This window comes from Streptomyces odontotermitis, from assembly GCF_050510915.1.
GTDB lineage: Bacteria > Actinomycetota > Actinomycetes > Streptomycetales > Streptomycetaceae > Streptomyces.
Genome location: NZ_JBNJLS010000021.1, coordinates 112,481 through 168,980 on the forward strand (window position 1 = coordinate 112,481; position 56,500 = coordinate 168,980).

The 56,500-nt window shown below is 70.3% G+C and carries 51 protein-coding genes and 1 pseudogene (1 of these 52 only partly in view); 22 read left to right on the forward strand and 30 right to left on the reverse strand.

What is annotated here, in order from left to right:
- Positions 1–71: 71 nt before the first annotated feature.
- The gene (locus ACQB60_RS37490; RefSeq protein WP_384846697.1) at positions 72–563 is read left to right on the forward strand and encodes an ATP-binding protein; all 492 of its coding nucleotides are present in this window, start codon (positions 72–74) and stop codon (positions 561–563) included.
- A gap of 96 nt (positions 564–659) precedes the next feature.
- Here ACQB60_RS37490 and ACQB60_RS37495 read toward each other — a convergent pair whose 3' ends face one another.
- Positions 660–1,667: an ArsR/SmtB family transcription factor gene (locus ACQB60_RS37495; protein WP_496930562.1), complete on the reverse strand. Its 1,008-nt coding sequence runs from the start codon at positions 1,665–1,667 to the stop codon at positions 660–662.
- A gap of 105 nt (positions 1,668–1,772) precedes the next feature.
- Here ACQB60_RS37495 and ACQB60_RS37500 point away from each other — a divergent pair.
- Positions 1,773–3,027, forward strand: a pseudogene (locus tag ACQB60_RS37500) (MFS transporter).
- On the opposite strand, the gene dapC reads toward ACQB60_RS37500, so the two are convergent.
- Both dapC and fdxA read right to left on the reverse strand, forming a co-directional pair.
- The gene (gene dapC / locus ACQB60_RS37505; protein WP_496930563.1) at positions 2,940–4,037 is read right to left on the reverse strand and encodes a succinyldiaminopimelate transaminase; all 1,098 of its coding nucleotides are present in this window, start codon (positions 4,035–4,037) and stop codon (positions 2,940–2,942) included. The pseudogene ACQB60_RS37500 and the gene dapC sit on opposite strands and share 88 nt — an antisense overlap.
- A 142-nt stretch (positions 4,038–4,179) precedes the next feature.
- Positions 4,180–4,500: a ferredoxin gene (fdxA, locus tag ACQB60_RS37510; protein WP_030573070.1), complete on the reverse strand. Its 321-nt coding sequence runs from the start codon at positions 4,498–4,500 to the stop codon at positions 4,180–4,182.
- Positions 4,501–4,643: 143 nt separating this feature from the next.
- Here fdxA and ACQB60_RS37515 point away from each other — a divergent pair, with 143 nt between their 5' ends.
- Complete coding sequence (locus ACQB60_RS37515) at positions 4,644–5,684, forward strand: GNAT family N-acetyltransferase (protein ID WP_496930564.1); 1,041 nt, start codon at positions 4,644–4,646, stop codon at positions 5,682–5,684.
- A 127-nt stretch (positions 5,685–5,811) separates the two neighbouring features.
- Positions 5,812–6,690: a transglutaminase family protein gene (locus ACQB60_RS37520; RefSeq protein WP_496930565.1), complete on the forward strand. Its 879-nt coding sequence runs from the start codon at positions 5,812–5,814 to the stop codon at positions 6,688–6,690.
- Between the two features lie 383 nt (positions 6,691–7,073).
- Here the strand turns inward: ACQB60_RS37520 and ACQB60_RS37525 are convergent, their stop codons facing one another.
- The 8 genes from ACQB60_RS37525 to ACQB60_RS37560 form a co-directional block, all read right to left on the reverse strand.
- Positions 7,074–7,694, reverse strand: a complete 621-nt coding sequence (locus ACQB60_RS37525) for a response regulator transcription factor (RefSeq protein ID WP_496930566.1) — start codon at positions 7,692–7,694, stop codon at positions 7,074–7,076.
- The gene (locus ACQB60_RS37530) at positions 7,691–8,953 is read right to left on the reverse strand and encodes a sensor histidine kinase (protein ID WP_496930567.1); all 1,263 of its coding nucleotides are present in this window, start codon (positions 8,951–8,953) and stop codon (positions 7,691–7,693) included. The genes ACQB60_RS37525 and ACQB60_RS37530 overlap by 4 nt, the downstream gene beginning before the upstream one ends.
- Positions 8,950–9,744: an ABC transporter permease gene (locus ACQB60_RS37535; protein ID WP_496930568.1), complete on the reverse strand. Its 795-nt coding sequence runs from the start codon at positions 9,742–9,744 to the stop codon at positions 8,950–8,952. The genes ACQB60_RS37530 and ACQB60_RS37535 overlap by 4 nt, the downstream gene beginning before the upstream one ends.
- Complete coding sequence (locus ACQB60_RS37540; protein ID WP_496930569.1) at positions 9,741–10,679, reverse strand: ABC transporter ATP-binding protein; 939 nt, start codon at positions 10,677–10,679, stop codon at positions 9,741–9,743. The genes ACQB60_RS37535 and ACQB60_RS37540 overlap by 4 nt, the downstream gene beginning before the upstream one ends.
- A gap of 212 nt (positions 10,680–10,891) precedes the next feature.
- On the reverse strand, positions 10,892–12,949 hold the full coding sequence (locus tag ACQB60_RS37545) for a hypothetical protein (RefSeq protein WP_496930570.1): 2,058 nt from the start codon (positions 12,947–12,949) through the stop codon (positions 10,892–10,894).
- A 147-nt stretch (positions 12,950–13,096) separates the two neighbouring features.
- Positions 13,097–13,477 carry a DUF6113 family protein gene (locus ACQB60_RS37550; RefSeq protein WP_496930610.1) on the reverse strand — a complete coding sequence of 127 codons (381 nt, stop codon included), beginning with the start codon at positions 13,475–13,477 and terminating at the stop codon, positions 13,097–13,099.
- 98 nt (positions 13,478–13,575) lie between these two features.
- The gene (mshB, locus tag ACQB60_RS37555) at positions 13,576–14,490 is read right to left on the reverse strand and encodes an N-acetyl-1-D-myo-inositol-2-amino-2-deoxy-alpha-D-glucopyranoside deacetylase (protein ID WP_496930571.1); all 915 of its coding nucleotides are present in this window, start codon (positions 14,488–14,490) and stop codon (positions 13,576–13,578) included.
- A gap of 132 nt (positions 14,491–14,622) precedes the next feature.
- On the reverse strand, positions 14,623–14,817 hold the full coding sequence (locus tag ACQB60_RS37560; protein ID WP_384846676.1) for a hypothetical protein: 195 nt from the start codon (positions 14,815–14,817) through the stop codon (positions 14,623–14,625).
- A 150-nt stretch (positions 14,818–14,967) separates the two neighbouring features.
- On the opposite strand from ACQB60_RS37560, the gene ACQB60_RS37565 reads away from it, so the two are divergent.
- Complete coding sequence (locus tag ACQB60_RS37565; RefSeq protein WP_496930572.1) at positions 14,968–17,106, forward strand: S9 family peptidase; 2,139 nt, start codon at positions 14,968–14,970, stop codon at positions 17,104–17,106.
- Positions 17,107–17,402: 296 nt separating this feature from the next.
- Here ACQB60_RS37565 and ACQB60_RS37570 read toward each other — a convergent pair whose 3' ends face one another.
- The 5 genes from ACQB60_RS37570 to ACQB60_RS37590 all read right to left on the reverse strand — a co-directional run bounded on the left by ACQB60_RS37570 (position 17,403) and on the right by ACQB60_RS37590 (position 23,156).
- Positions 17,403–18,542, reverse strand: coding sequence for an ABC transporter ATP-binding protein (locus ACQB60_RS37570; RefSeq protein ID WP_496930573.1), 1,140 nt, complete (start codon positions 18,540–18,542; stop codon positions 17,403–17,405).
- The gene (locus ACQB60_RS37575; protein WP_496930574.1) at positions 18,529–19,539 is read right to left on the reverse strand and encodes an ABC transporter ATP-binding protein; all 1,011 of its coding nucleotides are present in this window, start codon (positions 19,537–19,539) and stop codon (positions 18,529–18,531) included. The genes ACQB60_RS37570 and ACQB60_RS37575 overlap by 14 nt, the downstream gene beginning before the upstream one ends.
- A 6-nt stretch (positions 19,540–19,545) precedes the next feature.
- Positions 19,546–20,538 carry an ABC transporter permease gene (locus tag ACQB60_RS37580; protein ID WP_496930575.1) on the reverse strand — a complete coding sequence of 331 codons (993 nt, stop codon included), beginning with the start codon at positions 20,536–20,538 and terminating at the stop codon, positions 19,546–19,548.
- On the reverse strand, positions 20,531–21,454 hold the full coding sequence (locus ACQB60_RS37585) for an ABC transporter permease (RefSeq protein ID WP_496930576.1): 924 nt from the start codon (positions 21,452–21,454) through the stop codon (positions 20,531–20,533). The genes ACQB60_RS37580 and ACQB60_RS37585 overlap by 8 nt, the downstream gene beginning before the upstream one ends.
- Before the next feature lie 76 nt (positions 21,455–21,530).
- Complete coding sequence (locus ACQB60_RS37590) at positions 21,531–23,156, reverse strand: peptide ABC transporter substrate-binding protein (protein WP_496930577.1); 1,626 nt, start codon at positions 23,154–23,156, stop codon at positions 21,531–21,533.
- Positions 23,157–23,696: 540 nt separating this feature from the next.
- On the opposite strand from ACQB60_RS37590, the gene ACQB60_RS37595 reads away from it, so the two are divergent.
- The 6 genes from ACQB60_RS37595 to ACQB60_RS37620 all read left to right on the forward strand — a co-directional run bounded on the left by ACQB60_RS37595 (position 23,697) and on the right by ACQB60_RS37620 (position 30,583).
- Positions 23,697–23,846: a hypothetical protein gene (locus ACQB60_RS37595; protein WP_496930578.1), complete on the forward strand. Its 150-nt coding sequence runs from the start codon at positions 23,697–23,699 to the stop codon at positions 23,844–23,846.
- A gap of 519 nt (positions 23,847–24,365) precedes the next feature.
- On the forward strand, positions 24,366–25,388 hold the full coding sequence (locus ACQB60_RS37600; protein ID WP_496930579.1) for an ABC transporter permease: 1,023 nt from the start codon (positions 24,366–24,368) through the stop codon (positions 25,386–25,388).
- A gap of 102 nt (positions 25,389–25,490) precedes the next feature.
- Positions 25,491–27,275, forward strand: coding sequence for an ABC transporter substrate-binding protein (locus ACQB60_RS37605; protein WP_496930580.1), 1,785 nt, complete (start codon positions 25,491–25,493; stop codon positions 27,273–27,275).
- Positions 27,276–27,362: 87 nt separating this feature from the next.
- Positions 27,363–28,343 (forward strand): ABC transporter permease, encoded by a 981-nt coding sequence (locus ACQB60_RS37610; protein WP_496930581.1) that lies wholly within the window; start codon positions 27,363–27,365, stop codon positions 28,341–28,343.
- An 18-nt stretch (positions 28,344–28,361) separates the two neighbouring features.
- Positions 28,362–29,435 carry an ABC transporter ATP-binding protein gene (locus ACQB60_RS37615; protein WP_496930582.1) on the forward strand — a complete coding sequence of 358 codons (1,074 nt, stop codon included), beginning with the start codon at positions 28,362–28,364 and terminating at the stop codon, positions 29,433–29,435.
- 26 nt (positions 29,436–29,461) lie between these two features.
- Positions 29,462–30,583, forward strand: coding sequence for an ABC transporter ATP-binding protein (locus tag ACQB60_RS37620; protein ID WP_496930583.1), 1,122 nt, complete (start codon positions 29,462–29,464; stop codon positions 30,581–30,583).
- 135 nt (positions 30,584–30,718) lie between these two features.
- Here ACQB60_RS37620 and ACQB60_RS37625 read toward each other — a convergent pair whose 3' ends face one another.
- Both ACQB60_RS37625 and ACQB60_RS37630 read right to left on the reverse strand, forming a co-directional pair.
- A complete protein-coding gene (locus ACQB60_RS37625) occupies positions 30,719–31,444 on the reverse strand; it encodes a hypothetical protein (RefSeq protein ID WP_496930584.1) in 726 nt (241 codons plus the stop codon).
- Complete coding sequence (locus ACQB60_RS37630) at positions 31,437–31,976, reverse strand: SigE family RNA polymerase sigma factor (protein WP_496930585.1); 540 nt, start codon at positions 31,974–31,976, stop codon at positions 31,437–31,439. Before ACQB60_RS37630 ends, ACQB60_RS37625 begins: the two co-directional genes overlap by 8 nt.
- Positions 31,977–32,083: 107 nt before the next feature.
- On the opposite strand from ACQB60_RS37630, the gene ACQB60_RS37635 reads away from it, so the two are divergent.
- The gene (locus ACQB60_RS37635) at positions 32,084–33,181 is read left to right on the forward strand and encodes a methyltransferase (protein WP_496930586.1); all 1,098 of its coding nucleotides are present in this window, start codon (positions 32,084–32,086) and stop codon (positions 33,179–33,181) included.
- A gap of 3 nt (positions 33,182–33,184) precedes the next feature.
- Here the strand turns inward: ACQB60_RS37635 and ACQB60_RS37640 are convergent, their stop codons facing one another.
- The 4 genes from ACQB60_RS37640 to ACQB60_RS37655 form a co-directional block, all read right to left on the reverse strand.
- Positions 33,185–33,730, reverse strand: a complete 546-nt coding sequence (locus ACQB60_RS37640) for a GNAT family N-acetyltransferase (RefSeq protein WP_496930587.1) — start codon at positions 33,728–33,730, stop codon at positions 33,185–33,187.
- Positions 33,731–33,848: 118 nt separating this feature from the next.
- The gene (locus ACQB60_RS37645; protein WP_384850299.1) at positions 33,849–34,127 is read right to left on the reverse strand and encodes a hypothetical protein; all 279 of its coding nucleotides are present in this window, start codon (positions 34,125–34,127) and stop codon (positions 33,849–33,851) included.
- Between the two features lie 153 nt (positions 34,128–34,280).
- On the reverse strand, positions 34,281–34,490 hold the full coding sequence (locus ACQB60_RS37650) for a DUF397 domain-containing protein (RefSeq protein ID WP_496930588.1): 210 nt from the start codon (positions 34,488–34,490) through the stop codon (positions 34,281–34,283).
- 11 nt (positions 34,491–34,501) lie between these two features.
- Positions 34,502–35,383 carry a helix-turn-helix domain-containing protein gene (locus ACQB60_RS37655; RefSeq protein WP_496930589.1) on the reverse strand — a complete coding sequence of 294 codons (882 nt, stop codon included), beginning with the start codon at positions 35,381–35,383 and terminating at the stop codon, positions 34,502–34,504.
- 216 nt (positions 35,384–35,599) lie between these two features.
- Between ACQB60_RS37655 and ACQB60_RS37660 the strand changes: the two genes are divergently transcribed.
- From ACQB60_RS37660 to ACQB60_RS37670, 3 genes are all read left to right on the forward strand, one after another.
- Entirely contained in the window at positions 35,600–36,082 is a 483-nt protein-coding gene (locus tag ACQB60_RS37660; protein ID WP_496930590.1) for an ATP-binding protein, read from the forward strand.
- A gap of 92 nt (positions 36,083–36,174) precedes the next feature.
- Entirely contained in the window at positions 36,175–36,555 is a 381-nt protein-coding gene (locus ACQB60_RS37665; RefSeq protein ID WP_496930591.1) for a DUF6247 family protein, read from the forward strand.
- Positions 36,548–36,838, forward strand: coding sequence for a hypothetical protein (locus ACQB60_RS37670; protein WP_496930592.1), 291 nt, complete (start codon positions 36,548–36,550; stop codon positions 36,836–36,838). The genes ACQB60_RS37665 and ACQB60_RS37670 overlap by 8 nt, the downstream gene beginning before the upstream one ends.
- A gap of 98 nt (positions 36,839–36,936) precedes the next feature.
- Here ACQB60_RS37670 and ACQB60_RS37675 read toward each other — a convergent pair whose 3' ends face one another.
- From ACQB60_RS37675 to ACQB60_RS37710, 8 genes are all read right to left on the reverse strand, one after another.
- Complete coding sequence (locus ACQB60_RS37675; RefSeq protein WP_496930593.1) at positions 36,937–38,103, reverse strand: ABC transporter ATP-binding protein; 1,167 nt, start codon at positions 38,101–38,103, stop codon at positions 36,937–36,939.
- Positions 38,096–39,157 carry an ABC transporter ATP-binding protein gene (locus ACQB60_RS37680; RefSeq protein ID WP_496930594.1) on the reverse strand — a complete coding sequence of 354 codons (1,062 nt, stop codon included), beginning with the start codon at positions 39,155–39,157 and terminating at the stop codon, positions 38,096–38,098. The genes ACQB60_RS37675 and ACQB60_RS37680 overlap by 8 nt, the downstream gene beginning before the upstream one ends.
- An 11-nt stretch (positions 39,158–39,168) precedes the next feature.
- Positions 39,169–40,122, reverse strand: coding sequence for an ABC transporter permease (locus tag ACQB60_RS37685; protein ID WP_496930595.1), 954 nt, complete (start codon positions 40,120–40,122; stop codon positions 39,169–39,171).
- Complete coding sequence (locus tag ACQB60_RS37690) at positions 40,115–41,044, reverse strand: ABC transporter permease (protein ID WP_496930596.1); 930 nt, start codon at positions 41,042–41,044, stop codon at positions 40,115–40,117. The genes ACQB60_RS37685 and ACQB60_RS37690 overlap by 8 nt, the downstream gene beginning before the upstream one ends.
- Positions 41,045–41,130: 86 nt before the next feature.
- Complete coding sequence (locus tag ACQB60_RS37695; protein WP_496930597.1) at positions 41,131–42,762, reverse strand: peptide ABC transporter substrate-binding protein; 1,632 nt, start codon at positions 42,760–42,762, stop codon at positions 41,131–41,133.
- 464 nt (positions 42,763–43,226) lie between these two features.
- Positions 43,227–45,134: a translational GTPase TypA gene (typA, locus tag ACQB60_RS37700; protein WP_496930598.1), complete on the reverse strand. Its 1,908-nt coding sequence runs from the start codon at positions 45,132–45,134 to the stop codon at positions 43,227–43,229.
- Between the two features lie 146 nt (positions 45,135–45,280).
- Entirely contained in the window at positions 45,281–45,901 is a 621-nt protein-coding gene (locus tag ACQB60_RS37705) for a hypothetical protein (protein ID WP_496930599.1), read from the reverse strand.
- Between the two features lie 220 nt (positions 45,902–46,121).
- Positions 46,122–48,488 (reverse strand): ABC transporter family substrate-binding protein, encoded by a 2,367-nt coding sequence (locus ACQB60_RS37710; protein WP_496930600.1) that lies wholly within the window; start codon positions 48,486–48,488, stop codon positions 46,122–46,124.
- Positions 48,489–48,827: 339 nt separating this feature from the next.
- Between ACQB60_RS37710 and ACQB60_RS37715 the strand changes: the two genes are divergently transcribed.
- The 7 genes from ACQB60_RS37715 to ACQB60_RS37745 all read left to right on the forward strand — a co-directional run.
- Entirely contained in the window at positions 48,828–49,139 is a 312-nt protein-coding gene (locus ACQB60_RS37715) for an Rv0250c family protein (protein ID WP_496930601.1), read from the forward strand.
- Positions 49,140–49,196: 57 nt separating this feature from the next.
- Positions 49,197–50,030: a succinate dehydrogenase subunit SdhC gene (gene sdhC, locus ACQB60_RS37720; protein ID WP_496930602.1), complete on the forward strand. Its 834-nt coding sequence runs from the start codon at positions 49,197–49,199 to the stop codon at positions 50,028–50,030.
- Between the two features lie 16 nt (positions 50,031–50,046).
- On the forward strand, positions 50,047–51,984 hold the full coding sequence (locus ACQB60_RS37725; protein WP_496930603.1) for a fumarate reductase/succinate dehydrogenase flavoprotein subunit: 1,938 nt from the start codon (positions 50,047–50,049) through the stop codon (positions 51,982–51,984).
- Positions 51,981–52,751 carry a succinate dehydrogenase/fumarate reductase iron-sulfur subunit gene (locus ACQB60_RS37730; RefSeq protein WP_496930604.1) on the forward strand — a complete coding sequence of 257 codons (771 nt, stop codon included), beginning with the start codon at positions 51,981–51,983 and terminating at the stop codon, positions 52,749–52,751. Before ACQB60_RS37725 ends, ACQB60_RS37730 begins: the two co-directional genes overlap by 4 nt.
- Positions 52,752–52,851: 100 nt before the next feature.
- A complete protein-coding gene (locus ACQB60_RS37735; RefSeq protein ID WP_496930605.1) occupies positions 52,852–54,096 on the forward strand; it encodes an alpha/beta hydrolase family protein in 1,245 nt (414 codons plus the stop codon).
- A 57-nt stretch (positions 54,097–54,153) separates the two neighbouring features.
- Positions 54,154–55,116 (forward strand): hypothetical protein, encoded by a 963-nt coding sequence (locus ACQB60_RS37740; RefSeq protein ID WP_496930606.1) that lies wholly within the window; start codon positions 54,154–54,156, stop codon positions 55,114–55,116.
- A gap of 443 nt (positions 55,117–55,559) precedes the next feature.
- Positions 55,560–56,500: part of a TPM domain-containing protein coding region (locus tag ACQB60_RS37745; protein WP_496930611.1), annotated on the forward strand (this coding region is incomplete at its 3' end). 1,018 nt of the annotated region lie beyond the right edge of the window; the window shows 941 of its 1,959 annotated nt.

Sequence of the window (56,500 nt, forward strand, 5' to 3'; positions counted from 1 at the left end):
AGACGATCAAGCCCGGTCGCTTCCCCGGATCTCCGGACACCCCAACGTTCTCTCCCGTCTGAAGGAGCATCATGTCCCTCCCCCTGACCCGTCGGATCGCCCGTGCCGCCCTGCTGGGTGCCGCAGGCGTAGCTTCCGCGGTCGGTGCGGCCGGCTCCGCAAGCGCCGTGGACCTCCCGGCCGCGCCCGACCTGGGCGGCCTGACCGCTCTGGACGGTGCCGGCCTGGGCAACACCGTCGACGGTGCCGCTCAGAACGTCAGCGGCCTCGCCGGCGACACCGGCAGCAAGGCCGTGAAGAAGGCCGTCCCGACCGCGGGCAAGGCCGTGGGCAAGGGCGCGAAGACCGCGACCCCCGCCGCGCAGAAGGCCGCCGGTGACGTCGCGGGCAGCGCGGGCGAGGTCCTCGGCGAGACCGCGGGTGCGGCCACCGAGGGCGGTCTGCCCACCGACGCGCTCGGCGGCGGTCTGCCCACCGACGCCGTGACCAAGGGCGGCCTGCCCACCGGTGGCCTGCCCGCCGCCGACTCCCTCCCGCTCAAGGGCCTGCCGCTGGGCGGCTGAGCCCCGCTGCGCGAGCAATGCGCATGAGGGTGTGGGGAGTTGACGCTCCCCACACCCTCTTCGCTTGCCCCCCATTGCCCCCCATAAGTACGCGGCTCAGGAACGCGCCCCCTCCGACTCCGCCTTCACCAGCACCTCCCCCGCCCCCGTCCGGAAATAGAGCACCGAACGCCCCGCCCGCCGCCGCCCCGCCAAGCCCGCGTCGAGCAGCACCCGCAGATGGCGGCCCACCGAGCCGAGCCCCTGCCCCGTGAGCGCCACCAGTTGGGTCGTGCTCTTCGGCGTGGCCAGGAGCATGAGGACGGCCGCCCGGCCCGGACCGAGCAGCCGGGCGAGCGCCTTGGGCGCCACCGTGCGGTCCACGTCGGCGAGGGCACCCGAGCAGGGGTAGATCACCGCGTATTGGTCCGATGTATCGGCCGAGTCGGAGGTCCGCCACGAGACCCAGCCCTGCGTCGGCGTCACCGGCACGAAGAGCAGCCTGGCCCCCGTCACATCGCGCGGCGGATACACGTGCGTGTTCACCTGGAGCGTGCTCTCCCCCAGCCAGCGCATCCCCGGACGCATTCCGGCCAGGGCCGCGACCCAGCCGCCCTGCCCCAACTGGGCGGCGCGGGCGAGCACATCGGCCTCGATGACCCGGCGCCGCCGCGGCCAGTCCGGCAGCACCGCCGTCTCCCACACCCATTCCAGGAGAGCGGCCGCGCGCTCCGGCAGGTCGGACCTCTCCCGGAGTTCGGCGGGGAGCGGGCCGCCGTGCGAGACGGTCAGGTCCGCGCGGGCGGACTCGGGGGACGCCGCCCGCACCTCCGCCACCTCGTCCGCGAACGAGCGCTCGCCCTCGCCCCTCGGCGCGGGCGTCAGGAAGTCCGCGATCCAGCGGGTGGCGTCCCCGGTCGCGGCCGGGACGAGGCGCGCGGTGACCGGGTCGGCCGCCAACCGCCGCCGGTACGCGGGGAGATGGTCCCGCAGCCAGGCCCGCTCCCCCGGGTGCGTGGCCGCCTCGCGGGCCAGCGCGAAGAGGCACGCGGTGGTCTCGGCCAGCGGCGACACGGTGAACCGGGTCTCCGCGAGCGTGTCCGCGCTGATCCGCCACTGGCTCATCGCCCTGCCCCTCCCCCACACACCCAGGAACGCGTACCCCTCGACCTTTCGCCCTGTCGCGAAACGTTAACGCGCCCCGCCCGCCCCCGCCGAGACTCGGCGCTCATGCGCACCTATCGCGAGCTCTTCCGCACCCCGGAGTTCACGCCCCTCTTCCTGACGGCCGCCGCGACCGTGGCGGCCCAGACCGTGAGCGGGCTCGGCCTGGCCACGCTCATCTACGCGGCGACGGGCTCCCCCCCTGCTGTCCGCCCTCGCCATGTTCGGGCCCTCGCTCGCCCAAGTCGTGGGCGCGACCGTGCTGTTGTCGGCCGCCGACCGGCTGCCGCCGCGCGCCGCGCTGAGCCTGCTCGCCCTCGCCTTCGCCGTAGGCACCGCCGCGCTCGCGCTCCCGGGGCTGCCCGTGGGGGCGGCCTTCGGGGTCGTGCTGGCCCTGGGCGTGCTCGGCTCGCTCGGCGGCGGGGTGCGGTACGGGCTGCTCAACGAGGTGCTGCCGAGGGACGGTTACCTGCTCGGCCGGTCCGTGTTCAACATGGCGGCGGGGGCCATGCAGATCTGCGGGTTCGCCACCGGCGGCATCCTCGTGACGGCGCTCTCGCCGCGCGGCACGCTGCTGACCGGGGCCGCCCTCTACGCCGCCGCCGCGCTCTGCGCCCGCTGCGGGCTCAGCCGCAGGCCGCCCCGGGCCACCGGCCGCGCGTCGGTGCGCGCGACCTGGCGCACCAACGCCCTGCTGTGGTCGAGCAGGCCGCGCCGGTACACCTTCCTGGTGCTGTGGGTGCCCAACGGTCTGATCGTGGGCTGTGAGTCGCTCTACGTCCCGTACGCGCCCCGGAACGCGGGCCTCCTGTTCGCCTGCGCCGCGCTCGGCATGCTCGCGGGCGACATCGTGACCGGCCGCTTCGTGCCCGCGCACTGGCGCTCCCGGCTCCGCCTGCCGCTGAACCTGCTGCTCGCGGCGCCTTATCTGGCCTTCGCCCTCGCCCCCTCGCTGCCCGTCGCGGTGGCCGCCGTGGTGCTCTCCTCGGCCGGGTACTCGGCGAGCCTGCTGCACCAGGAGCGCCTGATGGCCCTGACGCCGGACGAGTTGAGCGGGCACGCGCTCGGCCTGCACGCCTCGGGGATGCTCACGATGCAGGGCGTGGGGGCCGCGCTCGCGGGTGCCGTGGCGCAGTGGACGTCACCCGCGGACGCGATGGCCCTGGTCTCGGCGGCCTCCGTGGCGGTCGCGCTCGGGCTCGCGTACGCGGACCGTGACCACCGGAAGGCCGCTCAGGAGAGCCGCTCGACCGCCTCGGCGACGCGCTCGTCCGACGCCGTGAGCGCGACCCGCACGAAGCGGGCGCCCGCCGGGCCGTAGAAGTCGCCGGGCGCCACGAGGATGCCGAGCTCCGCGAGGTGCGCGACGGTGTCCCAGCAGGACTCGTCGCGGGTGGCCCAGAGGTAGAGGCTGGCCTCGCTGTGCTCGATGCGGAAGCCGTGGCCGACGAGCGCGTCGCGCAGGGCGGTGCGGCGGGCGGTGTAGCGGGCGCGCTGCTCGTGCACGTGCGCGTCGTCGCCGAGGGCCGCGACGGTGGCGGCCTGCGTCGGCGCGGAGGTCATCATGCCGCCGTGCTTGCGGATCTGCAGCAGATCGCCGAGGACGTCCGCGTCACCGGCGATGAAGGCGGCCCGGTAGCCCGCCAGGTTGGACCGCTTGGAGAGCGAGTGGACGGCGACGATGCCCTCGAACGAGCCGCCGCACACCTCCTCGTCCAGGACCGAGACGGGCTCCGCCTCCCAGCCGAGCTCCAGGTAGCACTCGTCGCTGAAGAGGAGCACGCCGTGCTCGCGCGCCCAGGCGACGGTGCGGGTCAGCTCCTCCTTGGAGAGCACCCGGCCGGTGGGGTTCGAGGGCGAGTTGAGCCAGAGGAGCTTGAGGTTCGTGGGGTCGAGCTCGGTCGGGTCGTCCCCGTACGTCACGTACGCGGCGCGGGCGAGGCGGGCGCCGACCTCGTACGTCGGGTAGGCGAGCCGCGGGTAGGCCACCACGTCGCCCGGGCCGAGGCCGAGCTGGGTCGGCAGCCAGGCCACGAGCTCCTTGGAGCCGACGACGGGGAGCACGTTCCGGTGGGTGACGCCGCGGGCGCCGAGGCGGCGCTCGCACCAGCCGGCGATGGCGTCGCGGAGCTCGGGGGTGCCCCACACCGTGGGGTAGCCCGGGGAGTCGGAGGCGGCGGTCAGCGCCTTCTGGACGAGCTCGGGCACGGGGTCGACGGGAGTGCCCACGGAGAGGTCGACGATGCCGCCCGGATGGGCCCCGGCCGTGGCCTTGAAGGGCTCCAGCTTGTCCCAGGGGAAAGCGGGAAGGCGGTCATTCAGTGTGGTCATGGGGCAACTCCCGTGGTGCGCAGGTTACTTGCGGCCGTCGTGCCGATCGTCCGTGCGGTGCGACGGCTTCGGCGTACATGCCGAGGTCCCGCACGGCAGACTGCCGTACGGGACCGGGGCATGACGCTCCTAGCGGCCGCTGCTACTGATTCTGCGGCGGCAGCGCGGCGATGAAGGCGTGGTCCCGCTCGATGAGACCGAGCTTGCTCGCACCGCCGGGCGAACCGAGCTCGTCGAAGAACTCGACGTTCGCCTTGTAGTAGTCCTTCCACTCTTCCGGAGTGTCGTCCTCGTAGAAGATCGCCTCGACCGGGCAGACCGGTTCGCAGGCTCCACAGTCGACGCATTCGTCCGGGTGGATGTACAAGGACCGGGAGCCCTCGTAAATGCAGTCGACCGGGCACTCCTCGATGCACGCCTTGTCCTTGACGTCGACACAAGGCTGCGCGATGACGTAGGTCACGCTGTCGTTCCTCCTCGATACGGGCGTTGGCGGGCCGTCCTCAGGCTCCGCTCGCCTGGCGCGCGGGAGCGCGGCGTCGTCGATGCCCGCCCCTAGTATCACCGTTCCCGGGCATGATCCGTACAGGAGGGGCGAACAGAGCTGTGGAATTCACTGCGGGCGGACGGCTAGAAGTCCGAATCACCCCATCTGACGTGGGCAAACGTGTCTCTGTTCGGCGCCGATACGAACCGGCAACAACAGATGGCACATTCACCGACACGGTGGGTGTTCTCACATCGTGGGACAACGGTGTGGTGGTGATCACACGCCGGAACGGTGAGATTGTCCGCATCGCCGAGCACACGCTGGTCGCGGGCAAGGTGGTCCCCGCCGCGCCCGCACGCCGGCGCGGTCCGGCCGCCTCGTACGAGGAGTTGGCGCGGGTCACGGCGCGGGCCTGGCAGCCGGTGGAGAGCGAGGAACTCGGGGGCTGGGAGCTGCGGGCGGCGTCCGGCTTCACCCGCCGCGCCAACTCCGTGCTGCCGACCGGCGATCCGGACAGACCGCTGGACGACGCCCTTGCGTACGTACGCCGTTGGTACGCCGATCGCTCCCTGCCCGCCTACGTCCAGACGGCCACCGGGGCGGAGGGAACGCAGGAGACGCTCTGTGCGCAGCTGGCCGAGCGGGGCTGGTCCCTGGAGGTCTCGGCCGCGGTGCACATCGGCGGGCTCGCGCCCGTCGCCGACCTGGACGCCGACGTGGACCGGGTGCGGCTCGCGCGCGCCGCGGACGACGCCTGGCTCGGCCGCTACCAGCGGCTCGGGACGCCGGGCCCCGACGTCCTGAAGGTGCTCGGCAGCGGGCCCTCGGTGTGGTTCGCGACGGTGCCGGGCGAGAGCGCGGGGGCGGGGCCCGCGGCGATCGGGCGCTGTGTGGTGGACGGCCGCTGGGCGGGCTTCATGGCCGTCGAGGTGGACCCGGAGTGCCGGCGGCAGGGGCTCGCCACCGCCGTGATGGCCGCGCTGTCCCGGCAGGCGCTGGCGGAGGGGGCGTCGGCGGCCTGGCTCCAGGTCGAGGACGAGAACGGGGGCGCGCGGGCGCTGTACGACGGCATGGGCTTCGCGCGGCACCACGCCTACCACCACTACCGGGAGCCCGCGCAGGGCCTCGCGGCCGACCACGGCCGAGGGCGCGCGTAGAGCCCTTCGGCCGTCCTCGGCCGGGGCACCGCGGCCGGGGGCGCGCGCGGGCCCCCGGCCACCCGCCGACCCACCCACTTCCCGACTCCGACCGCTAGCGATCGGACTGAGAGGGCACGAGGCTCCTATGCATCCCCGATCCGGCTCCGGTTCCGGCTCCGGCTCCGCCGAGCGGCGCCGTCGATTCGCCGAAGAGGCCAGGTCCGAGCGGCCTGACCTGGCCCTGCTCTGCCTGCTCATCGGCGCCGAGGCGGACCCCGGCCTGGACGAGGCGGGGCTCGACGCGGCCCAGATCGAGCTCGACCGGCTGGCCGGGCTCGTCCCCTTCCGGCCCGGCGGCCCCCGGCAGTGGGCCGCCGCGCTCGCCGAACTCCTCGGCGCCCGCTGCGGTTTCCAGGGCAGCCCCGGCGACTACCAGCGCCTGGAGTCCTCGCTCCTGCACGAGGTGCTGCGCCGCCGCAGGGGGCTGCCGATCCTGCTGTCCGTGGTGTGGATCGAGGTCGCGCGGCGGGCCGGCGCACCGGTGTACGGGGTGGCCCTGCCGGGTCACTTCGTGGTCGGCTTCGGCCCCCAAGGGGGCGCTCCGGGCGGCGACTTGGAGGACCAGGTCCTCGCCGACCCGTTCGACAGCGGGCGGGTCCTGACCGGTACGGACGCGGAGCTCCTGGTGGCCGGGGCGACGGGGGCGCCGCTCGACCCGTCGATGCTGAGCCCCGCCGATCCGCTCGACATCGTGCTGCGCGTGCTCAACAACATCCGTGCGTGGGCCGCCGCCCGGCCCGAGCGCTCGGACGTCGCCCTGTGGGCCGTGGAACTCTCCCTCCTCCTCCCCTCCCACCCGGCCCGACTGCGCTACGAGCGGGCTCAACTCCTCGTACAGCGCGGGGAGTTCCAGGAGGGGGCGGCGGAGCTGGAGGACTACGCGGAGGTGGTGACCGCCGTGGACGAGGAGGCGGCGGAGCGTGTGCGGGCGCTGGCGCGGGCGGCGAGGGCTCGGCTGAACTAGTTGTTGGGGCCGGGCTTTGGGGTGGGGGCTGTTCGGTGGGGTGGGTGCGGGTGGTCCCTGCGGGGCCTTTTCCCCAGCCCCGCCCCTTCCCGAAACGGCGACTCCATCGCCCCTGGGGCACCCCCTGGGGGCTGCGCCCCCAGACCCCCCATCGGCCTGAACGGCCTCGTCCTCAAACGCCGGACGGGCTGAAATACCCCCGCCGAGACCGAAGGGAGACGGCCCGCAGACGGGCGACGGCGCAAGGGGTGGGGACGCGGCGGTATGTCCGCCCGCAGTACAGCACCCCACCCACCCGAGTACTCATGTACTCGTCCGGCGCCCCCGGCTTTTCGAGGACGGACATACCGCCGCGTCCCCACCCCGCCCCACCCACGAACCCGCTAGAGCCAGCCCTTGTCCCGCGCGATCCGTACCGCCTCCGCCCGGTTCCGCGCCGCCAGTTTCTGGATCGCCGTCGACAGGTAGTTGCGCACCGTCCCCTGCGACAGGTGCAGGGCCGTCGCCAGTTCCGCGTTCGTGGAGCCGTCCGCGGCCGCGCGCAGGACCTCGCGCTCGCGGTCCGTCAGGGGGTTCGCGCCCTCGGCCAGGGCCGCCGCCGCGAGGGTGGGGTCGATGACCCGCTCGCCCGCGAGCACCTTGCGTACCGCCTCGGCGAGTTGGGCCGCCGGGGCGTCCTTGACCAGGAAGGCGTCGGCGCCCGACTCCATGGCGCTGCGGAGGTATCCGGGCCGGCCGAACGTCGTGAGGACCACCAGTTTCACGCCGGGCAGCGCGGCCCTGACCTCGGCGGCCGCCTCGATCCCCGTCTGTCCCGGCATCTCGATGTCCAGGAGCGCCACGTCCACGTCGTGGGCGCGCACCGCGTCCAGCACCTCGTCGCCGCGCGCCACTTGCGCCACCACGTCGATGTCCGGTTCGAGGCCGAGCAGCGCCGCGAGCGCCTCGCGGACCATGGACTGGTCCTCGGCCAGGAGGACTCGGATGCTGCGGTCGTCGCTCATGCCGGTGATCCTATGGCGGGTGCCTCGGCGCCCGGCGCATCGCCCTCGTCGGTGGTCAGCGGGACCCGGGCGGTGAGCTGGAAGCCGCTGCCGCGGCCGGGTGCGGGGGCCGTCTCCAGGACGCCGCCGACCGCCGCGAGCCGCTCGGTCAGACCCGTCAGGCCGTTGCCGTTGCCGCTGCCGGTGGCCGCGCCGCCGGGGGCGCCACCCGGTCCCGTGCCGTCGTCGGTGACCGTCAGCTGGAGGACGGGGCCGCCGAGCGTCTCGTGGGCGCCGAGGGTCACCGTGCAGCGGCGGGCGCCGCTGTGCCGTACGACGTTGGTGACGGCCTCCCGCAGCGCCCAGGCGAGCGCGGCCTCCTCCTCGCGGCCGGGGAGCCGCTCCGCCTCCAGCGGGACGTCCGCCTCCACCCCGGCGGCCGTGAGCGCCGTACGGGCCCCGGCGAGCTCCCCCGCGAGGGTGCGCCTGCGGTAGCCGGTGACCGCCTGGCGGACGTCCACGAGGGCCTGGCGGCTGACCTGTTCGATGTCGGCGACCTGCTGGGCGGCCTTGTCGGGGTGGTCGGGGAGCATGCGCCCGGCGAGCTCGCTCTTGAGCGTGATGAGGGAGAGCGAGTGGCCGAGGAGGTCGTGCAGGTCGCGGGCGAGCCGCAACCGCTCTTCGTTGGCCGCGAGTTGGGCGACGGTCGCGCGGGCCTGGCGGAGCTGGACGGTCGTGCGCACCAGCTCGCGTACGCCGGACATCGCGAAGCCGACGAGGAGGGTGATGATGCCGAGGTTGGTGATGAGGTCGCCGAGGCCGTCGTCGCGCAGGCCCACCAGGATCATCAGGAGCGTGACGCCGGGGATGACCCACGCCGAGTACCGGATCGGCAGGACGGCTCCGGCGGACACGGCGACGTACACGAAGAGGCCGAGCCAGGGGTCACCGAAGCACAGGCCGAGGACCGTGGCGAGGCAGACGAGGACGCCGAACGACCCGATCACCTTGCCCCAGTCGATGATCTTGGTGGTGTAGCGGAAGACCAGCGTCAGGTAGCAGCCCACGAAGGCCGCGAGGCCGAGCCAGCCGAGCACGGTGGCGGGAGTCGAGTGAGGGCCGTGGGCCAGGTCCCGCACCGGGGAGGCGAGGAAGACCAGCCAGATGCCGATCCAGACCGCCTTGGTGAGGACAGCCCTGCGGCCCTGCGGGGGCTGCCCGAACGTCTCCACGGGGTGCACGCCGCCCCCGGACTCGCTCTCCGCGTCTGACACGCTCACGCCTTCAGTGTGTCCTTCCGGTACAGCCACGCCGCGCCGCCCGCGAAGAGCAGGAAGTACGCCACGAGGAGCACGACGTCCTTCGCGTGCGGGGCGTCGCCCAGTTCGATCGCCCGGCCGAGGGCAGCGTACGCGTGCGTGGGCAGCCACGAGGAGATGTCCTGCAGCCACTGCGGGAAGGTCGTCGTCGGCATCCACAGGCCGCCGAGGATGGAGAGCCCGAAGTAGATGATCATCGTGATCGGGCGGACCGCGTCGCCGGACGCGAGATAGCCGATGGCGACGCCGAGCGCGGCGAAGCAGAGGCTGCCCGCCCAGATCGCGCCGGTCAGCGCGAGCCACTGCCAGGCGTCCAGGCGGACGTCCTTGACGAGCGCGCCGACGACGAAGACCACGATGATCGACGGCAGGCTGACCACGGCCGCGCTCGCCGTCTTGGCGAGGACGTAGCCGCGCCCCGGCAGGCTCGTCAGCCGCAGCTGGCGCACCCAGCCGCTCTCGCGCTCCTTGGCGATGCGCTCGCTGTTGCCCATGAGGACGGCGGTCAGGGCGCCGAACGAGGCCATCGAGACCATCATGAACGCGGGCACGCTCAGCCCGGTGCCGTCGACCCGGCTGCCGCTGTCCTGGCTGCCCGCGACGATCAGGAAGAGGATCGACGGGTAGATCACCGAGAAGAACAGGAACTTGCGGTTGCGCAGGGCCCGGGTGATCTCCAGCTTGATCAGCGCCCGCGAGGCGAAGGCGCTGCGCACGGCCGAAGTCCCGTGCGCGGTCAGGGTGTTCGTCATGCCGCCTTGGCCTCCTCGGCTGCGGTGATCGCTACGAAAGCCTGCTCGAGGCCGAGGCCCGCGACCTCCAGATTGCGGGGGTAGACGCCGAGCCCGTACAGCGCGTGCACGGTCGCGTCGGCGTCGGTCGACTGCAGCCGGACGGTGTGGCCGGACACGTCGATGGTGGTCAGGAAGGGGAGGGTGCGGAGCTGCTCGGCGAGCGGCCCGTCGATGGCCTCCAGGTCGAAGGCGACCTTGCGGGCGCCCGCCTTGGCCTTGATCTCGGCGGCGGTGCCGTCGGCGAGGAGCCGGCCGCGGTGCAGGACCAGGACCCGGTCCGCGATCGCGTCGGCCTCCTCCAGGTAGTGGGTGGCGAACAGGACCGTGCGGCCCTGGTCCGCCTGCTCGCGCATGGTGGCCCAGAACGCCTGGCGCGCGGTGACGTCCATGCCGGTGGTCGGCTCGTCCAGGACGATCAGGTCGTTGGCACCCGCGGTGGCGAGCGCGAAGCGGACGCGCTGCTCCTGGCCGCCGGAGAGCTTGTTGACCTTGCGGTCCGCGATCTGGCTGATGTCGGCGCGCGCGAGGACGTCGCCGACCGGGTACGGCCGGGGGTGCAACGCACAGGCGAGCCGCACCAGTTCGCGGACCGTGACCTCGTCCATCAGGCCGCCGCTCTGCAGCATCGCCCCGACCCGGCCCGCCGTGATGGCGTCCCTCGGCGGGGTGCCGAAGACCTGGACGGTGCCGCTGTCGGCCTGCCGCAGGCCGAGCAGCAGGTCGAGCGTGGAGGACTTGCCCGCGCCGTTCGGCCCGAGCAGGGCCACCGTCTCGCCCGGATGGAGGTCGAGCGTGAGGGCGTCCACGGCGCGGACGTCTCCGTAACTCTTGCTCACCTGCGTGAAGCTCACCACGGGGGCGACCGGGGCGGCTCCTCCTGCTGTCGTCGTCATGGGACCCATCGTGGCTGGTCACAGGCGCGGGGCGGCAGTGTCGAGTGTGGTGAGTCGGAGATGACAGATGTCATACGGGGCCGGGGAGCAGCTGTCATACGGGGCGGGGCACCGCGGAAACGGCGAGGGCCGGGCGGGCTCGATGGATGAGCCCGCCCGGCCCTCGGGGTGCCGTTCCGGTCGACTGACCGATGCGAACAGTTGGTGCCGGGTCAGCTGGCGTTGGTCGCGATCACGCCGACGCGCTCGGCGGGGGTCTTGCCCAGCAGCGCCTTGCGCATCGCCACCGCCACGTCCGTCGGCTGGACCGGCGTCTTCTTGCCGTTGCCGCGGGTGATCAGGACGCCGTCGAAGAAGTTGCCGTACGCCTTCTTGAGCTCGACGAGGTTGATGTGGTCCTGGAGCTTGTTGCCGTCGACGACCCTCGTCTCCAGCACCTTCGGCAGCGTCTTCGCCGGGCCGAACGGGAGCGACTTGCCGCCCGCCTGGATCGTGACGTTGGCGGACATGGCGGGCTTGGCGAACTGCGTCATGAAGCGGTCGACCTCGGCCTTGGAGATCTTCGGCTTGCGGTCGGTGACGGGCACCTGCACCGACCCGGCGCTGCCCGTCTGCACCTGCTTCTTGTACGCGTCCGCGACCGCGGCCGTCGACGCGTCGACGTCAATTCCCTTGCCCTCCTTGCCGTACACGGCCTGGGCCTTGCCCGGCAGGAACTTCACCGTGCCGTCGCTCGCCGAGCCCGAGCCGCCCGCGGCCCGCTCCAGGGCGGCCGCCAGCTTCTCCTCGTCGACCGGCATGACGGGCTCGACGACGCGCTCGCCGCCGAAGAGGGAGCCGACCACCGAGACCGGGTTGTAGTCGCTGCCCGCCGCCTCGCGGACGGTGGCCTGGCTGTCCAGCGTGAGGCCCGCCTGGTCCGGCTTGAGCGCGACCTCCTTGCCGTCCACCGAGAGCTTCAGCGGCTTGGTGACGCGCTCGCCAAGGGCGCCGTCGAGCTTCTTGACGGCCTCGTCGCGGGTGCCGCCGCCGATGTCGACGCCGAGCACCGTGGTGCCCTTCGGCACGTCGGCGTGGTTCATCAACAGCCCCGCGCCGTACGCCCCGCAGGCCAGGACGACGACGCCCACGGCCACCAGGACCAGCTTGTTGCGCCCCTTCTTCTTGGGCGCGGGCTTGGCGGCGGGCACGTCGGACTGCACCGGCTCGGGGAGGCGGGGCGGGGTGTGCGGGCCCGGCTCGTCGAGCGGGGAGCGCTGCTGGGGGCCCGTCGCGAACGGGGAGTTCTGCGCGGGCGGTACGACGGGGATGCCGCTGTTGAGGGTCTCACCGGAGACGTTTCCGCCGGGGGCGCCGGGTCCACCGGGGCCGCCCTGGGCCGTGGGCGGGGCGGGCTTCTGCGGCGTGAGGATGGCGGTGTCGTCGCTGATGCCACCAGGCCGGGGCGCGTTCGTCACCTGCGGGCCGGGCGGCGTCGGCGGGGCCAGGGGGCTGTCGCCGGTGACCGGTCCACCGGTCGGGCCCGAGGGCCCGGCGGGACCGACGGCCCCGTCGAAGTCACCGAAGTCGTCCCCGGCACCAGCACCAGCACCAGCACCAGCACCAGCCGAGAAGTACGGAAGGTCACCGCGCTGCGGCTCACGCCCCTGCGGCGCCCCGCTGCCCAGCGGACCCGACGCGACCGCACCGGACACGTCGAAGGAACCCGTATCGCCGCCGCTGCCATCAGCAGGGGCGGAGGGGGCGGAGGGAACGGCGGGGGGCACGATCGGCGTACCGGCCGCGGGAGTTGAGGAGGGGGCGGCAGGAGAACCCGTGGCGCCGCCCTGCGGGCGCGAGGGGCTCTTGCGCGGCGCGAACCAGTCGCTGGTCGGCTCCGCGGGCTCCTCGCTCGCGGGCTCCTCGGGCGCGGTGTCGGCGGCCGGTGCCGGGGCCGTGGCGCCCGCACCGGGTCCCGCGCCGTTCGCGGCGCCCGGCGACGGCTCGTCCGTCCCGCGCCCCGCGTCCTCTCCCTCACCCATCGGCGTGCGCATGACGACCGGTGGGATGGGACGCGAGCCGGGGATGTTGATCCGGATGCGCGTGGTCAGCGTGGTCTGGGTCTCGGGCTCGTCGGGCCGCTCGTCGGCCGACTGGCGCTGCGCGCCCTCCGGACCGCCGCCGACGGGGCCGCCCTGCGCGGGCGAGCCGTACGGCGGGGTCCCCGAGGGGTAAGCGGCTCCACCGCGCCCCTGGGGCCCGGAGGACGAACTGTCAGTTTCACGACTCAAGGCAGGTTCTCCCGGTTGGCTCCACCGCCCGTTACGACCTTCGACTGCTCGGGCGGCTCGGCGGCGCGCACCACCATACTGTCCACCGCCGACACGCAAGCTGTGACCGACGTCAAAGCCGTGACGGGCGCGGGCGGAAGTGGTACGTCACTTGCCAAGTCGGGCGCTGTGCCCGCCTGGTTGCGGTGACTGGGCGAGGGTGGCGCACATCACAGCGACGGCCATCCCGCCGAGCAGGAAGACATACGAGCCGAGGCCCGCCCCGAACAGGAAGTCCCCCTCGGGCCGCGTGGCCGTCAGGAACAGCACCACGACGACCCAGCCGGCGGCGGGCGCCACCGCACCCGCCCGGGTCCCGGTGGCGCGCGCCCCGCCGAAGAAGGTGCCCGCGGCGCCGAGCAGCGCGAGCAGCAACCCGCCCGGGAACCAGCCCGCTTGGACGAGGGCGCCCGCGATGCCGACCACGGCGCCGAGCACCAGGAGCCCGGCGTACGCGGCGATCCGTACGACATTGACGGGCTGCGCCATGAACCCGCCGGGCGCGGCGGCGGCACCGGACCCGCCGGAGGCCCCGTTCGACGGCTTCGAGGGCTTCGAGGGCCCGGAGGCGGCCTTGGAACGCGTACTCATACTCCCGTCACCCTTTCGAGTTCGAGTCCCGCGAAGAGATCCGTCTCGCGCTCACCGGCGGGCGCACCGGAGTCGCCCTGCACCAACTCGTAGTACTCCACGTCGAAGACGGGCTGCGCGAGGCCGTTGGAGAGGACGAACAGCGGGCCCCGCACCTCGACCTGGGTGGCGTGCGCGCTCATGGCCGCAGCCTTGGCCGCCGCGAAGGCGCGGCCGTCGATCTCGGCGGTGACCCGCTCGTCGTCGGTGACGCCCGGCACGTCCGCGACGGCACCGGCCCGCGTGAACGGCGACTGCGGCAGCGCCTCGTCGGTCAGCCACCGGAAGCGCTCCTCGACCACGGAGCGCGGCGCCCGGTTCCAGTAGATCTTGGCGATCTGGTGCGGTTCGCCAAGGTCGGCGCGGAAGGCGCTCTCGCCGGCCAGCTCGGCGGCCCGCATCGCGACGCGGTGGGCCTGGATGTGGTCGGGGTGGCCGTAGCCGCCGTCCGGGTCGTAGGTGACCAGGACCTGCGGGCGGACCTCGCGGATCACCTCCACGAGGGACGCGGCGGCCTCGTCGAGGTCGGCGGACCAGAAGGATCCGTCCCGGTGGTTCTGCTCGGCGCCCATCATCCCGGAGTCGCGGTACCGCCCGGTCCCGCCGAGGAAGCGGTGGTCGGCGACGCCCAGCTCCTTCATCGCGGCGGACAGCTCGCCGATGCGCTGGGCGCCCAGGGCGTCCTCGCGGTCGGCGGCGAGATGGGCGAGCTCGGGCGGAATGACCTCGCCTTCTTCCCCGAGCGTGCAGGTCACGAGGGTGACCCGGGCACCTTCGGCCACATATTTGGCCATCGTTGCGCCGTTGTTGATCGACTCGTCGTCGGGGTGCGCGTGCACGAGCAGCAGGCGCCGGGCGGGCGGTTCCGTCATGGGACCACCCTACGAGCCCGCGCGCCCGCGCCCCTCACCCACTGAAGCCCGCGCCCTCCACCCGCTGAGGGCGGCACCCAGAACGTGATGTGCCAGAACGTGACGTGTCAGAACTTCTCAGAACTTCATGTGTCAGAACTTGATGTCTTCGATCATGCCCGCGACGTTCGTCGTCAGCTCATTGATGGTCGGCGCCACGGAGGAGCTCGCCAGATAGAAGCCGAGGAGCACGCAGGCGACGGCGTGGCCGCCCTTGAGACCCGACTTCTTGATCAATAGGAAGACGATGATCGCCAGTAGCACCACCGCCGAAATCGAGAGTGCCACGGCGGCTCACCTCCAAGATCCAGATCCGTACCCTGAGCGGACACACCAGCAGGTTCATACCCACGAAGCGCTACGGATCATAACTATCCGTGCGGACGCATGAGTCGGAGCACAGCAGCACAAGGGGCGCATGCGCCATAGTCTCGGGGAATGACCACGGAGACCACCGCGTACGTTTCATTCCCGCGCCGGCACGCCCGCACCCAGCGCTTCACCCTCGGCGCGCCCCGCGCGTTCACGGTGGCGCCCGACGGATCGCGCGTGGTGTTCCTGCGCTCCGCCTCGGGCACCGACCGGGCGGGCCAACTCTGGGTCCTGGACCTGGAGAACGGCGGCGCCGAGCGCGTCGCGGCCGATCCGCAGGCCCTCCTGGACGGCGCGGCGGAGCGCCTCTCGGCCGCCGAGCGGGCGCGGCGCGAGCGCAGCAGGGAGGGCGGCGCGGGCATCGTCGGCTACGCCACGGACGCCGCCGTGGAGGTGGCGTCCTTCACCCTCTCCGGGCGGCTGTTCGCGGCGGAGCTGCGCGCGGGCACGGCGCGCGAACTCCCCACGCCCGCCCCCGTGATCGACCCGCGCCCCTCCCCCGACGGCCGCCACATCGCGTACGTCTCCGGGGGCGCCCTGCGCGTCACGGCGGCGGACGGCACGGACGACCGCGCCCTGGCCGAGCCCGAGGCGCCCGAAGTCACCTACGGCCTGGCGGAGTTCATCGCCGCCGAGGAGATGGACCGGGCGCGCGGCTTCTGGTGGTCGCCCGACTCGGACCGCCTCCTGGTCGCGCGCGCCGACGACGCCCCCGTACAGCGCTGGTGGATCGCCGACCCCGCGCACCCCGACCGCGAGCCCGCCAAGGTCGCGTACCCGGCGGCGGGCACGCCCAACGCGGACGTGCGGCTCTTCGTGGTGGGCCTGGACGGCGCCCGCACCGAGATCGCCTGGGACCGCGCCCGCTACCCGTACCTGGCGCGGGTGCACTGGTCGTCGGCGGGCGCCCCGCTGCTCCTCGTGCAGGCGCGAGACCAGCTCAGCCAGCTGTATCTGGCCGTGGACCCGGACGACGGTTCGACCCGCATGGTGCACGCGGACGAAGATCAGGAATGGCTTGATCTTTTCCCTGGTTCGCCGTGCTGGACGCCGAGCGGGCGGCTCGTCCGCATCGTGGACGAGGGCGGCGCACGCGTCCTCGCGGTGGGCGAACGCCCCCTGACAGGACCGCAGTTGCACGTGCGCGCGGTCCTGGACGTGGCGGACGAGGACGTGCTGATCTCGGCGTCGGCGGGTGCCGCGGCAACGGAGCCGGAGACGGGCGAGATCCATGTCTACCGCGTCAACGAACTGGGCGTGGAGCGGCTCTCCCAGGAGCCCGGGGTGCACTCGGCGGTGCGCGCGGGCGAGGTGACGGTCCTGGTCTCGGCGACCCCGGACCACCCCGGCGCCCGGGTCACGGTCCACCGCGACGGCAAGCAGACGGCGACCATCGCCTCCCACGCACAGCGGCCGGGGCTCACGCCGCGCGTCACGCTCACGGAGGCGGGCGCGCGGCGCATCCCGTGCGCCGTCCTGCTCCCCCGCTCGTACGAGGAGTCGGACGGCCCGCTTCCGGTGTTGCTGGACCCCTACGGCGGCCCGCACGGCCAGCGGGTCCTGGCCGCCCACAATCCGCACCTCACGTCGCAGTGGTTCGCCGACCAGGGCTTCGCGGTGATCGTCGCGGACGGCCGCGGGACGCCCGGCCGCTCGCCCTCCTGGGAGAAGGCGATCCGCGGCGATTTCACGGTGACCCTGGACGACCAGGCCGACGCGTTGCAAGACTTGGCGAACCGCTTCCCGCTCGACCTGACGCGCGTCGGCATCCGCGGCTGGTCGTACGGCGGCTATCTCGCGGCGCTCGCGGTGCTGCGGCGTCCGGACGTGTTCCACGCGGGGGTGGCGGGGGCGCCGGTGACGGACTGGCGCCTGTACGACACCCACTACACGGAGCGCTACCTGGGCGACCCGACGGGACCTGCGGCCGCGTCCGACGCGTACCGGCTGAGCTCCCTCGTCACGGAGGAAGGTCTCGTCGCCCCCGAGGAGCCGCACCGGCCGCTGATGATCGTGCACGGTCTGGCCGACGACAACGTGGTGGTGGCGCACGCGCTGCGCCTCTCCTCCGCGCTGCTCGCGGCGGGGCGGGCGCACGAGGTGCTTCCGCTGTCGGGCGTCACGCACATGACGCCACAGGAACAGGTGGCGGAGAATCTCCTGCTGCTCCAAGTCGACTTCTTGAAGCGGTCGTTGGGCCTCTGAGGGGCTCTCGGGCGACCGGCCGGGGTGACATGGCGCACCCCGGCCGGTCCACGGCACCCGCACGGCCGTACGGGATTCAGTGTGGGGTGCGCGTATATCGGGGGCGGGTCATCGGGGTTGCCCGGTTGTTTCTTCCTTCCCCGATCCCGCCCCTTCCCGAATCCGCCGCTCCGCGGCCCTGGGGCACCGATATCGCCTGAAGGGCTCGTCCTCAAACGCCGGACGGGCTGTCTCTAGCCCGTCCGGCGTTTGAGGACGAGGCGCGTTCAGCGCCGATAGGGGGCTAGGGCACCCCCCTACGGCACCACCTGCCGCTCCTCCGCGAAGTGGCAGGCCGACTCGTGGGCCGCGGGCCCGCCCTCCCCCCGGAACACCGCCGGCACCGCCAGCTCAGGCACCTCCAGCGCACACCGCTCCTGCGCCTTCCAGCACCGGGTGCGGAAGCGGCAGCCCGAGGGCGGGTCGGCGGGGGACGGGACATCGCCCGCCAGCAGGATCCGCTCGCGCCCCTCCCGCGCCTCCGGGTCCGGCACGGGCACCGCGGACAGCAGCGCCTGCGTGTACGGGTGCGTCGGGTGGTCGTAGATCTGCTCGTCCGTCCCGATCTCCGCGAGCCGCCCCAGGTACATGACCCCGACCCGGTCGGAGATGTGCCGCACGATCGACAGGTCGTGGGCGATGAAGACGTAGCTCAGGCTGAACTCGTCCTGGAGCTTCTCAAGCAGGTTGATCACCTGCGCCTGCACCGACACGTCGAGCGCCGACACCGGCTCGTCCGCCACGATGATCTCCGGCCGGAGCGCCAACCCCCGCGCGATGCCGATGCGTTGGCGCTGGCCGCCCGAGAACTGGTGCGGGTAGCGGTTGATGTACTCGGGGTTGAGGCCGACCACGTCCAGGAGTTCCTGGACCTTCCTCCGCCGGTCTCCCTTCGGGGCCACCTCGGGGTGGATCTCGTACGGCTCCCCGATGATGTCGCCCACCGTCATCCGGGGGTTCAGGGACGTGTACGGGTCCTGGAACACCATCTGGATGTTGCGCCGGACCGCCTTCAGGGCCCGGCCCGACAGCTTCGTGATGTCCTCGCCCTTGTAGAGGATCTGCCCCGACGTCGGCCGCTCCAGGTTCACCAGCATCTTCGCGACCGTCGACTTGCCGCAGCCCGACTCCCCCACGACGCCGAGCGTCTCGCCCGGGTCCAGGTGGAAGGAGACCCCGTCGACGGCCTTGACCGCGCCGATCTGCTTCTTGATCAGGATGCCCTGGGTGAGCGGGTAGTGCTTGACCAGGTCCCGCACTTCGAGGATCGGTTCGCGGCCGGACCCCGAGCCCTCGGCCGCGTACCGCGACTCCGCCTGCGCCTTGTGCAGCAGGTGCTCCGCCAGTTCGCCCTCGACTCGCAGGTCCTTCTTGCTGACGTGCTCAGGATGCGTCATCGAGCGTCTCCTTCCAGAAGTGGCAGGCGCTCTTGCGGCCGGGGGCGGTGGCGGTGGGCTCGGCGGCGTCGTACGTCACGTCCGCGAGCGGCGGGACGTCCGTGCGGCAGATGTCCTGGGCCCTGGGGCAGCGGGGGTTGAAGGCGCAGCCGGGCGGGATGTTCATGAGGTTCGGCGGCAGGCCCTTGATCGCGTAGAGCTCCTGGCCCTTCTGGTCCAGGCGCGGGATCGAGTCAAGGAGGCCGCGCGTGTACGGGTGCGCCGGACGCTTGTAGATCTCGTGCACCGGGGCCTGCTCGACGATGCGGCCCGCGTACATGACGGCGATGTCGTCCGCGACGTCGGCGACCACCCCCAGGTCGTGGGTGATGAGGATGAGGCCCATGTTGAGCTCGCGCTGCAACTCGGCCAGCAGGTCCATGACCTGGGCCTGCACGGTGACGTCGAGGGCCGTCGTCGGCTCGTCCGCGATGATCAGGGACGGCTCCAGGGCCATCGCCATCGCGATCATGATGCGCTGGCGCATGCCGCCGGAGAACTGGTGCGGGTACTGGCCGACCCGCTCCTTAGCCGCGGGGATGCGGACGCGGTCCATCAGCTCGATGGCCTTCGCCCTGGCGTCCTTGCGGGACATGCCCCGGTGGACGACGAACATCTCGCCGAGCTGCTCACCGACCGAGAGGACCGGGTTGAGCGAGCTCAGGGCGTCCTGGAAGATCATCGCCATTCCGGCGCCGCGGATCTTGCGCCGCTGGTCCTCCTTGAGCTTCAGGAGGTCCTCGCCCTGGAAGAGGATCTCGCCCTGGGTGATCTTCCCGGGCGGGATGTCGAGGATGCCCATGATGGCCTGGGCCGTGACGGACTTGCCGGAGCCGGACTCGCCGAGCACGGCGAGCGTCTCACCCGCGTCGACGCTGTAGTTGACCCCGTTGACGGCCTTGGCGACGCCGTCCCTGGTCCTGAACTCCACGTGCAGATCGCGTACTTCGAGCAGCATGAGCGCTTACCTCAGCTTGGGGTCGAGGGCGTCGCGCACCGCGTCGCCGAGCATGATGAAGGCGAGCACGGTGATGCTCAGCGCGCCCGCGGGCCACAGGAGCATGTGCGGGGCGTTGCGGATGGACTCGGCCGCGTTCGAGATGTCGATGCCCCAGGAGACGGTGGGCGGGCGCAGGCCGACACCGAGGAAGGAGAGGGTCGCCTCCAGGGCGATGTAGGTGCCGAGGGCGATCGTCGCGACGACGATGACGGGCGCGACCGCGTTGGGCGCGACGTGGCGGAGCAGCATCCGGGAGCTGCTGGCGCCGAGCGCCCGGGCCGCGTGCACGTAGTCGTTCTGTTTCGCGGTGATCACCGAGCCGCGGGCGATGCGGGAGATCTGCGGCCAGCCGAGCAGCACGATGAAGCCGACGACCGGCCAGACCGTGGTGCTGGTGACGACCGAGAGCAGCACCAGGCCGCCGAGGATGATCGGGATGCCGAAGAAGATGTCGGCGATGCGGGAGAGCAGCGCGTCCCACCAGCCGCCGAAGAACCCGGCGAGCCCGCCGAGCACGCTGCCGAGGAGCGCGGCCCCGACGGTGGCGCAGACGCCGACGGTGATGGAGGCCCTGGCCCCGTACACGGTGCGGGTGTAGACGTCGCAGCCCTGCCGGTCGAAGCCGAAGGGGTGTCCTGGCGCGGGGCCCTTCTCGGACTGGGCGAGGTCGCAGTCGAGCGGGTCGCCGCTCGCGATCAGCTGCGGCCAGATCGAGATGATCACGAGGAAGAGGATCAGCAGCGCGGAGACGATGAAGATGGGGTTGCGGCGCAGCTCGCGCCAGGCGTCGGACCAGAGGCTGCGCGGCTTGGCCTGCGGCCCCGGCCCGCCGGCCCCGGGCCCCTTGCCCTCCAGGGTCTGGGCCTCGCTCATCGCGAGGTCCATGGCCCCGCCGCCGCCCGCGGCGGAGATCGACTGCTTCGGGTCGTAGCCGGGTTCGCTGTGCGGCTCAGGCATAACGGATCCTCGGGTCCAGGACCGCGTAGAGCAGGTCGACGAGCAGGTTGGCGAGGAGGAAGACGATGACGAGGATCGTCACGAAGCCGACCACGGTGGGGGCGTTGTTGCGCAGGATGCCCTGGTAGATCTGGAAGCCGACGCCATGGATGTTGAAGATCTTCTCCGTGACGATGGCGCCGCCCATGAGCGCCCCGATGTCGGTGCCGATGAAGGTGACCACGGGGATCAGCGAGTTGCGCAGCAGATGCCGGGTGATGATGCGGCGGCGCGGGAGTCCCTTGGCGACGGCGGTGCGCATGTAGTCGGCGCGGGCGTTCTCCGCGATGGAGGTCCGCGTCAGCCGGGTGACGTAGGCGAGGGAGACGAGCGCGAGCACGATGCCCGGCAGGATCAGCTCGTTGAAGGGGGCGTCCGGGGAGACCGTCGGCCGGATCACTCCCCATTTCACGCCGAAGAGGTACTGGAGTACGTAGCCGCTCACGAAGGTCGGGATGGAGATCACGATCAGCGTGAGGATGAGCACCGAACTGTCGATCACACGGCCCTTCTTGAGGCCGCTGAGCACGCCGAGCGTGATGCCGACGACGAGCTCGATCACGATCGCGACGATCGTCAGACGCAGCGTCACGGGGTAGGCGGCGGCGAGGAGTTCGGTGACCTTCTGGCCGTTGAAGGCGGTGCCGAAGTTCCCCTGGAAGATCTGCCCCATGTAGTGCAGGTACTGCTTCCACAGCGGCTGATCGAGATAGAGGTCCTTGCGGATGCGGGCGGCGGTGGCGGGGTCGGGCGCCTTGTCGCCGAAGAGGGCCGCGACCGGGTCACCGAGCGCGTACACCATGAGGAAGATCAGAAACGTGCTGCCGATGAACACGGGGATCATCTGGAGCAGGCGCCGGATCACATAGCGTCCCATGTCAGTCTGGCTCCGGGGTGGGGGTACGGTCCGGGGGCCGCCCCCGCAGTGCGCGGGAACGGCCCCCGGAGATGGGCTACTTGACCTTGATCTGGTCGTAGACCGGGACGCTGAACTGGTTGAGGGTCACGTCCGAGACGTTCTCCGAGTAGCCGGCGCTGCCGTTCTGGTACCAGAGCGGGATCGACGGCATCTGCTGGGCGAGGATCTTCTCGGCGTCCTGGAAGTCCTTGACGGCCGCGCTCGCGTCGGACTCCTTGTTCGCCTTGTCCACGAGGGCGTCGAAGTCCTTGTTGTTGAACTTCCCGTAGTTGGAGGAGGCGCCGGTGTAGAAGAGCGGCTGCAGGAAGTTCTGGATGAGCGGGTAGTCGGCCTGCCAGCCGGAGCGGAACGGCCCGGTCATCTTGAAGTTGGACATCTGGTTCTTGAAGTCCGCGAAGGTGCCGATCGGGTTGACCGTGCACACCGCGCCCTTGCCGAGCGCCTTGTTGATGCTGTTGCAGACGGCGTCCATCCACTCGCGGTGCGAGCCGGTGTCGACGTTCGAGGTGACGGTGACCTTGCCGCCGGGCAGCCCGCCGCCCTCTTCGATCAGCTTCTTCGCCTGCGCGGGGTCGTACGTGCAGGCGTCGCCGCAGATGTCGTCCTTGTAGCCGCCCTTGTCGCCGAGGGCGGGCGAGGTCCAGTCCTTGGCGGGGGTGCGGGTCTCCTGGAAGATCTGCTTGGTGATCTCGTCACGGTTGATCGCCATGGACAGACCCCGACGGACCTTCTCCATCCCCTCCTTGCCCCAGTTCTTGTCGTAGAGCGGGAAGACCAGGGTCTGGACGATGAGGGCGGGCTGGTTGATGTAGCGGTCGCCCAGGTCGTTCTTGACGTTCTTGAGCTGCTTGGCCGGCACGTCGTCGACGAGGTCGAGGTTGCCCGCCATCAGGTCGGTGTAGGCGGTGTTGTTGTCGGTGTAGACGATGAGGTCCACGCCCGCGTTCTGCGCCTTGTCTTCGCCCTTGTACCCGTCCCACTTCCGGAGCTTCATCGAGGAGCCCTTGGTGTACGAGTCCACCGTGTAGGGGCCGTTGCCGACGGGCTTCTTCAGCCAGCCGTCGTGGTCCTTGAAGAAGGACTGGGGCAGCGGCGAGAACGCCTGGTAGCCGAGCGTCTGCGGCCAGGTCGAGAACTTCTCCTTCAGTTTCACCGTGAAGGTCTTGTCGTCCTTGACCGCGAGGCCGGACATGGTCTTCGCGGAGGCGTTGCCGTTCTCCGGGTGGACCTTGTCGTAGCCCTCGATGTTGGCGAAGAAGGGCGCGTTGTTCTGCTTGTTGTCGATGTTCGCGCCGTAATTCCAGGCGTCCACGAACGACTTCGCGGTGACCTTCTCACCATTGCTGAAGGTCCAGCCGTCCTTGAGCGTGACGGTGAAGTTCTGCGAGTCCGAGGTGTCGATCTTCTCGGCGACCATGTCCTTGGCCTCGCCGGTCTTCGGGTCGTACTTCTTGAGGCCCCGGAAGAGCATGTCCATGACCTTGCCGCCCTGGACCTCATTGGTGTTCGCCGGCTCGACCGGGTTCTGCGGGTCGCCCCACGAGGACTTCACGATGCCGGAGCCGTCGCCTCCACCGCTGCTGCCCCCGCCGCAGGCCGTCACCGCGAGGGCGACGACGACCGCTCCTGCGGCCCACTTGGCGTGCGTGGCTCCACGCATGGGATGCCTCCTGTTTTCCGACATGACTGTTGCTTGAGCACTTCTTGGGCACTTAGGGCCAAATACACCGCAGACACGGTGATAGCGCACCTTTACGGCCTCTTTCCGTGGCTACTGCGACAGAAAACCCCCTGGATGGCATACGCGGAGGGGGCGCTCGCCGGGGCGGGCGCCCCCTCGGTGCGGGGGTGCGCCGGGGGGCGCCGTACGGGCCGATCGCGGAACTCCCGTACGACATCGGCCAATTGATATCCGCTCAGCTTTCGGCGGCATCCAGAAAAGGGAGCCAGGAAAAGCCCGGACGAAGCACGGACGGAGCCCGGACGGAGCCCGGACGAAATCATTCGTTGACACCCGAGAATTGGCATGCGTAGCGCGCGGGCACTCACGAGAAAGAAGGGAGGCAGTGAGAATGGCGCACACGACCATGCGCTGCGTATTCACGGTCACAGCTGTTACCGCACTCTCCGGCACGCCGCCCCAGGCTGCCGCGATCCCTATGTCACGTTCAAGGCCCCGGACAACGGGGACCGCGTCGGAATGACCTTCAAGGCGATCCGCAAGCAGCGCACGTTCCGGCTGCGCGCCCGAATTCACCTGGAAAACACCGGCCACGGGCACCTGGACTCTCCTCAAGATCAAGACCAAGACCAAGATCAAGACCAAGCCGTACCGACCGCGCACCACTGAGGTCACCGGCGTCCGCGCGGGCGCCCCGCGCGCGGCCCAGGCCATGAAGGCACTGTCCGAAAAGATCGGCACCCCCTTGGCCGCCCCGGGCGCCCGCACCGCCGACATCGCGCGCACCGCGGAGGTCGGCTTCGCCGACTGTCCGAAACCCGCCGCCGAGAACCCCCGGACGACGCTCGCCCGCCTCGCCACCCGGGGCGCCGCCCCGCCCGCCCCGGATGCACGTCACCGGATGCACGTCACCGGATGTACGCATTCCGAGATGCTCACGCCCGCTTATCGGACTCAATGCCGGAATTGCCCCCATGCAAGAGGCTGGGCATCTCACCTTGGACACATCAAGGTAAAGTACGAGTAATGTTCCGGTTATCTAAAGGTCAAGGACCCAAAGGCCACGCCAAGTCAATTCAGAATTCATTGACCGTACGCGAAATGCCTTGAAAAGGTCGCGCCTAGCCCGTAGACCCCGCTTCAGCGGACACCTGCGGACCCCCTACGACTGTCCGCGCCAGGAGCGCCATGACCTCCTCAACACCTGCCACTGCCGCCACCCTTGAGGTGACGGACGAGACCGGCACCGCACCTCCGCCCAACGGCCAGGGCAGCAAAGGACGTTCACCGGGCCGGCTGGCCTGGATCCGCTTCCGGCGCGACCGCGCGGGCGTGATCTCCGCCTGCGTCGTGATCTTCTTCTTCGTCATCGCGCTGTGTGCGCCGTTGATCGCGAAGGTGTACGGGAAAGATCCGTACACCACATACGGCATGGACGATCCCACGCTGCTCAACGAGTTCAACAACCCGATGAAGCCCAACGGCGGCATCGACGGGGAGTTCTGGTTCGGCCTCGAACCAGGGCTGGGGCGCGATGTGTTCACCTTCCTGCTCTACGGCATCCGCAACTCCCTGCTGATCGCGACCGCGACGACGTTGCTCGTGGTGCTGCTCGGGGTCGTCGTCGGCGTCACCGCCGGCTATGTCGGTGGCCGGACGGACTACTTCATCGGCCGGGTCATCGACATCCTGCTCGCCTTCCCCTCCACGCTCTTCTACATCGCCTTCTTCCCGGTGATGATCTCGATCCTGGTCGCCCCGGAGGACAAGACTCCGATGTGGCTGACCATCACCAGCCTCATCACGGTGATGACTGCCTTCGGCTGGGCCCCCCTCGCACGGCTGCTGCGCGGTGAAGTGCTCGCCCTGCGCGAGCGGGAGTACGTCGAGGCGGCGAAGGTCACGGGAGCGTCTCCGGCCCGCATCATCTTCAAGGAGCTCCTCCCCAACCTGTGGACGCCGATCCTGATCCAGGCCACGCTCCTGCTGCCGCTGTTCGTCACCACCGAGGCCGGTCTCGCCTTCCTCGGTGTCGGACTCGACCTTTCCACGCCGGACTGGGGGGTGATGATCCAGAAGGGCTCCGAGGTCTACGAGGACGACATCACGTTCATGGCCTTCCCCGGCATCGCCATGGTGGTCTTCGTGGTGGCCTTCAACCTTCTCGGCGACTCGGTCCGCGACGCGCTCGATCCGAAGACCAAACGCTGACGCACAGTCGCTCCCCCGCGACCGGCCCGCGCGACGGGGCCGAGCCGGACCGCGGTGCACCACCGCTCTTCTGTCTCCTTCACACACAGGGTTGGTAGCCACATGTCGATCTCCCGCAGAAACCTCCTCATCGCCACATCGGCGGCAGCGGGCGGTTCGCTCGTCCTGTCCGCGTGCAGCAGCGGCGGTGGCTCGGACAGCAGCAAGCCCCCGAAGGGCGGAGCCACCAAGTACACGGCCGCAGAGGTGAAGATCGGCACCAAGAAGGAATCGACCGGCCCCGCGCCCGAGGTCCCCGGCTCCCGGAAGGGCGGCACCATCTACGGCGTCGCCGCCTCCGACGTCTCGCACCTGGACCCGCAGCGCATCTACTTCGCGTACAACTCGTCGATCGCCAACCTTTTCGCGCGCGGCCTCACCGGCTACTACACCGACATGGAGGGGCACCAGACCCTCGTCGGCGACCTGGCCACCGACACGGGCACGTCCTCCGCCGACAAGAAGACCTGGACCTTCACGCTGAAGGAGGGCCTGAAGTGGCAGGACGGCAGCGAGCTCACCCTCGACGACGTCCGGCACGGCTTCGAGCGCGCCTGGGCCCCGTTCATCACCGAGGGCGCCGCCTACGTCCAGCAGGCCCTGACAGGCAAGGGCGCCAAGTGGCGTGACGCGTACGAGGGTCCGTACAAGGGCAAGCACCTGGACTCCATCGTGACCGACAAGAAGAAGCGGACGATCACGTTCAAACTGGCGGAGCCCCGGCCGGACTTCAACTTCACGCTGGCGATGCACTCCTACTGCGCCACGCCCGTGAAGCACGACACCAAGGAGAAGTACGACAAGGCGCCCTTCTCCTGCGGCCCGTACATCGTCAAGCACCGCTCCATCGACAAGTCGATGACCCTGACCCGCAACAAGTACTGGGACCCGAAGACCGACCCGATCCGCACCGCCTACCCGGACAGCTTCGAGTTCGAGTTCGGGCCGACCCAGCTGGAGTCCAACGACCGCTTCATCGCGGACCAGGGCAACGACAAGCAGATGGTCGCCCTCTACGAGCCCATCCCGGCCGAGCGCATGCAGAAGGTGCTCACCACCTCCGACATCAAGAAGCGCAGCTTCAACGGCCTGTCGTCGGGCACGTACTACTTCGCGATCAACATGAAGCGCGTCACCGACGTCGAGGTGCGCAAGGCCCTGCTGATCGCCTGGCCGCTGGAGCAGAGCCGTCGCATCTACGGCGGCGTCGCCGCGGGTGACTACGCGACGACGATCCTCAGCCCCGACATCATCGGCTACGACAAGTTCGACATCTACGGCAAGCTGAAGAAGCCCGAGGGCGACGTGAAGCGGGCCCACGACATCCTGAAGAAGGCGGACAAGCTCGGCACGAAGATCGTGTACGCCTTCCCGCGGCGGCCTTCCTACGAGAAGACCAAGATCATCATCGAGAAGAACCTGAAGGCGGCCGGCTTCGACCCGGTCCTCAAGCCCCTCAACGACACGGACTACTACGACCAGGTGCAGCGCCTGGACAACAAGTACGACGTGATGTGGTTCGGCTGGTCCCCGGACTGGCCGACCGCCTACACGATGATGCAGCCACTCATGGACGGCGCCGCGATCGGCAACGGGCAGAACAACGTCTCCCAGGTGAACATCCCCTGGATCAATGAGGCGATCAAGAAGAACGCCGTGATCCCGGACCCGAAGGAAGCCGGCAAGGCGTGGGCCGCCCTGGACAAGCGGATCATGACGGAGGTCGTGCCGATCATCCCGGAGACCTTCCAGCGCCGCTGGTACCTGCACGGCTCCAAGGTCGGCGGCGCCATCCACGACCCGCAGTTCGCCGCGACGCTGCTCACCAAGACCTACGTCAAGGCCTGACGAACGGCCCTGGGGGGCGGGCTCCCCACACCCGAGCCCGCCCCCGCCACCCCTTCCTCAACGGCATCCGTCAGGGACCCAACTGCCATGCTCCGCTTCCTCATTCGCCGCATCATCGGCGGCGCGGTGATCCTGCTGATCATCAGCGCGATCGTCTTCCTCCTCTTCTACACGGCCCCGCGTGACCCCGCGCGGCTGGCCTGCGGCAAGGTGTGCCCGCCCGAGACGCTGGCGCTGGTGAAGCGCAACCTGGGGATCGCCGACCCCATTCCGGTGCAGTACTGGCACTGGTTCGAGGGCCTCTTCGTCGGGCGCGACTACGACGCGTACGGCTTCTGCGACGCGCCTTGTCTCGGCTACTCGTTCCGCAATCGCGAACCGGTCCTCGGTACGATCCTCGACCGCTTCCCGACGACCCTCTCGCTGTCCCTCGGCGCCGCGTTCGTGTTCGTCATCTTCGGCGTGGGCACCGGCATGCTGGCCGCCGTCAAGCAGGGCAAGGCCGTCGACAAGATCGCGTCATCGGCCTCGCTGATCGCGTCCTCAATGCAGATCTACGTCGTCGGCGTCTTCGCGGTGTACTTCCTGACCGTCCAGCTCCACTGGCTGGACCGGCCCTCGTACACCCCGTTCTCGGAGAACCCCGGCAAGTGGTTCTCGGGCCTGCTCATCCCTTGGCTGGTCCTGGCGCTGATCTTCACCGCGAACTACACACGCATGACCCGCTCGCAGATGGTCGAGACGATGAACGAGGACTACGTCCGCACAGCCCGGGCCAAGGGCCTGTCGCGCCGTACGGTCTTCTTCCGCTTCGCCTGGCGGGGTGCGATGGGACCAATCGTCACGATCTTCGGTCTCGACCTGGGCGTACTGCTCGGCGGAGCCATCATCACCGAGCAGACCTTCGCCCTGCACGGCATCGGCCAGCTGTCGGTGAAGGCGGTCGACACCAGCGATCTCCCGCTGCTGCTCGGCGTGGTCCTCGTGGCCGCCGCCGCGATCGTCGTGTCCAACATCGTCGTCGACGCCCTGTACGCGCTGATCGACCCGCGCGTCCGGCTGGCCTAGGGAGACGAGAGAGAACTCATGAGCACTTCCATCAGCAAGTCCCCCTCGGCGGCCTCTTCTTCCGACTCCAGTGACCCCTTCCTCTCCGTTCGCAATCTGCGCGTCCACTTCTCCACCGAGGACGGCGTCGTCAAGGCGGTCGACGACCTCGACTTCGAGCTGGAGCGCGGCCGCACCCTCGGCATCGTCGGCGAGTCCGGCTCGGGCAAGTCCGTCACCAACCTCGCGATCCTGGGCCTGCACGACAAGGCGAACACCGCGATCGACGGGGAGATCCTCCTCGACGGAAAGGAGTTGATCACCGCCACCGAGCGCGAGCTGGAGCAGCTGCGCGGCAACAAGATGGCGATGATCTTCCAGGACGCCCTCGCCTCTCTGTCGCCCTACCACACGATCGGGCAACAGATCGGCGAGACCTTCCGCAAGCACACCGGCGCCTCCAAGAAGGAGGCGCGGGACCGGTCGGTGGAGATGCTGCGGAAGGTCGGCATCCCGCAGCCCGACCTGCGCGTCGACGACTACCCGCACCAGTTCTCGGGCGGCATGCGGCAGCGCGCGATGATCGCGATGTCGCTGGTCTGCAACCCGGCCCTGCTGATCGCGGACGAGCCGACCACGGCCCTCGACGTAACGGTCCAGGCCCAGATCATGGACCTCCTGAAGGACCTCCAGCAGGAGTTCGGCACGGCGATCATCTTCATCACGCACGACCTCGGTGTGATCGCGGACATCGCGGACGACATCCTGGTGATGTACGGCGGGCGCTGCGTGGAGCGCGGCAGCAAGCGCCAGGTGCTCCGGTCGCCTCAACACCCCTACACCTGGGGCCTGCTGGGCTCGATGCCGTCCCTGACCGGCCCGGTGGACGTGCCGCTGTCGCCGATCCCCGGCACCCCGCCCAGCCTGCTCACCCCGCCCACCGGCTGCCGCTTCCACCCCCGCTGCTCCTTCACCGAGCAGGTCGAGGGCGGCCGCTGCTCCGGTGAGCTGCCGCTCCTCGACCTCACCGAGGGCCGGGGCGCCGCGTGCCACCTCACGGCGGAGCAGCGGACCGCGTTCTTCGCGGACTTCGCGGGCACACGGGCCAACTGACGTACGAGCGACGGGATTTCACCACCATGAGCAGCACCGCTCCGGCGACGGACAGCACTCCCCCGGCGGACACCACCGCTCCCGCCCCGCTTCTGGACGTCAAGGGCCTGACCAAGCACTTCCCGGTCATGGGCGGCTTCCCCATCAAGCGCAAGATCGGCGCGGTCCAGGCCGTCGACGGGCTCGACTTCAGCATCACCGAGGGCGAGAGCCTGGGCCTGGTCGGCGAGTCCGGCTGCGGCAAGTCGACTACGGGACGCCTGGTAACGCGCTTGCTGGAGCCCACGGGGGGTCGGATTTCCTACCGGGGCAAGGACATCACGCACGCCTCCCGGAAACAGCTCGCCCCGATCCGCCCCGAGATCCAGATGATCTTCCAGGACCCGTACGCGTCCCTGAACCCGCGCCAGACGGTCGGAAAGATCATCTCGGGGCCGATGGAAGTCAACGGCATCAACCCGGCGGGTGGGCGGGAGGCGCGCGTCCGCGAGCTCCTGGAGACGGTCGGCCTCAACCCCGAGCACTTCAACCGCTTCCCGCACGAGTTCTCCGGCGGACAGCGTCAACGCATCGGCGTGGCACGGGCATTGGCGCTCCAGCCGAAGCTGATCGTCGCGGACGAGCCGGTGTCGGCGCTGGACGTCTCCATCCAGGCGCAGGTGGTGAACCTGCTGCAGAAGCTCCAGAAGGAGCTCGGCATCGCGTTCCTGTTCATCGCGCACGACCTGGCGGTGGTCCGCCACTTCTCGCAGCGGGTCGCGGTGATGTACCTGGGCCGCATCGTGGAGATCGCGCGACGCGAGGACCTGTACGGAAATCCGCGGCATCCGTACACGAGGGCGCTGCTCTCGGCGGTGCCGGAGGTGGACATCTCGCCGGAGCCGCAGGACGCCGCGGCGGTCGGAGCCGCCGGGGCCGCCCAGGCCCGCCGCGAGCGGATCCTGCTCACGGGCGACGTCCCCTCCCCCGTCAACCCGCCCTCGGGCTGCCGCTTCCGCACCCGCTGCTGGAAGGCGACGGAGCGGTGCGCGAGCGAGACGCCGACGCTGGTGCGGATCGACGGGAACCGGGACCAGCACCTGACGGCATGTCACTACCCGGAGGACCCTGCCGACTTGGTGGTCCCTGGAGCGCGCAAGTCGCTGTGACCTGCCCTGACACCCGGTGCGTCCGGCCGGCCCACCCATTGACCCGAGCAGGGCGCGACCGGCGCACCGGGGCCCTCGGGGGCCAGGGGCAGGGGTCATGGATCAGGGGCCGGGGCACGGGTCGGAGGCCGGGGGTCAGCGGCGGCCCTGGCCGCCGTCCAGCGTCTCCAGGATCGACATCCACTTCTTGCCGTGCTCCAGGTACACCTTCAGCCGGCCCATCTGCTGCCCCTCCGGCCCTGTGTAGGACACCGTCGCGCCCTCGACGTGGCGGAGCATGCCGCAGTTCTGGAGGACGGTCTCCAGGTGCTGGTACATGTCCTGCATATGGGCCCGCTGCGTGAACTCGACGTAGCGGTGCCGGGCCTCGGCCTCGCGGTCGCCGTCGTACGTCCAGGCGTACCGGATGCTGTCGGGTTCGGCGCCCAGGCCCATGGTCGGGCAGCCGACGCCGGCGAGGCCGACCTTCCCGAGGGGGAGGTTCGCGTCGCCCCCTCGTTCCCGTTCCCGCCAGTGCCACGTCCCGTACCCCGGCAGCTGCTCCGCGCGCGGCAGGTGCACGACGCCGTCCTTCTTGTACGGGGTGTCGCCCTCCCCGTAGCTGGCGGTGGCCGTGACCGAGTCGGCCGGGGGCACGTCGCGGCCCCCGCCACCGCGCCCGCTCCCGTCCCCTCCCCCGGGCGCCGCCGCCACCCACGCCAGCACGACCGCCGCCACGACCACCACCGTGGCCATCGCCCCCACGGCCCGGCGCCGTGCCGTCCGCCGGGCGCCGCGCGCCCGCAGGACCGCCGGGTCCGGCAGCCGCACCACCACCCCGTCGAGCAGCTCCTCGACCGGCCCTTCCTGAATGTCAGCCATGGTGGGCAACCCCCTCGTCCACGTGGAACACGAGCAGCTCGCCGAGCACCTTGCGGGCCCGGGTGAGGCGGGTGCGCACGGCGCCGTTCGACGAGCCGGTCTCGCGTGCCACCTGCTCCACCGACAGGTCGAGGAGGTGGAAGAGCACCACCGCCTGCCGCTGCTGGGGCGGGAGTTCGCGCAGTGCCTCGATCAACGCCACCCGGTCCGGGGAGAGTTCGGGCACATCGGCGGCCGCTCCGTGGCGCAGCTGGGCGCGCAGCCGGTTGCGGGTGCGGCGCCAGGTGCTGATCGCAAGGCGCGAGGCCACGGTCCGCACCCACGGCAGCGGGTCGCCCTCCCGGGTCAGCCGCTCCCACCGCTGCCAGGCCCGCACATACGCCTCCTGCACCGCGTCCTCCGCCTCCGCGAGGTCCCCCGTCATGGCGTAGACCGCGGCGACCAGGCGCTTGGACGTCGCGCCGTAGAAGGCGTCGAAGTCGGCTGCGCCGGCGCCCTGTTCACGTTCACGTTCACCGTGACCGCTCGCCATGGCCCTCCCCCTCGGTCCCCTGCTCTCCTCTTGCGCGCTTCTCCGCGCTCTCCTCTTGTCCAGGACACGCCTGGCGGCCCCGGGACGTTACACAGCACCCTGACAACATGACGGACGTACCGACACCGAGCAGCAGCCCCGACCCCTCCGCCCACTCCCACGCCGACGACACCACCCAAGCCACCCAGGACACCCAGGCCGCCCAAGCTGCCGACGCCGCCTTCGCGTTGCTGGACATGACCCTCGGTCACCTCTACTCCTCCGCGCTGCGCGCCGCGGCCGCGCACCGCATCGCCGACCACCTGTCCGAAGGCCCGCTCGGCGCCGAGGAGTTGGCGACCCGCTCGGGCACGCACGCGCCGTCCCTGCGCCGCGTGCTGCGGCTGCTCTCCATGCGCGGGATCTTCCGAGAGGACGAGCACGGCGCGTTCCACCTCACCCCGGCGGCGGCCCTGCTCGCCGAGTCGGCGCCGGGATCCCAGCGGGACGGGATCCTCTTCCTCACCGCCGAGAGCATGACCCGGTCGTTCGCGGGCCTCGACGAGACCGTGCGCACCGGCGTCCCGGGCTTCGAAGCGGCGTACGGCACGCCCTACTTCGACTACGTGGCGAACTCCGCCGCGGAGCAGGAGCTCTTCGACCGGGGCATGGCGGCCTTCTCGGGGCCGGTGGACGAGGTCGTCTCGGCCGCATACCCGTTTCCCGCGAGCGGCACCGTCGTGGACGTCGGCGGCGGCCGCGGCGGCTTCCTGCGGTCGGTCCTGGCCCGCAACCCCGGCCTGTCCGGCGTCCTCTTCGACCAGCCGCACACGGTGGCGGAGCACGCCCTCGACACCAAGGAGCTCGCGGGCCGCTGGCGCGCGGAGTCGGGGGACTTCTTCGCGGCGGTGCCGGAGGGCGGGGACGTGTACGTCCTCAAGCACATCCTGCACGACTGGAACGACGACGAGGCACTGCGCATCCTGCGCGCGATCCGCACGGCGATCGCGCCCGGCGGCCGCCTCGTCGCCGTCGACACGGTGCTCCCCACGGGCAACGACCCGCACCCCGGCAAGGCCCTCGACATCGTCATGCTGGCCGCCCTCAAGGGCAGGGAGCGCACGGAGGCCGAGTTCGGCGCCCTGTTCGCGCAGGGCGGCTTCCGCCTGACCCGGGTCGTCCCGACGCCGACGGTGCCCTCGCTCGTGGAGGCTGAACCGGTGTGAGGGCTACGGGCGCGCCACCCCGGCGCGCCCGTCCGACGCCAGCCGCGCATGCAGCTCCACGTCGTACCGCACCCCGTCGTACGCCAGCTTCTGCCGCTGCACGCCCTCCACCACGAACCCGGCGGCCCGCGCCACCGCGCACGACGCCGGGTTGTTGACGCGATGCCCCAACTCCAGCCGGAACAGGCCGAGTTCACCGAAGGCCCACTGGGCGAGGGCCGCACACCCGCGCGACGCCACGCCCCGCCCCCGCGCCTGCGGCGCCGTCCAGTACGAGACCCAGCCCACGTCGTGCGTACGGTTCACCGCACTCACGGCGACGTTGCCGAGGGCGGCGCCGTCACCCGCGTCCGCCACCGCGAAGGCGTACGCCACGTCCGCCTCCCGGTCGGCCGCGCGCCGAGCGATCCAACGCCCGGCATCAGCAAGTGAGTTGATGGGCTCGTCGGCCTGGCGCCCCATCTCGGGGGCGGCGAAGGCGGCAAGGACGGCGCCCGCGTCCCGGGCCTCCCAGGGCCGCAGCACGAGGCCCCCACCTATGTCGATCACGCGCCCATCCTGCCGTACGGGGAGTGGCCGCGGCACGCACACGAAGGGGCCGCGCCCCCGGTGGAAGGCGCGGCCCCCGGTCCCCCGAGGTGGCTTCGGCTCAACTGGCCGGGTCGGCTCAGCTGTCCACGTAGAGGTCGAAGTCCCAGGGCGACTCCTGGCAGTCGTAGACCGTCCACTTGCCGTGGGACAGGCCCCAGTCGCCGACGGTCTTGCACTCGTTCAGGGTCCAGTAGTCGTCGTAGAACGTCATGCCCTGGACCTTCGAGTGGCCTGAGCCGGTGGACCCGGACGGCGCGGCGGAGGCCGACGTCGCGGTGAGAGGCACCGCCACCATGGCCGCCCCCGCGACCACGCCCGCGATCCTCGCCAGGGTCTTCCTGCTTGCCCTTGCCATGAAACTCACTCCCCGTGCGGGAACGCGTCCTTTCTTGCTCCCCCGTTTCAGGAGCTCATTGCGTTCCCTCGACTGCCTCCACCATGACGGGGGCGGGCGGTGGGCCGGAACCTCAGAGGTCTGAGGGGCACCTTCAGCTTGAGTGACGGGCCATCACACACCAGGGATTTGGCCGCCGTTGGCCTGAATACTGCGGATGAGTCCACGAAGGGCCTCGGGGGACGCCGTGGCGATCTCGTCGGGCCGGTCGCTCTCGCGCAGACAGGTGCGACCGGAGGGGTCACTCGGGTCGGTGGCCAACTCGATGCATTCGCCCTCTCCGCCACCGCTGAATGAGGACTTCTGCCATACGAGTTGGCTCATGACTCTCCTTCTCACAAGCTGTACATCACGTGCTGGATCAGGCTCAGCGAGTCCCGTGCCTTGTGCGACTCAGGAGCCGCCTCGGGGTCCACCGGAGCCAGGGCCAAGGTCGCGAGCCGCTCGAACATTTTGCCGTACTCATCGATGTGTTCTCCATCCCGCAGGAATACCGAGTTCAGCGGGTGCTCCAGGTAGACGGTGTCAAGCTCCGGCGCCGCGCCCCCGAAGATCGCGAACGAGCGACTGTACGCGGAGTACGCACCTGCCTCGAACGGGAAGATCTGCAGTGTCACGTGCGGCAGCCGGGCCACCTCGATCAACCGCAACAGCTGATTGCGCATCGTCTGCGGCCCGCCGATCCGAGCGTGCAGAGCCGCCTCGTGAATGATCGCCCGATACGGCACAGGATTGTCTGAGGTCAGGACCCGCTGACGCGCCAGCCGGAACTCCCCGTAGCGATCGGCCCGGCTCTGGTCGCCCTCGGTCTCGCTGAGCACAGCGCGCGCGTAGCCCTCCGTCTGCAACAGGCCGGGGACGAAGAGCGGCTCATGGGTACGGAGGTTGGCCGACATTCCCTCAAGTTCCGCCAGATTACGGGCCGTTGGGCCGATGACGTCACGGAAGTCGTCCCACCAGCCTGCGCCCGACTCCTGGGCCATCTCCATAAGTCCGTCGAAGTACGGGCCCACCGGACAACCGTACGCACGCAGCACCTTGTACAAGCGGTTACGGGATACGTCGATGCGCCCCGCCTCGATATGGCTGATGCGCGTCCGCTCCCCATCAAGAACCTTGGCCGCGTCGTCGGTGGACATCCGAGCCCGGAGACGCAATTTGCGCAACTCGGCCCCCAGCCGCTGCTGCCGTTCGCTCGGCATGCTCCGTGGTGGCATGTTCCCTCCCTGTGGCCGTGCGCAGTGTGCCGCGATCTCACACCAGCCGTCGACCAGCCGACCGTCGCATCACCCACACGGGGCAAGTGTTGCGTTCACGATTGAACTCACCTCACGCATGACCGTACCTTCAGAGTGCCCGAGTAGCGGAAGTACCCCCGCCCACAACGGAGTTGGCGGACCTGGTCACCGCGCACCCCACCCAAGAGAGCCCTCATGGCCGACCCATCCCACCCCCGCCACCCTCACCACCCCCACTCCGCCGACGTCTCCCTCGTCTTCCCGCCCGACCCCGCCTGGGTCCGCACCGCCCGCGACACCGTGCGCACCCTGCTCACCACCACTGGGCACTCCGAACTCACCGACACAGCTGTCCTGTTGACCTCCGAAGCCGTCACCAACGCCATCAACGCGTGCACGACCCAAGCCTGCACCGCCCCGGTGACGCTCTTCGCCGGGTGGGCCGGCCCCCATCCGGACGGAGCGCGGCTCCGCGTCCTCGTCCACGACGAAGCCCTCGGCCTCCCCGTCTGCGAGCCCGCCGCCGATGACGACGAGACCGGGCGCGGCATGCGGCTCGTCGCTCACAGCGCCGACGCCTGGGGGGTCTGCAGACACGGGCCGGGACAGGGCAAAGCAACCTGGTTCGAGCTGGAGGCCAGGGCACTGGAAGTCAGGGCGCTGGCGGCGCCGGGATGAGTTATCCACAGGCTCAGTCGGCCCTACAGCCGCACGGGTACGCTGGCGAGCAGTGGGCAGACCGGCGACGTACCGACCCGAGGAGCCAGCGCATGAGCACAGCCCCGCACTCCGCCTCCGGCGACTCTGTCGCACCCCAGCCCGCGAGCACCCCGGAGGACCTGCGGGCCGCCCTCGCCCGGCTCGCCCCCGACGCACTGCCCACGTTCGACGCCGAGCGCGCCGCCGCGCTGCGGATGGCCCGCGATCAGGTCAGCGCCGCTCCCATGCGCCGCTTCGTCGGCCAGTGGGCCGTCTACGTCGCGGTGGAACGTCACCCGGAGCGGGCGGCCCGCCTGCGCGCTCTGGAGGCACGTGCAGCCACCACCGAGAGCCTCGACGAGGCACGCTCCCTCGCCTCCGAGATCGGCCGGATTCTCGACGCCTCGTGCGCCGAGGCCGGGATCGAGCGCGACGCGAGGCCACATGAGTGACCTTGAGGAGTGGCGCTGGGAGTACGACCCGGACGCCGAGCATGTCGTGGCCGGGTTCCCAGCCCACATCGTCGACGAAGTCGAGCGCCTCGCGGGCGAGCTCGTCGCTCTGGCCAAGGTAGGAGTCGACGTAACCGATATCGGAGAGGGACCGCGACGCGGCGTCCCCGGCGGAGTCCGCCGCATTCCCCTGCTCACCGACGGCTGGTTCTACGCACTCCCGGTGCCACGGCTGCACCTGATCGCGATCACTCGCGTCATCCCTCCATTCGACTGCCTGTAGCGCGAGAGGCACACGCACAAGCGGGGGCGCCCCGAGCCAACTCCTGCTCGGGGCGCCCCCGTTCACGTACGGTCAAAGACCTCGCACGCGTCACACGGCTACGCCGCGTGCACCACGTCCTTCTCCTCGGCGAAGTGGCACGCCGACTCGTGTGCCGCCGGGGTGTCCTGGCCCGCGAAGCGCTCGGGGATCGCGAGCACCGGGATCTCCTTCGAGCAGCGCTCCTCCGCCTTCCAGCAGCGGGTGCGGAAGCGGCAGCCGGACGGCGGATTGGCGGGAGACGGCACGTCGCCCGACAGAATGATCCGCTCGCGGCCCTCCCGTGCCTCCGGGTCGGGAACCGGCACCGCGGACAGCAGCGCCTGGGTGTACGGGTGCGTCGGGTGCTCGTAGATCTGCTCGTCCGTGCCGATCTCGGCCATCTTGCCGAGGTACATGACCCCGACCCGGTCGGAGATGTGCCGGACGATCGACAGGTCGTGCGCGATGAAGAGGTAGGAGAGGTTGAACTCGTCCTGGAGCTTCTCCATCAGGTTGATGACCTGCGCCTGGACGGACACGTCCAGCGCCGAGACCGGCTCGTCGCAGATGATGATCTCGGGGTTGAGCGCCAGGCCGCGGGCGATGCCGATGCGCTGGCGCTGACCGCCCGAGAACTGGTGCGGGTAGCGGTTGATGTACTCGGGGTTCAGGCCGACCACGTCCAGGAGTTCCTGGACCTTCTGACGCCGCGAACCCTTCGGGGCCACCTCCGGGTGGATCTCGAAGGGCTCCCCGATGATGTCGCCCACCGTCATACGGGGGTTGAGCGACGTGTAGGGGTCCTGGAACACCATCTGGATGTTGCGGCGGACCGCCTTCAGCGCGCGCCCGGACAGCTTGGTGATGTCCTGGCCCTTGTAGAAGACCTCGCCCGCCGTGGCGCGTTCGAGCGTCATGAGGAGCTTGGCGACCGTGGACTTGCCGCAGCCGGACTCGCCCACGATGCCGAGCGTCTCACCCTGGTACAGGTCGAAGGAGATGCCGTCGACGGCCTTGACCGCGCCGATCTGCTTCTTGATCAGGATGCCCTGGGTGAGCGGGAAGTGCTTCACCAGGTTGCGGACCTGGAGGATCGGCTCGCCGCGCTCTACGGGCGCCTCGATCGCCGCGACCGCTTCTTCGGCCGTCGCCGCGTCGACCGTTTCCACCTCGGAGACGTTCGGGGTGGCGTCCGCGGCGTCCGCGGGCCCGTCGTTCTTGTCGAGCTTCTTGGGCTCAGCCATGGATCGTCTCCTTCCAGAAGTGGCAGGCGCTGCCACGGCCCGCCAGTGCCGTGCCGTCCTGCTCGGTGACCGGCACCAGGGCCGGGATCTCCGTGCGGCAGACGTCCTGCGCCTTGGGGCAGCGCGGGTTGAAGGCACAACCCCCGGGAATCTTCAGCAGGTTGGGCGGCAGACCCTTGATCGCATACAGCTCCTGGCCCTTCTGGTCCAGGCGCGGGATCGAGTCGAGCAGACCGCGCGTGTACGGGTGCGCGGGGCGCTTGTACAGCTCGTGCACCGGCGCCGTCTCCACGATCCGGCCCGCGTACATGACCGCGATCTTGTCGGCCACGTCCGCGACCACGCCCAGGTCGTGCGTGATGAGGATGAGCCCCATGTTGTACTCGCGCTGGAGCTCGGCCAGCAGGTCCATGACCTGGGCCTGGACCGTCACGTCGAGAGCCGTGGTCGGCTCGTCGGCGATGATCAGGTCCGGTTCCAGGGCGAGCGCCATCGCGATCATGATGCGCTGGCGCATGCCGCCGGAGAACTGGTGCGGGTAGTCGTTCACCCGCTCCTTGGCCGCCGGGATCTTGACCTTGTCCATCAGCTCGATGGCCTTGGCCTTGGCCTGCTTGCGGCTGAGGCCCTCGTGGACGCGGAACATCTCGCCGAGCTGGTAGCCGACGGAGAGGACCGGGTTCAGCGAGGACAGCGCGTCCTGGAAGATCATGGCGATCTTCTGGCCGCGGATCTTCCGGCGCTCCTCGTTGGACATCTTCAGCATGTCCTGGCCGCGGAAGAGGATCTCGCCCTGCGGGATCTTGCCGGGCGGCATGTCGAGGATGCCCATGATGGCCTGCGCCGTCACGGACTTGCCGGAGCCGGACTCACCGAGCACGGCGAGCGTCTCGCCCGCGTCCACGCTGTAGTTGACGCCGTTGACGGCCTTGACCACGCCCTCACGGGTGTGGAACTCGACGTGCAGGTCCTTCACGTCGAGGAGCCGGCCGCTCTTTTCCTCGCCCGAGCGGGGGGCGGGAACCGAGTCTGTCTTGAGGTCGATGCTGGTCACGTACGCCTCCCTCAGCGCAGCTTCGGGTCGAGGGCTTCGCGCACGGCGTCGCCCATCATGATGAAGGCCAGCACCGTGATGCTGAGCATGCCCGCCGGGAAGAGGAGGACGTGCGGGTTGTTGCGGATGCTCTCCGTGGCGTCGGAGATGTCGCCGCCCCAGGAGATGGCGCCGCTGGCGAGACCGAGGCCGAGGTACGACAGCGTGGACTCGGCCACGATGTACGTGCCCAGGGAGATGGTCGCGACGACGATCACCGGGGCGATCGCGTTCGGCAGGATGTGCCGGAACAGGATCCGCTTGGTGCCCGCGCCGAGCGCCCGTGCCGCCATCACGTAGTCCGCGTGCTTGGTGGTGATGACCGCGCCGCGCATCACGCGGGCGATCTGCGTCCAGCCGAGGAAGGCCAGGGCGCCCATGACGACCCAGACCGTGCGGTTGGTGAAGGCGTTCAGGACGACCATGGCGCCGAGCAGGAACGGGATGCCGAAGAACACGTCGGTGATACGGGACAGCAGGCTGTCCCAGAAGCCGCCGAAGTATCCGGCGAGCATGCCGACCAGGCCGCCGAAGACGGTCACCAGGAGCGTCACGCCGACACCGACCATGATCGAGTTCCGCGTGCCGTACATGACCCGGGAGTAGACGCTGCGTCCGGTCCGGTCGTAACCCCACCAGTCTTCCTGGAAGAAGTGGCCGAGCTCGGGCTTGCCGAGGAAGTGGTTGACCTGGTCGCCGGAGCCCGGGTCCGCCGAGGTGAACAGGCCGGGGACGGCCGCCACCACGAGCAGGAGCAGGATCAGCACCGCGGATATCACGAACAGCGGGTTGCGCCGCAGGTCGCGCCAGGCGTCGGCCCAGAGGCTGCGGGGCTTGCCCGGAGCCGGGTTCGCGGAGACCGAACGGGTCGGAGCGGTCGGCGCGGAAGTCTCCTCCGCGGCCGCGGTCTTGGTGGTGTCAGGCATAACGGATCCTCGGGTCCAGGACCGCGTAAAGCAGGTCGACGATCAGGCTGGCCAGGAGGTAGACGAGCACCAGGACGGTGACGATGCCGACGATGACCGCGCCCTCACGCCGCTGCAGCGCGGTGAAGAGGAGGTTGCCGACGCCCGTCACGTTGAAGATGCCCTCGGTGATGACCGCGCCGCCCATCAAGGTGCCGATGTCGGTACCGAGGTAGGTGACCACGGGGATCAGCGAGTTGCGCAGCAGATGGCGGGTGATGATCCGCCGGCGCGGGAGCCCCTTGGCGACGGCCGTGCGCATGTAGTCGGCCGACCGGTTCTCGGCGATGGAGGTGCGCGTCAGACGCGCCACATAGGCCAGGCCGACCATGCCGAGGACCACGGCGGGGACGAGCAACTGCCCCATGTTCTCGGAGTCCTGGACCGTGGGTGTGATCACGTTCCACTCGTTGCCGAGGTACAGCTGGCAGAGCAGACCGATCACGAAGATCGGGACCGAGATGACGATCAGCGTGAACAGCGTGACCGTGTTGTCGATGACGCGGCCGCGCCGTACGCCCGCGAGCACGCCCAGGCTGATGCCGACGACGAGCTCGAACGTCCAGGCCATGGCCGCGAGCCGCAGCGAGACCGGGAACGCCTGCGTGATCTCGTCGAGCACGGGCCGGTTGCCCGCGATGGTGTTGCCGAAGTCCCCCTGGAACAGGCCGCCCATGTAGTGCAGGTACTGCTGCCAGAGGGGCAGGTCCAGACCGCGGTCGTGCTTGATCTGCGCGACCTGCGTGGGGTCCGGCGGCTTGTCTCCCCAGAGCGCGGCCACGGGGTCACCGGGGAGCACGTTGACCATCAGGAAGATCAGCAGGGTTGTCCCGATGAAGACCGGGATCATCTGGAGCAGTCGCCGTGCGACGTAGCGCCCCATAGGTGCCTCCGTCCATTGCGGAGCCGCCCGTAAGCGGCGCCCGGGGTCTCCGGGCGCCGCTTACGGGAACGGAACTCCGACGACTACTACTTCTTCTCGAAGACCTGAACGTCGGTCAGGATCGGGTCACCGGCCTGGTCGAACTTGACGTTCTTGACATTCTCCGAGTAGGCGGAGTTGACCTTGTTGTACCAGAGCGGGATGCCCGGGAAGGTCTTCGCGAGCTCCTTCTCGGCCTCGTTGTAGAGCTTCGCGGAGTCGTCCACGGTCTTGGCCGCGTCGGCCTTCTTGGTCAGCTCGTCGAACTTCTTGTCCGAGAACTCGCCCTTGTTGCCGTCGACGCCGGTGCCGTACAGGTCGGCGAGGAAGTTGCCGTTGAAGGGGTAGTCGAGGACCCAGCCGGAGCGGTACATCGACTTCACCTTGCGCTTGTCGCGCACCTCGGTGTCGGCCTGGAAGTCCGTCTTCGGGTCACCCGTGCACTTGACGCCGGTCGTCTTGGTGATGCTGTTGCACACCGCGTCGACCCAGCCCTTGTGCGGCTGGTCGGCGTTGTACTGGATCTGGATCTTGTTGCCCGGAACGCCGCCGCCGTCCTTGATGAACTGCTTGGCCTTCTTCGGGTTGAACTTGCAGAACTCACCACAGGCGCCGGGCTCGTAGCCCTTCACGCCCTTGGCGACCCAGCCGGTGGCCGACTCACGGGTGCCGTAGAAGGTGGTCTTGGCGATGGTGTCACGGTCGATCGCCATCGACAGGCCCTGGATGACCTTGACGTCGATGTCCTTGAACGTGTCGTTGTAGAACGCCGGGTTGATCGTGTTGATCGCCGAGAAGTCCTGGGTGATCGCGCGGTCACCGAAGTCGTTCTTGTAGTTGGCGAGCTCGCTGTCCGGCACGAGCGGCATGCTGTCCACGTTGTTCGAGCGCAGGTCCTGGTAGGCCGCGTTCGGCGTCGTGTACGCCTTGAAGTTGATGCCGCCGTTCTTGGGCTTGTTCTCGCCCTGGTAGCCGGACCAGGCGGTCACCTGGATCGACTTCTTGTGGTCCCAGCTCTTGAACTTGTACGGGCCGTTGCCGACGGGGGCCTGGCCGTACTTCTTCGGGTCCTTGATGGCGACCGAGGGCAGCGGGTCGAAGGCGCGGTAGGCCAGCTTGTACGAGAAGTACGGGACGCCGCTGTTCAGCGTGATCGTGAAGGTGTTGTCGTCGACGACCTTGAGGCCGGACATCTCCTTCGCCGAGGGCTTGGCGCCCTTCTTGGCGGGGTGGACCTTGTCGTAGCCGACGATGTCGCGGTACCAGCCGCTGTTCTGCTGGCCGTTCTCCGGGTTGGCCGCGAAGTTCCAGGCGTCCACGTAGGACTTGGCCGTGACCGGCTCGCCGTTGTGGAACTTCCAGCCCTTCTTGAGCTTGACGGTCCAGACCTTGTTGTCCTTGTCGGGGGTGACCGACTCGGCGTTCATGTTCTTGAGCTCACCCGAGGAGGTGTAGCCAAGGAGCGGCGTGAACATCGAGTCGATGACGACGCTGCCGTACGCCTCCATGGTGTTGGCCGGCTGCAGATCGTTCTGCGGCTCACCGTTGGCGTAGCTGACGATCCCCTTGGGGTCGACCTTGCCCGTGTTTCCGCTGCCGCTGCCGCCACCACAGGCGGTGGCACCCAGGGCCACAACACCGGCTATCGCGACCCACTTGGCGCTCTTGGCACCACGCATGGGGTTCCTCCTCATGAGTCCACTTGTTCACTACAAGAGGGGGTACGTGACACCACGCCGCCACCCCTGACGGCGAAGTTCGGTACCCCGAGTGTGCTCGTGAGTCGGCGCTCCCCACAGCGCGTGACCCATTGACCCGAGCTATACGCGGTCAACTATTAGCCATCCAGTACCGCCCGACCACACCCTTTTGGTCTCGGTTCAATCACACCTGCTCCGTACAACTTCCAAAATCCGGACAAACCGATCCGAGATAGATGGTTGCGAAACGGACGTGTTACACATCTAACGGTCAGCGACGTCCGCATACCGGACAGCTGCCGGACAAAAACGGGTTGCGGAAGGGGCTGGAGGAACGCCAGAGGCCGGTCCCCGCCGCGTCCCCTGTCAAGGGGTGGGCGAAAACCGGCCTCGGACGACGTTAACTGGCCTGCGGCCAGCCTCAGTTCACAGCCTAGTGGAGCCTAGTTGTGCTTGGCACGCGATGCCGCGCGGCCCCGCTCCTTCTGGTCCAGGACGACCTTGCGGATGCGCACGGCCTCCGGGGTCACCTCGACGCACTCGTCGTCGCGGCAGAACTCCAGGGACTGCTCCAGGGAGAGCTTGCGCGGCGGGACGATCGCCTCGAAGGAGTCGGCGGAGGCGGAGCGCATGTTGGTGAGCTTCTTCTCCTTGGTGATGTTCACGTCCATGTCGTCGGAGCGCGAGTTCTCGCCGACGATCATGCCCTCGTACACCTCGGTGCCGGGCTCGGTGAACAGGACGCCGCGCTCCTGGAGGTTGGTCATCGCGAAGGCGGTGACGGCGCCCGAGCGGTCGGCGACGAGCGAGCCGTTGTTACGGGTCGTCAGCGTGCCGAACCAGGGCTCGTGGCCCTCGTGGATGGAGTGCGCGATGCCCGTGCCGCGGGTCTGCGTCAGGAACTCCGTACGGAAGCCGATGAGGCCGCGGGAGGGCACGACGAACTCCAGGCGGACCCAGCCGGAGCCGTGGTTCGACATGTTGTCCATGCGGCCCTTGCGGACGCCCATGAGCTGCGTGACGGCGCCCATGTGCTCCTCGGGCACGTCGATGGTCATGCGCTCGACGGGCTCGTGCGTCTTGCCGTCGACCTCCTTGGTGACCACCTGCGGCTTGCCGATGGTCATCTCGAAGCCCTCGCGGCGCATCTGCTCGACCAGGATGGCCAGCGCCAGCTCACCGCGGCCCTGCACCTCCCAGGCGTCGGGGCGCTCGGTGTCCAGGACGCGCAGCGAGACGTTACCGATCAGCTCGCGCTCCAGGCGGTCCTTCACCTGGCGGGCGGTGACCTTGCGGTCCTTGACCGCCGCCTTGGCGTCCGCGCCCTTGCCGGTGCCGCCGCGGCCGACCAGCGGCGAGGTGTTCGTGCCGATGGTCATGGAGATCGCCGGCTCGTCGACCGTGATCAGCGGGAGCGCGATCGGGTTCTCCGGGTCGGCGAGGGTCTCGCCGATCATGATGTCGGGGATACCGGCGACCGCGCAGATGTCGCCCGGACCGGCCTTCTCGGCGGGCTTGCGGGTGAGCGCCTCGGTCATCAGGAGCTCGGTGATGCGGACGTTCGCGATCGTGCCGTCACGCTTGATCCACGCGACGGTCTGGCCCTTCTGCAGCTCGCCCTGCTCGACGCGGAGCAGCGCGATGCGGCCGAGGAAGTTGTCCGCGTCGAGGTTGGTGACGTGGGCCTGGAGCGGCGCGTCCTCGTCGTACGTCGGGGCCGGGACGTGCTCCAGGATCGTGCTGAAGAACGGCTGGAGGTCGCTGGAGTCCGCCGGGACCGTGCCGTCCTCCGGCTTGGTCAGCGAGGCGATGCCGTCACGGCCGCAGGCGTAGACGATCGGGAACTCGATCTGGTCCTCGTCCGCGTCCAGGTCGAGGAAGAGGTCGTACGTCTCGTTGACGACCTCGTCGATGCGGGAGTCCGGGCGGTCCGTCTTGTTGATGCACAGGATGACGGGCAGGCGCTGCTGGAGCGCCTTGCGCAGCACGAAGCGGGTCTGCGGGAGCGGCCCCTCGGAGGCGTCCACGAGCAGGACGACGGCGTCCACCATCGACAGACCGCGCTCGACCTCGCCACCGAAGTCGGCGTGGCCGGGGGTGTCGATGATGTTGATCGTGATCGGGTCCCCGCCGTCCTTGGGGTGGTACTTCACCGCCGTGTTCTTGGCGAGGATCGTGATGCCCTTCTCACGCTCCAGGTCGTTCGAGTCCATCATGCGGTCGTCGAGGGACTCTGCGGCGTGCGCGGCGAAGGAACCGGCCTGCTTGAGCATGGCGTCGACGATGGTCGTCTTGCCATGGTCGACGTGAGCGACGATGGCGACGTTGCGGATGTCGTGGCGCGTGGCCATAGTGCGGCGTACTCCTGGAGTGAGTGGACGGTCGCGCGTACACCTGAGGTACACGAACCCTGCCGGGCTGGACACGCCACGGCCTCACCCCAGTCTACGGGGCGAGGCCGGAGGTGGCTTGCGCGGGCCCTTGACACGGGTCCTGATCAGGTGGTTTTCGGCTCTTTCGCCGCCGGGGACCCCTCCGGGCAGCGCTCCAGGGCCGCCTTGCGCGCGACGTCGTCCACGTCGTCGTCCTCCTGCCGGTCGGCGCAGGGCAGGAAGCCGGTCCCCTCCACGGACCAGGTCAGGACATGCCCGCGCACCGGCTCTGCGCCCTCGCAGCGGTACGAGAAGTCGGCCTCCACCAGGTCCGCGGACGACCAGGCGTAGTACGCGCCGACGAGGCCACCGTCCGCGCTCTCGTGGCCGACGCCGCTGTCACCGATCTCCTCGCCGAGGGACGCGAGCTTCCCCTCGGACTTGATGTGGCGACGCAGCGACTCCAGGGCGCTCTTCGCCCGTGGCCCCGTCTCCTCCGAGGTGAAGGTGACTTTGTGGCGTGCGCCCGGGAGCGGCGTGATGGACGCGGTGTAGTGGGACCGCGCCTTCTTGAACGTGACCGGCTTGGCGAGACCCGTCAGCGTGGGCTTCTTCCGCACGTCCGACCAGGCATACGTGCCGCCCTTGCAGGCCCCGGCCGACGTGTCCCCGTCGCCGGACGTGCAGGCGGCCGCGCCCGCGACGACCAGTGCCACCGCGGCGCCCGCGGTGAGAACGCGCTTCATTCCGTACCCCCGTAACCGATCAGTCAGCTAGTCATGGACATGCTGACCAGGAGGGTGCGGAACCACACGTGAGTTGAGCTACTTCTGAGGCAAGTGGGGTTCTCAGAAGCGATGGAGCATGAAGCAAGGTCAATGGGTGAAAACGACCTTGCCCGCCGAGAGACCCGGCGGGCAAGGGAGTTGAGCGGAATCTGAGGGAGCTGAGGGAGCTGAGGAAGCGTCAACCGGCGGAGGGGGAGCCGCTCGGCTTGGCGGAGGGCTTCAGGAAGCCGATGTCCTCGTAGTTCGGGGCCTGGAAGCCGAAGGCGCCCGCGTTCGCGAGGCCCGGACGCGTCGCCACCAGCTGGGGGCGCTGGTAGAGCGGGATCGAGCCGGCCTCGGCCCAGATGCGGGCGTCGGCCTTCCTGACCAGGTCGCGCTCCTCGTCCTCGTCCAGCTCGCCGAGCGCCTGGTCGAAGAGCTGGTCGATGCGGTCCGAGCCGACCCGGGTGTAGTTCTGCTCGACGTTCAGGGAGCCGTCCGCCGCCGGGACCGGCTTGGCGAAGATCGGCCGGGCGTCCGTCGCCGGGAAGGCCGAGGCGGGCCAGGAGTAGAGCGCCAGGTCGTACTGGCCGGAGGCGATGTGGTCCTTGAAGTACGACTCGTCCGCGACCTTCGAGATCTCCGTGCGGACCCCGATCCGCTCCAGCATCCGCGAGATCCGGTCGGCGACCGAGCGCAGGGACTCCGATCCCTGGCCGGAGGGGAGCACGAAGCGGAGGGTCAGCGGCTTGCCGTCCTTGGCGAGCGGGCCGCCCACCGCGGCGGGGGCCGCCGTGCCCTTGGGGGCGTACGCGCCCGGGGCCCCGCCCCGCTGCGCCCGCTTCTCCGCCCGGGCCTCGGCCTTGGCCTCCGCCCTGCTCTCGGACTTGGCCTCGGACCGGTGCTGCTTCGCGTGGCCGCCCGGGTCCTTCTTCTTCTCCTTGTCGGCCTCGCGGCGCGGCGCGAACCACTCGGCCTGCCGGTTGATGACCGCCGTCTGGTGCCGGGCCACCGGGGCGGGCGCCAGCACCGAGGTGCCGTTGTCGCCGGGCTTGGCGGGCTTGGCGTGTTTGGCGGGCTTGGCGGGCTTGTCGTCCTCGCCGACGATGTACGTGCCGTCGTCCCCGGAGTCGGAGCCCTCCTCGGACTCGGACGAGGCGTGCTTCTTCTTCGCGTCGGACTTGCTGCCCGCCGCGCCGCCCTTCTCCTTGACCGGGCCGCCCGGCGTCCACCCGGCGTCCGCGAGCAGCGCCTGCGCCTCCGCCGTGTCCTGCTCCCCGAGGGCGCCGCTGTTGTCCGCGTACGCCAGCTGCCCGGCGAGCGCGAGGTGGCTGCCGACCGGCTTCGCGGGGAGCCCGAGCGGCCCGAGCACCGTCTTGGCGAGCTCGGTGCGGTTCAGGGCGCGGGCGACGGCCCGGCGCACCCGGTCGTCGGCGAGCGGCCCCTCGGCGCCGTTCAGGGCGAGCTGGGTGTAGGCGGGCTCCAGGGACTTGCGGACCACGTAGCCGCGCAGCCCCTCCTGCTCCTTGGCGTACCGCTTGACCGCCTTGGCGGTCCGCTTGCGGGCCAGCAGCTCGCTGTCGGCGGCCTCCTCGTCGGAGCCGTGCGCGACGGCCCAGGAGCGCAGCGCCTTGGCGGGCGTGATCGCGGCGCCGGGGCCGTGGGTGAGCGGGCCCTTGGCGCCGTTGTCGCGGGCGGCGCGGGCGATCCGGTCGGCCTCGGGCGCGTCGATCTCGGCCAGGTCGACCCTGCCCGCGGCGATCGCGGCGGCCCGCTGGTCGCGCGGCACCGAGCGCAGCACGAGCTTGGCCAGCTTCGCCGGGCGGCCCCACCAGCGCGGGTTGCGCACCAGCGTCACATCGCCGGCCTTGCGGTCGATGGAGTCGATCGCGAAGGGCCCCGCGGTCGCCTTGAGCCTCCGGCGGGCGCCGTCGTTGAAGGCGTCCGGGGTGCCCATGACGTCCTTCGGGTACAGCGGCGTGAACAGCGAACGCCAGTCCGCGTAGGGCTTGTTGAAGGTGACCCGCACCTCCAGGTTGTTGGCGCCGCGCTCGACCTTCGCGATCCGGTCGTAGCCCGCGTTGCGCGCCGTCCAGTACGCGCTGTCCTTGCCCGACAGGGCCCGCCACTGGGCCGCGAAGTCGTCCGCGCCGATCTCCCGGCCGTCGCTCCACACCGCCTGCTGGTTGAGCTTGTAGAGCACGACCTGCTGCGGCTCGCGCTCGACGACCTTCGCGGACTCCAGGAAGTCCGCGTTGCGCTGCGCCCGCCCCTGGGCGTCGAGGCGGAACAACGACGGCAGGACGGCGCCCGCGACCCGCGAGGTGCCCCCGTCGGCGTCCGACTGGAAGGAGTTGAGGGTCTCGGGCACCGCGTCGACGGCCCAGTTCACGGTCCCCCCGTCGGCGACGAGCTCCCGGGCCGCGGGCGCGAGGTCCTGCCCCGCGGTCGGCTGCCCCGCCTCGTCGTCCGCCCCGCACCCCGCGAGGGCGGGCAGGGCGAGGACGCCGGTGGCGAGGAACACGACAGACCTGACGGTTCTTGCTCTGGCGCGGTCATGGGACATGACGGGAACCTCCGGGGGCTCGCCCGGCCGCCCGCTACCAGGACCGGGCCGGGTTTCTTCACGTATGGCGGTATATGTCGCTGATCACATCTATCGGCCTACTGAAGTGGACGGTCGGCCTCGCGCGACGGAGGCGCGGCGCGGGGCGCTCCGGATCCCACTCGGGCGGCCCAATCCGGGCGCCCGGCCGCCACGGCGGCCCGCCCGGGGGCGCGATCCGGCCGCCTTCGTCACTCGTGAGCCGGGAATCCGGGCAGATCCCTTCACAAGCCGGGATGTGACGCGCAACACTCGCAGGCGCATGAGCGTTGCCACCGCACCCTGAAGTGAGGGCAAGTCATGGCTCTGCACGACGAATTGACCGCTGTACAGCGCTGCGTCGACGAGTTGCTCCGCACCGTCGGCAGGCTGGAACAGCAGGCCGGGGACGAGATCGCGGGCGGCATCGACATCCGCCGCGTGCGTACCGACACCGACCATCTGCGCGAGAGCGTCGCCCTGCTGCGCGCCGCGGCCCCCGCGCCGCGCCAGGAGCAGCGCCGGCCGGACCTCGTGCCCGTCCCCGACACCCCCTATGACAGCTCGCTGTGGGCGGACGCGGGCGACTGCGACGACGAGGGCCTGGGCGCCCGCGACCGGCACGCGCCCTAGACCTCCCGCGCCCCACCGCGTCCCACGTCCCGCTTCCCGTTAAGGAGTGGAGCCTCGTTGGCAACCGGCACGGAACCTCAATCGAAAAGCGGCCAGACCCACGGCGGCGTCAGGGACGGCACGCGCGCCGCGATCTCCGCTGCCCATCTGCGGACCGACCGCTGGTGGCTGGCGCCCGCCGCGACCGCCGCCGGGCTCCTCGCCTTCGTCGTGTACTCGACGTGGCGGGCCTTCGCGAACACGGACTACTACAGCGCGCCCTACGTCTCGCCGTTCTACTCGCCGTGCCTCGCCGAGGAGTGCGCGCCGATGCGGCACGGGCCCAACTGGGAGCTGTTCGGCGGCTGGTGGGGGCTCTCCCCCGCCCTGCTGATCCTGATCTTCCCGCTGGGCTTCCGGCTCACCTGCTACTACTACCGCAAGGCGTACTACCGCGGCTTCTGGGCGTCACCGCCCGCCTGCGCGGTGGCCGAGCCGCACAAGAAGTACACCGGCGAGACCCGCTTCCCGCTGATCCTGCAGAACATCCACCGCTACTTCTTCTACGCCGCGATCCTGGTGGCGGGCATCCTCACGTACGACACGGTGCTCTCCTTCCGCGACGAGAACTACGAGTGGGGACACATGGGGCTCGGCTCCCTGGTGTTCCTGGTCAACATCGTGCTGATCTGGGCCTACACCCTGTCCTGCCACTCCTGCCGGCACATCGTCGGCGGCAAGCTCAAACACTTCTCGAAGCATCCGGTGCGCTATCGGGCCTGGCAGTGGGTGGGCAAGCTGAATGCCCGTCACATGCTGCTCGCCTGGGCGTCGTTGGTGAGCGTGGCGCTCGCCGACTTCTACGTCTATCTGGTGGCGTCCGGTGCCTTCGACGATCCGCGCTTCTTCTAAGGGATAGGGCCTTGTGATGTCTCAAGTGGAGCGGCAGCAGTGGGATGTTGTCGTCGTGGGCGCCGGGGGCGCCGGGCTCAGGGCGGCGATCGAGGCGCGCGAACAGGGCGCCCGTACCGCCGTGATCTGCAAGTCCCTCTTCGGCAAGGCCCATACGGTGATGGCCGAGGGCGGCATCGCGGCGTCCATGGGCAATGTGAACTCCGGCGACAACTGGCAGGTGCACTTCCGCGACACGCTGCGCGGCGGAAAGTTCCTCAACCAGTGGCGGATGGCGGAGCTGCACGCGCGCGAAGCCCCGGACCGCGTCTGGGAGCTGGAGACCTGGGGCGCCCTCTTCGACCGTACGCCGGACGGGCGGATCTCCCAGCGCAACTTCGGCGGCCACGAGTATCCGCGCCTCGCGCACGTCGGCGACCGCACCGGCCTCGAACTCATCCGCACCCTCCAGCAGAAGATCGTCGCGCTGCAGCAGGAGGACAAGCGTGAATTCGGGGACTACGAGGCGCGGTTGAAGGTCTTCCAGGAGTGCACGGTCACCCGCGTCCTCAAGGAGGGCGAGCGGGTCGGCGGGGCCTTCTGCTACGACCGGGAGTCCGGGCGCTTCTTCGTCCTGGAGGCGCCGAGCGTGGTCCTCGCGACCGGCGGCATCGGCAAGTCCTTCAAGGTGACGTCGAACTCGTGGGAGTACACGGGCGACGGGCACGCCCTGGCCCTGCTCGCCGGGGCCCCACTCCTCAACATGGAGTTCGTGCAGTTCCACCCGACCGGCATGGTCTGGCCGCCGTCCGTGAAGGGCATCCTCGTCACCGAGTCGGTGCGCGGCGACGGCGGGGTGCTGCGCAACTCCGAGGGCAAGCGGTTCATGTTCGACTACATCCCGGACGTCTTCAAGGAGAAGTACGCGGAGACGGAGGCCGAGGGCGACCGCTGGTACGAGGACCCGGACAAGAACCGCCGCCCCCCGGAGCTGCTCCCCCGCGACGAGGTCGCGCGGGCCATCAACTCCGAGGTGAAGGCGGGGCGCGGCTCCCCGCACGGCGGCGTCTTCCTGGACGTGTCGACCCGGATGACCGCCGACGTCATCCGGCGCCGGCTGCCGTCCATGTACCACCAGTTCAAGGAGCTCGCGGACGTCGACATCACGGCGGAGCCCATGGAGGTCGGGCCGACCTGTCACTACGTGATGGGCGGCATCGCCGTCGACTCGGACACCGCGGCCGCGCGCCGGGTGCCGGGCCTGTTCGCGGCGGGCGAAGTCGCGGGCGGCATGCACGGCTCCAACCGGCTCGGCGGCAACTCGCTGTCCGACCTGCTGGTCTTCGGCCGCCGCGCGGGCCTGCACGCGGCGCGCCACGCCGCCGAGCTCGACGTGCGCCCGGTGGTGGACGACACGCAGGTGGACACGGCGGCGGCGGAGGCGCTGCGGCCGTTCAGCGCGGAGAGCGAGGCCGACAGGGCGGAGGGCGTCGCCCCGGAGAACCCGTACACCCTCCACCAGGAGCTGCAGCAGACCATGAACGACCTGGTCGGCATCATCCGCCGCGAGGGCGAGATGGAGCAGGCCCTGGAGAAGCTGGCCGAGCTGCGGGTGCGGGCGCGGCGGGCCGGGGTCGAGGGCCACCGGCAGTTCAACCCGGGCTGGCACCTCGCACTCGACCTGCGGAACATGCTGCTGGTCAGCGAGTGCGTGGCGCGCGCCGCCCTGGAGCGCACGGAGAGCCGGGGCGGGCACACGCGCGAGGACCACCCGGGGATGAACCGCGACTGGCGCCGCGTGAACCTGCTGTGCCAACTCACCGACCCCACCGGCGGGTTGGCGGCGACCGATCCCGTACGGGGCCAGATCGACCTCGTCCGCGACACGACCGAGCCCATCCGCCCGGACCTGCTCGCCCTCTTCGAGAAGGAGGAGCTGGTCAAGTACCTGGCCGAAGAGGAGCTTTTCGAGTGAGCAGCTACAAGGCCGCCTTCCGGGTGTGGCGGGGCGATGTGCAGGGCGGCGGCCTGGAGGACTTCAAGGTGGAGGTGAACGAGGGCGAGGTGGTCCTCGACATCATCCACCGCCTCCAGGCGACCCAGGCGCCCGATCTCGCCGTGCGCTGGAACTGCAAGGCGGGCAAGTGCGGTTCGTGCTCGGCGGAGATCAACGGACGGCCGCGCCTGATGTGCATGACCCGCATGTCGGTGTTCACGCAGGAGGAGACGATCACCGTCACGCCGCTGCGCGCCTTCCCCGTCGTACGCGATCTGGTGACGGACGTCGGCTTCAACTACACCAAGGCGCGGGAGGTCCCGGCCTTCGTGCCGCCGCCCGAGCTCGGACCCGGCGAGTACCGCATGGCGCAGCAGGACGTGGACCGCTCCCAGGAGTTCCGCAAGTGCATCGAGTGCTTCCTGTGCCAGGACACCTGCCATGTGGTGCGCGACCACGAGGAGAACAAGCCGGCGTTCGCCGGGCCGCGCTTCCTGATGCGGGTCGCGGAGCTGGACATGCACCCGCTGGACGCGGCGGCCGAGGCGGGCCTGGACCGCAAGGAGACGGCGCAGGACGAGCACGGGCTCGGCTACTGCAACATCACCAAGTGCTGCACGGAGGTGTGCCCGGAGGGCATCAAGATCACGGACAACGCGCTGATTCCCTTGAAGGAAAGGGCGGTTGACCGCAAGTACGACCCGCTGGTGTGGCTGGGCAACAAGATCAGACGGCGGACGGAGTAGCCCAGTAGCCCCCGGCGCCCCTCCTGGGGGATTTCCCCCAGGAGGATTCTCGGGCTGGCCTCCATGGTCACGAAGGGGGCGGCGGCCGAGGATTGAGGACATGAAGCAGAAGCCTTCGAAGTCCATGCGGCCCTTGACCCGCCGTTCCCTGCTGGGCCTGGCGGCCACCGGCGCGGTCGCCGCGACGCTGCTGCCGGTGCCGGCGTCCGCGACGGCGCGTCCGGCCACGCCCGTACGGGCCGAGCTCCCCGCCCCCACGGGCCCGCACGCCGTCGGCACGTACGCGACGCGCCTCGTGGACCGGTCGCGGCACGACCCCTGGGTGAGCGGACAGCCGTACCGGGAGCTGATGGTCAGCGTCTGGTACCCGGCCGCGAAGGGCGCGGCACACGGCCACCGGCTCGCCCCCTACATGACGCCGGGCGCGGCCCGGGCGTGGGACGCGGCCGCCGGGCAGCACGGCATCCCGAAGGGCGCGGTGGACTGGGCGGGCACGCGCACGCACGCCTACGCGGGGGCGCCCGTGGACACGACCGGCGGGCGACGCCCCGTCCTCCTCTACACGTCGGGGGCGGGCGACCCGCGCACCTGGAACACCTCGCTGGTCGAGGAGTTGGCGAGCCGCGGCTACGTCGTGGTGACCGTCGACCACACCTATGAGGCACCGGGTGTCGAGTTCCCCGGGGGCCGGGTGGTGGACAACGCACCGCTGATGAAGGCGTTCGCGGAGGCCGACAAGGAGAACAAGGTCCCCGCGCTCCTGAAGAAGGTCGGGGACGTCCGGGCGGCGGACGACAGCTTCGTCCTGGACAGTCTGGGCTCGCTCCCGAAGGGCCTCGGCAAGGTCATGAACCTCCGACAGGTGGGCGCCGTCGGCCAGTCGGCGGGCGGGATCGCCGCGGCGCAGACGATGGACCAGGACCACCGGATCAAGGCCGGGATCAACATGGACGGCACCCTGGAGTACAACCAGGAGCCCAAGGGCACGAACTTCATGCCGGTGGCCCGCCACGGCCTGGACCGCCCCTTCCTCCTCATGGGCAGCGACCGCCCGACGGAGCCGTCCTGGAAGGAGTTCCTGTCCCGCACCAAGGGCTGGAAGCAGAACCTGGCCCTGCGCGGCTCGCAGCACCAGACGTACACGGACCTGACACCGGTCCTGCCGCAGACGGGGGTGGGCAGGAAGGTGCTGGAGAAGAACATCGGCACGGTGCGGCCGAAGCGGGCGGTGGCGGCCCAACGGGCGTACGTCACCTCGTTCTTCGACCACTGGCTGCGCGACCGGGACGACCACCTCCTCGACGGTCCGTCGGCGCGCTGGCCGGAGATGAAGTTCGCGAAGTGAGACAGAATTCCGCAAGGTGAGACGAGACTGCGCGCCTCCTGTGCCACACTGCCGCGCATGCGGATCCCAGGTCTCGCTCGTCTCACCCATCTGGCCCGTCTTCCCCGGCCCTTGGTCGCCATCGCACTCGCAGGCGGTCTGACGGCGACGGCGTGCTCCTCGGACGACTCGGCCAAGAACGCGGACGGGAGCGGGACCGGGGTCGAACAGGCCCTCGCCTCGGTGCCCGTGTCCGCCGACATGGGCGCCATCGACTACGTCGACTCCGCGCGGGTCCGCCCGCTGGCCGCCAAGGACCGGGACCTGTACGTGAACCTGGCCCACCTCGGCGTCCCGGAGGCCATCGAGTCCCCGTACGCGGGCACGAGCGTGCGGGCGCGCTGGGGCTTCTCGGAGAAGGACGTCACCAGCTCGGTCTCGGTGACGGCGGAGGGCAGCACCTCGGTGCGGCTGACCGGTTCGTTCGACGACGACGCGATGGCGCGCAAGCTCAGGAAGCAGGGCTACCGGACGGATTCCCGCGACGGCGTCATCCGCGTGCGGGGCAAGGGCGACGACAAGTCCGAGACGTACGAGCTGAGTTCGTCGGTACGGGTCCACAACCCGGACACCCGGCCGCGGCTGAGCGCGACGGCGCCGAAGAAGTCGGCGGCCGACGACCCCGCGTACGCGAAGGCCGCGGACTGTCTCGGCGACGTCTACGAAGCCACCTTCTACAGCGCGCGGCGCTCCCAGGACGTCCGGCTCATGGCGATCGGCGGACGGATCGCCGCGGGCGGCGGGTCCTCGGAGACGTTGTGCGTGGTGACTCCGTCGAAGGAGGCGGCGCGGACGGTGGCACAGAAGCTCCGCGAGAAGACCCGCCCCGGTGCGCGCTACGCGGGGTCCAAGGTGACCGTCGGCGAGGGCGCCGCGCCTCTCGTCTCGATGACCTGGAAGAACGACGTCGCGTCCGGTCGCAGGCCGGCGGAGAACAACCGGAGCGGTGAACTCCCGATGCTGTTGGCGCCGCCGGGCTGAGGGGGTGGCCCCTGCCGGGGGCCTTTTCCCCAACCCCGCCCCTTCCCGAACAGCGACTCCGTCGCCCCTGGGGCACCCACCCGGGGGCTGCGCCCCCAGCCCCCATCGGCGCTGAACGCGCCTCGTCCTCAAACGCCGGACGGGCTGAAATGGCCACCCGCCGACCCGCAGATAGGCGACGGCGGGAGGGGTGGGGACGCGGCGGTATGTCCGCCCGCAGTACAGCACCCCACCCAAGCCAGTACTCGTGTACCCGTCCGGCGCCCGAGGCGTTTCGAGGACGGACATACCGCCGCGTCCCCACCCCGCCCCACCACCCACCAGCACCCCGGTCGCGCCCGGCACCAGACGGTCATACGCTCCCAAATGTGACGTCACCCCCGCACATAGCCGTGCGGGCCGCCGCCGCGGTCGCCGCGCTGTGCGCGTGGTGCGCGCCGCTGCTGCCCGCTCCCGCCCTGGCCGCCACCCCTGCCACCCCTGCCACCGCCAGGGCGCTCCCCGCCGACGACCCCGTCACGCTCTCCCGCCAGGGCCAGGCCACCGACAAGGTGGGCGCCCTGGGAACCCGTAAGAAGGCGGTCGAGTCCGCGCTGGACCGGCTCTACGACGACCGAGGCATACAGCTCTTCGTCGCGTACGTACGGGACTTCGACGGGCGCTCGGCGCAGGACTGGGCCGACGCCACCGCCGAGCGCAACGGCCTCGGGATCGACGACGTGCTGCTCGCCGTCTCCACGCACGACCGCCAGTTCGCGTACTCCGTCGACCAGGGCTCTCGGCTCACGGACGCGCAGCTGCGGGACGTGGCGACCACCGCGATCCGCCCCGCGCTGCGCGAGAACGACTGGGCGGGCGCCGCCATCGGCGCCGCCGCCGGGTACCGGGCCGTACTGGCCGGGCAGCCCGTGCCGACCCCCGCGATCACGCCCGGCACCGCGGATCCGGGCAAGGGCAAGGACCAGGGCATGGGCAAGGCCGAGAGCGGGGGCACCGACTCGGGCGACCTGGTCCTGCCGATCGTGGCGGTGGGCGGCGCCGGAGCGGTGGCCGCGGTCGCGTACAGCCGCAGGAAGCGGCGGATGACGACCCGTACGACTCCGGGGGGAGGACGGAACGGGGGCCGCGGCAGCGGCTGGGGACAGGGCGCGCCCGGGACGCTCACGCCGCTGCCCGAGCTGGACAGGCAGGCCAAGCACCTCCTCGTGGAGACCGACGACGCCGTGCGCACCAGCACGGAGGAACTCGGCTTCGCCACCGCCCAGTTCGGGGAGGAGGCCACCCGGGACTTCACGGACGCGCTCACCTACGCACGGGCCGAGCTGACCGCCGCGTTCAAGCTGCGGCAGCAGCTCGACGACGCCTTCCCGGAGACGGACGACGA

Bases quoted from the DNA above. Each gene is read 5' to 3' on its own strand.
- ACQB60_RS37490 (WP_384846697.1), top strand. From the start codon at position 72: ATGTCCCTCCCCCTGACCCGTCGGATCGCCCGTGCCGCCCTGCTGGGT.
- ACQB60_RS37495 (WP_496930562.1), bottom strand. From the start codon at position 1,667: ATGAGCCAGTGGCGGATCAGCGCGGACACGCTCGCGGAGACCCGGTTC.
- dapC (WP_496930563.1), bottom strand. From the start codon at position 4,037: ATGACCACACTGAATGACCGCCTTCCCGCTTTCCCCTGGGACAAGCTG.
- ACQB60_RS37520 (WP_496930565.1), top strand. From the start codon at position 5,812: ATGCATCCCCGATCCGGCTCCGGTTCCGGCTCCGGCTCCGCCGAGCGG.
- ACQB60_RS37525 (WP_496930566.1), bottom strand. From the start codon at position 7,694: ATGAGCGACGACCGCAGCATCCGAGTCCTCCTGGCCGAGGACCAGTCC.
- ACQB60_RS37535 (WP_496930568.1), bottom strand. From the start codon at position 9,744: ATGACGAACACCCTGACCGCGCACGGGACTTCGGCCGTGCGCAGCGCC.
- ACQB60_RS37540 (WP_496930569.1), bottom strand. From the start codon at position 10,679: ATGACGACGACAGCAGGAGGAGCCGCCCCGGTCGCCCCCGTGGTGAGC.
- ACQB60_RS37550 (WP_496930610.1), bottom strand. From the start codon at position 13,477: ATGGCGCAGCCCGTCAATGTCGTACGGATCGCCGCGTACGCCGGGCTC.
- mshB (WP_496930571.1), bottom strand. From the start codon at position 14,490: ATGACGGAACCGCCCGCCCGGCGCCTGCTGCTCGTGCACGCGCACCCC.
- ACQB60_RS37565 (WP_496930572.1), top strand. From the start codon at position 14,968: ATGACCACGGAGACCACCGCGTACGTTTCATTCCCGCGCCGGCACGCC.
- ACQB60_RS37570 (WP_496930573.1), bottom strand. From the start codon at position 18,542: ATGACGCATCCTGAGCACGTCAGCAAGAAGGACCTGCGAGTCGAGGGC.
- ACQB60_RS37575 (WP_496930574.1), bottom strand. From the start codon at position 19,539: ATGCTGCTCGAAGTACGCGATCTGCACGTGGAGTTCAGGACCAGGGAC.
- ACQB60_RS37580 (WP_496930575.1), bottom strand. From the start codon at position 20,538: ATGCCTGAGCCGCACAGCGAACCCGGCTACGACCCGAAGCAGTCGATC.
- ACQB60_RS37585 (WP_496930576.1), bottom strand. From the start codon at position 21,454: ATGGGACGCTATGTGATCCGGCGCCTGCTCCAGATGATCCCCGTGTTC.
- ACQB60_RS37590 (WP_496930577.1), bottom strand. From the start codon at position 23,156: ATGCGTGGAGCCACGCACGCCAAGTGGGCCGCAGGAGCGGTCGTCGTC.
- ACQB60_RS37595 (WP_496930578.1), top strand. From the start codon at position 23,697: ATGACCTTCAAGGCGATCCGCAAGCAGCGCACGTTCCGGCTGCGCGCC.
- ACQB60_RS37600 (WP_496930579.1), top strand. From the start codon at position 24,366: ATGACCTCCTCAACACCTGCCACTGCCGCCACCCTTGAGGTGACGGAC.
- ACQB60_RS37605 (WP_496930580.1), top strand. From the start codon at position 25,491: ATGTCGATCTCCCGCAGAAACCTCCTCATCGCCACATCGGCGGCAGCG.
- ACQB60_RS37610 (WP_496930581.1), top strand. From the start codon at position 27,363: ATGCTCCGCTTCCTCATTCGCCGCATCATCGGCGGCGCGGTGATCCTG.
- ACQB60_RS37615 (WP_496930582.1), top strand. From the start codon at position 28,362: ATGAGCACTTCCATCAGCAAGTCCCCCTCGGCGGCCTCTTCTTCCGAC.
- ACQB60_RS37620 (WP_496930583.1), top strand. From the start codon at position 29,462: ATGAGCAGCACCGCTCCGGCGACGGACAGCACTCCCCCGGCGGACACC.
- ACQB60_RS37625 (WP_496930584.1), bottom strand. From the start codon at position 31,444: ATGGCTGACATTCAGGAAGGGCCGGTCGAGGAGCTGCTCGACGGGGTG.
- ACQB60_RS37630 (WP_496930585.1), bottom strand. From the start codon at position 31,976: ATGGCGAGCGGTCACGGTGAACGTGAACGTGAACAGGGCGCCGGCGCA.
- ACQB60_RS37635 (WP_496930586.1), top strand. From the start codon at position 32,084: ATGACGGACGTACCGACACCGAGCAGCAGCCCCGACCCCTCCGCCCAC.
- ACQB60_RS37645 (WP_384850299.1), bottom strand. From the start codon at position 34,127: ATGGCAAGGGCAAGCAGGAAGACCCTGGCGAGGATCGCGGGCGTGGTC.
- ACQB60_RS37650 (WP_496930588.1), bottom strand. From the start codon at position 34,490: ATGAGCCAACTCGTATGGCAGAAGTCCTCATTCAGCGGTGGCGGAGAG.
- ACQB60_RS37655 (WP_496930589.1), bottom strand. From the start codon at position 35,383: ATGCCACCACGGAGCATGCCGAGCGAACGGCAGCAGCGGCTGGGGGCC.
- ACQB60_RS37660 (WP_496930590.1), top strand. From the start codon at position 35,600: ATGGCCGACCCATCCCACCCCCGCCACCCTCACCACCCCCACTCCGCC.
- ACQB60_RS37665 (WP_496930591.1), top strand. From the start codon at position 36,175: ATGAGCACAGCCCCGCACTCCGCCTCCGGCGACTCTGTCGCACCCCAG.
- ACQB60_RS37670 (WP_496930592.1), top strand. From the start codon at position 36,548: ATGAGTGACCTTGAGGAGTGGCGCTGGGAGTACGACCCGGACGCCGAG.
- ACQB60_RS37675 (WP_496930593.1), bottom strand. From the start codon at position 38,103: ATGGCTGAGCCCAAGAAGCTCGACAAGAACGACGGGCCCGCGGACGCC.
- ACQB60_RS37685 (WP_496930595.1), bottom strand. From the start codon at position 40,122: ATGCCTGACACCACCAAGACCGCGGCCGCGGAGGAGACTTCCGCGCCG.
- ACQB60_RS37690 (WP_496930596.1), bottom strand. From the start codon at position 41,044: ATGGGGCGCTACGTCGCACGGCGACTGCTCCAGATGATCCCGGTCTTC.
- ACQB60_RS37695 (WP_496930597.1), bottom strand. From the start codon at position 42,762: ATGCGTGGTGCCAAGAGCGCCAAGTGGGTCGCGATAGCCGGTGTTGTG.
- typA (WP_496930598.1), bottom strand. From the start codon at position 45,134: ATGGCCACGCGCCACGACATCCGCAACGTCGCCATCGTCGCTCACGTC.
- ACQB60_RS37705 (WP_496930599.1), bottom strand. From the start codon at position 45,901: ATGAAGCGCGTTCTCACCGCGGGCGCCGCGGTGGCACTGGTCGTCGCG.
- ACQB60_RS37710 (WP_496930600.1), bottom strand. From the start codon at position 48,488: ATGTCCCATGACCGCGCCAGAGCAAGAACCGTCAGGTCTGTCGTGTTC.
- ACQB60_RS37715 (WP_496930601.1), top strand. From the start codon at position 48,828: ATGGCTCTGCACGACGAATTGACCGCTGTACAGCGCTGCGTCGACGAG.
- ACQB60_RS37725 (WP_496930603.1), top strand. From the start codon at position 50,047: ATGTCTCAAGTGGAGCGGCAGCAGTGGGATGTTGTCGTCGTGGGCGCC.
- ACQB60_RS37735 (WP_496930605.1), top strand. From the start codon at position 52,852: ATGAAGCAGAAGCCTTCGAAGTCCATGCGGCCCTTGACCCGCCGTTCC.
- ACQB60_RS37740 (WP_496930606.1), top strand. From the start codon at position 54,154: ATGCGGATCCCAGGTCTCGCTCGTCTCACCCATCTGGCCCGTCTTCCC.